Source organism: Saccharothrix sp., from assembly GCF_031180885.1.
In the GTDB taxonomy this organism is placed as follows: Bacteria; Actinomycetota; Actinomycetes; order Mycobacteriales; family Pseudonocardiaceae; genus Actinosynnema.
In genome coordinates this window covers 1-54,040 of the sequence record NZ_JAPSLK010000057.1, presented here as the reverse complement: position 1 = coordinate 54,040, position 54,040 = coordinate 1, and the positions used below count along the sequence as shown (strand labels likewise).

The 54,040-nt window shown below is 72.1% G+C and carries 37 protein-coding genes; 11 read left to right on the top strand and 26 right to left on the bottom strand.

Translation table 11 applies throughout. From position 1 onward, the window contains the following. From RIN75_RS36615 to RIN75_RS36595, 5 genes are all read right to left on the bottom strand, one after another. On the bottom strand, positions 1 to 1,629 hold a 1,629-nt coding region (locus RIN75_RS36615), incomplete at its 3' end, for a type I polyketide synthase (protein ID WP_309116680.1). 52 nt (positions 1,630 to 1,681) lie between these two features. After that, complete coding sequence (locus RIN75_RS36610) at positions 1,682 to 3,070, bottom strand: carboxyl transferase domain-containing protein (RefSeq protein WP_309116679.1); 1,389 nt, start codon at positions 3,068 to 3,070, stop codon at positions 1,682 to 1,684. Positions 3,071 to 3,073: 3 nt separating this feature from the next. Next, positions 3,074 to 4,618, bottom strand: a complete 1,545-nt coding sequence (locus RIN75_RS36605; protein ID WP_309116678.1) for a fatty acid--CoA ligase — start codon at positions 4,616 to 4,618, stop codon at positions 3,074 to 3,076. A gap of 417 nt (positions 4,619 to 5,035) precedes the next feature. Further along, positions 5,036 to 5,605, bottom strand: a complete 570-nt coding sequence (locus RIN75_RS36600; protein WP_309116677.1) for an FcoT family thioesterase — start codon at positions 5,603 to 5,605, stop codon at positions 5,036 to 5,038. Positions 5,606 to 5,659: 54 nt separating this feature from the next. Continuing rightward, the gene (locus tag RIN75_RS36595) at positions 5,660 to 6,685 is read right to left on the bottom strand and encodes an AfsR/SARP family transcriptional regulator (RefSeq protein ID WP_309116676.1); all 1,026 of its coding nucleotides are present in this window, start codon (positions 6,683 to 6,685) and stop codon (positions 5,660 to 5,662) included. 296 nt (positions 6,686 to 6,981) lie between these two features. Here RIN75_RS36595 and RIN75_RS36590 point away from each other — a divergent pair, with 296 nt between their 5' ends. The 3 genes from RIN75_RS36590 to RIN75_RS36580 all read left to right on the top strand — a co-directional run bounded on the left by RIN75_RS36590 (position 6,982) and on the right by RIN75_RS36580 (position 11,479). Then, entirely contained in the window at positions 6,982 to 9,252 is a 2,271-nt protein-coding gene (locus RIN75_RS36590) for a TOMM precursor leader peptide-binding protein (protein WP_309116675.1), read from the top strand. Between the two features lie 47 nt (positions 9,253 to 9,299). Then, complete coding sequence (locus RIN75_RS36585; protein WP_309116674.1) at positions 9,300 to 10,751, top strand: SagB family peptide dehydrogenase; 1,452 nt, start codon at positions 9,300 to 9,302, stop codon at positions 10,749 to 10,751. Between the two features lie 134 nt (positions 10,752 to 10,885). Beyond that, the gene (locus RIN75_RS36580) at positions 10,886 to 11,479 is read left to right on the top strand and encodes a response regulator transcription factor (protein ID WP_309116681.1); all 594 of its coding nucleotides are present in this window, start codon (positions 10,886 to 10,888) and stop codon (positions 11,477 to 11,479) included. Positions 11,480 to 12,088: 609 nt separating this feature from the next. On the opposite strand, the gene RIN75_RS36575 is transcribed toward RIN75_RS36580, so the two are convergent. Further along, positions 12,089 to 13,306: a histidine kinase gene (locus RIN75_RS36575; protein WP_309116673.1), complete on the bottom strand. Its 1,218-nt coding sequence runs from the start codon at positions 13,304 to 13,306 to the stop codon at positions 12,089 to 12,091. A 467-nt stretch (positions 13,307 to 13,773) separates the two neighbouring features. Next, positions 13,774 to 14,358 (bottom strand): sigma-70 family RNA polymerase sigma factor, encoded by a 585-nt coding sequence (locus RIN75_RS36570; protein WP_309116672.1) that lies wholly within the window; start codon positions 14,356 to 14,358, stop codon positions 13,774 to 13,776. 80 nt (positions 14,359 to 14,438) lie between these two features. Between RIN75_RS36570 and RIN75_RS36565 the strand changes: the two genes are divergently transcribed. Then, positions 14,439 to 15,041, top strand: coding sequence for a zf-HC2 domain-containing protein (locus RIN75_RS36565; protein ID WP_309116671.1), 603 nt, complete (start codon positions 14,439 to 14,441; stop codon positions 15,039 to 15,041). 188 nt (positions 15,042 to 15,229) lie between these two features. Here the strand turns inward: RIN75_RS36565 and RIN75_RS36560 are convergent, their stop codons facing one another. The 11 genes from RIN75_RS36560 to RIN75_RS36510 all read right to left on the bottom strand — a co-directional run bounded on the left by RIN75_RS36560 (position 15,230) and on the right by RIN75_RS36510 (position 30,172). Continuing rightward, entirely contained in the window at positions 15,230 to 15,997 is a 768-nt protein-coding gene (locus tag RIN75_RS36560) for an ABC transporter ATP-binding protein (RefSeq protein ID WP_309116670.1), read from the bottom strand. 8 nt (positions 15,998 to 16,005) lie between these two features. Beyond that, the gene (locus RIN75_RS36555; RefSeq protein ID WP_309116669.1) at positions 16,006 to 17,097 is read right to left on the bottom strand and encodes an iron ABC transporter permease; all 1,092 of its coding nucleotides are present in this window, start codon (positions 17,095 to 17,097) and stop codon (positions 16,006 to 16,008) included. 14 nt (positions 17,098 to 17,111) lie between these two features. Further along, on the bottom strand, positions 17,112 to 18,134 hold the full coding sequence (locus RIN75_RS36550) for an ABC transporter substrate-binding protein (protein ID WP_309116668.1): 1,023 nt from the start codon (positions 18,132 to 18,134) through the stop codon (positions 17,112 to 17,114). Further along, a complete protein-coding gene (locus RIN75_RS36545) occupies positions 18,131 to 19,705 on the bottom strand; it encodes an MFS transporter (RefSeq protein ID WP_309116667.1) in 1,575 nt (524 codons plus the stop codon). The genes RIN75_RS36550 and RIN75_RS36545 overlap by 4 nt, the downstream gene beginning before the upstream one ends. Continuing rightward, positions 19,702 to 23,451: an amino acid adenylation domain-containing protein gene (locus RIN75_RS36540; protein WP_309116666.1), complete on the bottom strand. Its 3,750-nt coding sequence runs from the start codon at positions 23,449 to 23,451 to the stop codon at positions 19,702 to 19,704. The genes RIN75_RS36545 and RIN75_RS36540 overlap by 4 nt, the downstream gene beginning before the upstream one ends. Continuing rightward, on the bottom strand, positions 23,444 to 23,680 hold the full coding sequence (locus RIN75_RS36535) for a phosphopantetheine-binding protein (RefSeq protein WP_309116665.1): 237 nt from the start codon (positions 23,678 to 23,680) through the stop codon (positions 23,444 to 23,446). Before RIN75_RS36535 ends, RIN75_RS36540 begins: the two co-directional genes overlap by 8 nt. Positions 23,681 to 23,851: 171 nt before the next feature. Continuing rightward, on the bottom strand, positions 23,852 to 24,727 hold the full coding sequence (locus RIN75_RS36530; RefSeq protein WP_309116664.1) for a TauD/TfdA family dioxygenase: 876 nt from the start codon (positions 24,725 to 24,727) through the stop codon (positions 23,852 to 23,854). A 133-nt stretch (positions 24,728 to 24,860) separates the two neighbouring features. Then, positions 24,861 to 25,676, bottom strand: coding sequence for an alpha/beta fold hydrolase (locus tag RIN75_RS36525; RefSeq protein WP_309116663.1), 816 nt, complete (start codon positions 25,674 to 25,676; stop codon positions 24,861 to 24,863). Between the two features lie 56 nt (positions 25,677 to 25,732). After that, on the bottom strand, positions 25,733 to 28,042 hold the full coding sequence (locus tag RIN75_RS36520; RefSeq protein ID WP_309116662.1) for a heavy metal translocating P-type ATPase: 2,310 nt from the start codon (positions 28,040 to 28,042) through the stop codon (positions 25,733 to 25,735). Further along, positions 28,026 to 29,030 (bottom strand): hypothetical protein, encoded by a 1,005-nt coding sequence (locus RIN75_RS36515; protein ID WP_309116661.1) that lies wholly within the window; start codon positions 29,028 to 29,030, stop codon positions 28,026 to 28,028. The genes RIN75_RS36520 and RIN75_RS36515 overlap by 17 nt, the downstream gene beginning before the upstream one ends. Before the next feature lie 155 nt (positions 29,031 to 29,185). Continuing rightward, the gene (locus tag RIN75_RS36510; protein ID WP_309116660.1) at positions 29,186 to 30,172 is read right to left on the bottom strand and encodes a ketoacyl-ACP synthase III; all 987 of its coding nucleotides are present in this window, start codon (positions 30,170 to 30,172) and stop codon (positions 29,186 to 29,188) included. Between the two features lie 239 nt (positions 30,173 to 30,411). Here RIN75_RS36510 and RIN75_RS36505 point away from each other — a divergent pair, with 239 nt between their 5' ends. Genes RIN75_RS36505 through RIN75_RS36490 form a run of 4 tightly spaced genes read left to right on the top strand, consistent with a single transcriptional unit; the run spans position 30,412 to position 33,918 of the window. Then, positions 30,412 to 31,323 carry an ABC transporter ATP-binding protein gene (locus RIN75_RS36505; RefSeq protein ID WP_309116659.1) on the top strand — a complete coding sequence of 304 codons (912 nt, stop codon included), beginning with the start codon at positions 30,412 to 30,414 and terminating at the stop codon, positions 31,321 to 31,323. Beyond that, entirely contained in the window at positions 31,320 to 32,126 is an 807-nt protein-coding gene (locus RIN75_RS36500; protein WP_309116658.1) for an ABC transporter permease, read from the top strand. The genes RIN75_RS36505 and RIN75_RS36500 overlap by 4 nt, the downstream gene beginning before the upstream one ends. Before the next feature lie 35 nt (positions 32,127 to 32,161). Beyond that, complete coding sequence (locus tag RIN75_RS36495) at positions 32,162 to 33,316, top strand: histidine kinase (protein ID WP_309116657.1); 1,155 nt, start codon at positions 32,162 to 32,164, stop codon at positions 33,314 to 33,316. Then, a complete protein-coding gene (locus RIN75_RS36490; protein ID WP_309116656.1) occupies positions 33,313 to 33,918 on the top strand; it encodes a response regulator transcription factor in 606 nt (201 codons plus the stop codon). Before RIN75_RS36495 ends, RIN75_RS36490 begins: the two co-directional genes overlap by 4 nt. A gap of 482 nt (positions 33,919 to 34,400) precedes the next feature. On the opposite strand, the gene idi is transcribed toward RIN75_RS36490, so the two are convergent. From idi to RIN75_RS36450, 8 genes are all read right to left on the bottom strand, one after another. Further along, a complete protein-coding gene (gene idi / locus RIN75_RS36485; protein WP_309116655.1) occupies positions 34,401 to 34,892 on the bottom strand; it encodes an isopentenyl-diphosphate Delta-isomerase in 492 nt (163 codons plus the stop codon). Positions 34,893 to 34,914: 22 nt separating this feature from the next. After that, a complete protein-coding gene (locus RIN75_RS36480; protein WP_309116654.1) occupies positions 34,915 to 35,880 on the bottom strand; it encodes a UbiA family prenyltransferase in 966 nt (321 codons plus the stop codon). A 26-nt stretch (positions 35,881 to 35,906) separates the two neighbouring features. Continuing rightward, positions 35,907 to 36,881, bottom strand: coding sequence for a UbiA family prenyltransferase (locus RIN75_RS36475; RefSeq protein ID WP_309116653.1), 975 nt, complete (start codon positions 36,879 to 36,881; stop codon positions 35,907 to 35,909). A gap of 9 nt (positions 36,882 to 36,890) precedes the next feature. Continuing rightward, positions 36,891 to 37,694, bottom strand: a complete 804-nt coding sequence (locus RIN75_RS36470; RefSeq protein ID WP_309116652.1) for a TauD/TfdA family dioxygenase — start codon at positions 37,692 to 37,694, stop codon at positions 36,891 to 36,893. Next, complete coding sequence (locus RIN75_RS36465; protein ID WP_309116651.1) at positions 37,691 to 38,677, bottom strand: isocyanide synthase family protein; 987 nt, start codon at positions 38,675 to 38,677, stop codon at positions 37,691 to 37,693. Before RIN75_RS36465 ends, RIN75_RS36470 begins: the two co-directional genes overlap by 4 nt. Before the next feature lie 73 nt (positions 38,678 to 38,750). Then, a complete protein-coding gene (locus RIN75_RS36460) occupies positions 38,751 to 41,366 on the bottom strand; it encodes an AAA family ATPase (RefSeq protein WP_309116650.1) in 2,616 nt (871 codons plus the stop codon). Positions 41,367 to 41,429: 63 nt separating this feature from the next. After that, positions 41,430 to 42,245 (bottom strand): alpha/beta fold hydrolase, encoded by an 816-nt coding sequence (locus RIN75_RS36455; RefSeq protein WP_309116649.1) that lies wholly within the window; start codon positions 42,243 to 42,245, stop codon positions 41,430 to 41,432. A gap of 239 nt (positions 42,246 to 42,484) precedes the next feature. Next, the gene (locus tag RIN75_RS36450; RefSeq protein ID WP_309116648.1) at positions 42,485 to 42,658 is read right to left on the bottom strand and encodes a hypothetical protein; all 174 of its coding nucleotides are present in this window, start codon (positions 42,656 to 42,658) and stop codon (positions 42,485 to 42,487) included. A 497-nt stretch (positions 42,659 to 43,155) separates the two neighbouring features. Here RIN75_RS36450 and RIN75_RS36445 point away from each other — a divergent pair, with 497 nt between their 5' ends. The 3 genes from RIN75_RS36445 to RIN75_RS36435 form a co-directional block, all read left to right on the top strand. Next, entirely contained in the window at positions 43,156 to 43,935 is a 780-nt protein-coding gene (locus RIN75_RS36445) for an AfsR/SARP family transcriptional regulator (RefSeq protein ID WP_309116647.1), read from the top strand. 103 nt (positions 43,936 to 44,038) lie between these two features. Further along, on the top strand, positions 44,039 to 45,253 hold the full coding sequence (locus tag RIN75_RS36440) for a cytochrome P450 (protein ID WP_309116646.1): 1,215 nt from the start codon (positions 44,039 to 44,041) through the stop codon (positions 45,251 to 45,253). A gap of 39 nt (positions 45,254 to 45,292) precedes the next feature. Beyond that, on the top strand, positions 45,293 to 54,040 hold an 8,748-nt coding region (locus RIN75_RS36435; RefSeq protein ID WP_309116645.1), incomplete at its 3' end, for an SDR family NAD(P)-dependent oxidoreductase.

Here is a 54,040-nt window from a genome sequence, read left to right as displayed (position 1 = left end):
CTGCGAGCCCTGACCCGTGAACAGGAATGCCGGCCGACCGGGCGTCACCACGTCGGTCACGCCACCATCGGCCAGCGCGGCCACCAACTCCTCGGTGCTCCGCCCCACCACCACGGCCCGGTGGTCGAACGCGGTCCGCGAGGTGGCCAAGGAGAAGCCAATGTCCACAGAGGACCCTCGGGCATCAGCCAGTCGCGAAGCCTGGTCGCGCAGAGCGGCGGGCGTCCGGCCGGAGAAGACCCAGGGCACCACCGGCAGGGAGACGGGCTCAGGAGCCCCAACCTCGGCGGGCTCCTCCAAGACCACGTGCGCGTTGGTGCCGGAGATGCCGAAGGACGACACGGCCGCCCGCCGAGGACGCTCCCCCGCGGGCCACTCCACCGGCGAGGTCAGCAGCTCCACGGCACCGGCCGACCAGTCCACCTTGGGCGACGGCTCGTCCACGTGCAGGGTCCGCGGCAGGACGCCGTGCCGCATCGCGAGCACCATCTTCATCACGCCCGCCACGCCGGCGGCGGCCTGGGTGTGCCCGATGTTCGACTTCACCGATCCCAGCCACAGCGGCCGTTCCGCGGACCGCCCCTGCCCGTAGGTGGCCAGCAGGGCTTGGGCCTCGATCGGGTCGCCCAACGTAGTCCCGGTGCCGTGCGCCTCGACCACGTCCACATCGGATGTCGACAAATCACCATCCGCCAGGGCCGCCCGGATCACCCGCTGCTGCGACGGCCCGTTCGGCGCGGTCAGGCCGTTGGACGCGCCGTCCTGGTTCACCGCCGAACCGCGCACCACCGCGAGGACGCGATGCCCGTTGCGCACCGCATCGGACAGCCGCTCCACCACGAGCATCCCGACGCCCTCGGCCCAGCCCACGCCGTCGGCCGCGCCCGCGAAGGACTTGCACCGACCGTCCGGCGACAACCCGCGCTGCCGCGAGAACTCCACGAACGTCTCGGGCGTGGCCATCACGGTCACCCCGCCCGCCAACGCCAGCGAGCACTCACCGGACCGCAGCGAACGGACCGCCAAGTGCAGTGCCACCAACGAAGACGAGCACGCCGTGTCCACGGTCAGCGTCGGCCCCTCCAGGCCGAGCGCGTAGGCGACCCGGCCGGACGCGATGGCGCCGGTCGAGTTGTTGCCCGCGTAGTCGTGGTACATCATCCCGGCGAACACGCCGGTGGCGCTGCCCTTCAACGACGCCGGCAGCAGGCCCGCGCTCTCCAGCGCCTCCCACGACACCTCCAGCAGCAGCCGCTGCTGCGGGTCCATGGACAGCGCCTCGCGCGGGGAGATCTCGAAGAACTCGGCGTCGAACTCCGCCGCGTCGTGCAGGAACCCGCCCTCGCGCGTGTAGGTCTTGCCCGGCGTGCCGGGGGTCGGGTCGTACAGCTCGCCGACGTCCCAGCCGCGGTCGCCGGGGAAGCCGGTCACCGCGTCCCGGCCGCCCGCCACGAGGTCCCACAGGTCCTCGGGGGTCCGGACGCCACCCGGGAAGCGGCACGCCATGCCCACGATCGCGATGGGCTCGCGCGCCGCCTCCTCCGCCTCGCGCAGTCTGCGGCGCGCGTCGCGCAGTTCCGAGGTCGTCCGCTTGAGGTAGTCGAGCAGCTTGTCCTCGTTGTTCGACATCGACGTCACTCCACGGGCGGGCCGGTATGCGGGTTGGTCAGAGCGGGTTGTTCTAGAGCGGGACGTTCCCGTGCGCGCCGCGGCCGGGTGCGGCGGCGGCGAACAGCGAGACGAGCCGGGAGCGGGTGTCCTCGGGCCGGACGACCTCGTCGACCACCCCGAGGTCCAAGGCGCGGCCGAGACCGCCCGCGACCTGCTCGTGCTCCTTCACCAGCCGCGCCACCAGGGCGGGCCGGGAGGATTCGTCGGCGGCGGCGATCGCCTTGCGGTGCAGGACGCCGACGGCGGCTTCGGCGCCCATGACGGCGACCTCCGCCTCCGGCCACGCCAGCACCGACGTGGCGCCCAGCGACCGCGAGTTCATCGCGATGTAGGCGCCGCCATAGGACTTGCGGGTGATGAGGGTGACGCGCGGGACGGTGGCCTCGGCGAACGCGTACAACAGCTTCGCGCCGCGCCGCACTACCCCGCCCCACTCCTGGCCGACGCCCGGCAGGTATCCCGGGACGTCGACCACGACCAGCAGCGGGATGCCGAACCCGTCGCACATGCGCACGAACCGGGACGCCTTCTCCGCCGACAGCGAGTCCAGGCACCCGCCCTTGCGCAGCGGGTTGTTGGCCACCACGCCGACCGTCCCGCCACCGAGCCGACCCAGGCCGACCACGACGTTGGGCGCCCACTTCGGCTGGATCTCCGCCAGGACGCCGTTGTCCAGGAGGGCGTGCAGCAGCGGGTGGACGTCGTAGGCGCGCTTGGGCGACTCGGGCAGCAGCGCACGCAGGTCCTGCGCGGCACCGGCCTGGGTCGGGTCGAAGGAGCCCGGCCGGGCCAGCAGCTCGACGAGCTGGCGGGTCCGGCGGTAGGCGTCCTCTTCGGACTCGGCGGGCACGTGGGCGACACCCGACTTGCGGCTGTGCGCTTCGAGCCCGCCCAGGCCGGCCATGTCGATCTCCTCGCCGGTGACGCTGCGGACGACGTCCGGTCCGGTGATGAAGATCCGGCCCTCCGGCGCCTGCACGACCAGGTCGGTCAGCGCCGGCCCGTACGCGGCGCCACCGGCGGCGGCGCCGAGCACCACGGAGAGCTGCGGGATCTTCCCGGACGCCCGCACCATCGAGGCGAAGATCGACCCGATGCCGTGCATCGACTCCACCCCGCCCGCCAGCTTCGCGCCGCCCGAGTGCCACAGCCCGATGACCGGCGAACCCTCCGCCAGGGCGAGGTCGATGGCGTCCCGGATGCGGTGGCACTCCTCGATGCCCAGCGAACCGCCCTTGACGGTGGCGTCGGTGCAGAAGGCGACCACCTTCTCCCCCGCGATCCGGCCGCGCGCCACCGTGGTGGCGATGTGGTCCGGGTCGTGGAGGAGGGTGAAGTCGTCCAGGAGGCGGGGCAGCCGCACCAGCGGGCTGCGCGGGTCGAGCGCGACGGAGGTCATGGTTCAGCTCACCCGGCGCTCGTGGCCCTGCCAGAACCGCTCGCGCAGCTCGCGGCGCAGGATCTTGCCGCTGGGGTTGCGGGGCACCTTCGCGATGAACTCGTAGCGCAGCGGCAGCTTGAACCCGGCCAGCTTGCCCCGCAGGTACAGGGCCAGCTCGCGCTCGGTCAGCTCCGCGCCCTCGACCGGCACGACGAACGCGTGCACCGCCTCGCCCCACCGCTCGTCCGGCACGCCCACCACGGCCGACTCGGCGACCAGCGGGTGCCGGCCGATGACGTGCTCGATCTCGGCCGGGTACACGTTCTCGCCCGCGACGATGATCATGTCCTTGATCCGGTCGCGGATGAACAGGTAGCCGTCCTCGTCCAGCACGCCCGCGTCACCGGTGACGACCCAGCCGTCCACCAGGGTCTTCGCCGTGGCGTCGGGCAGGTTCCAGTACTCGAGCATCGCGGCCGGGGTCTTGAGCCACACCTCGCCGACCTCGCCCGGCGGCAGCGGGTTGCCCTGCCCGTCGGCGACCTTCACCTCGAACCCGGGGTACGGGCGGCCGGCGGCCTGCATGCGACCGCTGTCCAGGGTGTGGTCGGCGGGCGGCAGGCACATCGCGGTGTTGCCGGTCTCGGTCAGGCCGTAGATCTGGGCGAACTCGCAGCCGAACCCCTCGACGCAGCGGGCCAGCAGCGCGGCGGAGATGGGCGCGCCGCCGTAGACGACCTTCCGCAGCGTGGCGAAGTCCTTTTTGGACACACCGGGTTCGGCGAGCAACAGGCGGAGCATGGCGGGCACCATGCACGCCGTGGTCACGCCGAGGGTGCGGATCAACTCGACCGCGCCGGCCGTGGTGAACTCGCGCATGACGACGTTGGTGATGCCGGCCGAGAAGCCCTGGGTCGCCCACCACAGGCCGCCGATGTGGAAGCCCGCCATGCCGACCAGGCTGATGTCGCCCGCGCGCCAGTCGATCCAGTCGAGGCCGGCGGAGGCGAGCGCGTCTCGCACCGCGAAGAAGCTGCGGTGGGCGAGCACCACGCCCTTGGGCAGGCCCGTCGTGCCGCTGGTGTACATCTGGACCAGCGGGGTGTCCGGCGTGACGCGGGCCAGCACGTTGGCGTCGGGCTGCGCCGAGAACCAGGCGGTGAACTCGGTGTCGAGCCCGATCACCTTGGTCAGCGTGGGCAGGTCCAGCTTGTCGGCCGTGGGCGCGGAGTCGGCGTCCACGAACAGCAGCACGGAGCCGGAGTCGCGCAGGATGTGCTCGACCTCGTCCGCCGCGAGCCGCCAGTTGATCGGCACCAGGACCACGCCGGTCTTCGCCGCGCCGAACAGGAGTTCGTAGTAGTGCTCCGACTCCTTGCCCAGGTAGGCGATGCGGTCGCCGGGACCGAGGCCTTCGGCCTGGAGGCCCCGGGCGACCTGGTTGCTCACGCGGTGCAGCGCGGCGTAGTCGACGCGCCGGCCTTCGCACACCATCGCGACGGCGTCCGGCTGCACGGCGGCGTGCTTGCGCACCACGTCCACGAGCGTGCGCACCTGAACGGTCACCGTTCCTCCTTCAGAACACGTGCGAGTGGCTGAAATTTTTAGTTGACTGAATTAAAATTTTCTGTCCGGTTCACGACCCGCAACAAGCACGGCCACGGCCACGCCGGCTACGGCTCCCGGCATCGCTCCCGGCTCCCGGCTCCAACACCGGCTCCCGGCCTCCAGCACCGGCTCCCGGCTCCCGGCTCCAACACCGACTCCCGGCACCGGCCACCAGCTGCGGCTCCGGCTCCCAGCTGCGGCACGCCGCGCCGCACCAGGCAAAGCTCGCGCCGCACCAGGCAAAGCTCGCGCCGCACCAGGCAGACCCGCTCCCGGACAGAACCGCTCCACCCGGGTCCGGCTCGCGTCACACCGGGAACAGCTCGCCCGGCTACGGCTCCCCCGCGGCAACGGCTCACCAGCACCGGCAGCGGGTCACGCCGCGTCGGCCTGGAAGCGCATGCCGGGCGGGTTGACCAGGGCCATGCGGACCTCGCCGTCCGCGATGCCGCCGTTCGCGTCCCAGAACCGCCAGGGCATGTCGATGATCTGCACCGGCTTGCTCCGGTTCCGCTCGCTGAACTCCGCGAACGACACCTCACCGCTGAACGACGACGAGTCGATCGGCCGGCGGAAGTTGGACTTGAAGTTGGCGATCAGCATGTCGGGCAGCTGCTTGGCCCAGTAGTCCTCCATGGTCCACGCCTGGAACGCCGGCAGCGCGTCCTCCTGGATGCACTTGGCGATCAGGTAGTACATGAGCTGGTTGAAGCAGATGTTCACCTCGACCGAGTTGAGGTGACCGGTGTCGTCGATGTAGCAGGAATAGGGGATCGCGAACTCGCCCTGCGCGCTGGCCAACCCGTTCGCCACGTCCACCGTCGCGGACTTCAGGTATTCGGTCTTGGGGCGCGCGTACGGGCGCAGCACGTCGGAAAGCAGGACCGGGTCGTTCGGGAATGTCCGGAACCCGAGCGAGGTGTTCTCCACCGGCGATGTCGTCATCGTTTCCTCCTCAGCGCACCGAGTGTGAATTCGACGGTAATCGCCGCCGGGGAATCAACCGGTAACAGCGGCGGAACTCGCCTTGCGGCCCGCCGGGCGGCGGCGCACCAGGGCGTCGAGCAGCATGTCGGAGGTCAGCGAGCGGTCCATCAGGACCGGGTCGGTGGACAGGAGCGCCACGTGCAGCGCCTGGATGCGCTCGGAGGGCTCGATGCCCAACTCGCCCATCATCCGCTGGCGGAACCGCATGTAGACCTCCAGTGCGGCGGACGACCGGCCCGACCGGTGCAGGGCGATCATCAGCATGGCGTGCGCGGACTCGTGCAGCGGGTGCTCCACGACCAGCGACGCCAGCTCGGAGATCGTCTCCCGGTGCCGCCCGAGGCACAGGTCGGCGTCGACCCGGGTGGTGTGCGCGTAGAACCGGCGCTCCTCCAGCCGCGCCGCCTGGGCGCGCAGCTGCGGGCCCCATTGTCCCTGGTGGAGGACGTTCCCCCGCCACAGCGCGAGGGAGCGGCGCAGGTCGTCGCCGGCCTTCTCGTAGTCGCCCGCGTGCATGGCGGCGGTGCCCGCGGTGACCAGTTCGTCGAACTCGACGATGTCGAGCCGGCGCGGGTCGACGCGCAGGGTGTAGCCGCCGGAGCAGGTCAGCAGGACGTCCCGGGTGACGTCTTCGACGGACATGCCGAGCACGTCCCGGAACAGCTTGCGCAGCTTGAACATGTACGTCTGGAGGGTGGCGTGCGCGGTGCGCGGCGCGCCGCCGCTCCACAGCTCGCGCACCAGCAGGGACGCGCCCACGGGCTGGTTGGCGTGGAACAGCAGGGTGGACAGGATGAGCCGCAGCTTGGGCGCGCTGGGCGCCACGTCCACCCCGCCGTGCCGGATCACCAGCGGGCCGAGCAGTTCGAACCGCAGGCCCGCGAGCGGGTTTTCCCGGGACGTCCGGGGGGACACCACCGGCGCTTCCGGCCGCAGCCCGAATTCCGGTTCCGGTTCGGACGCCTCCAGCAGCGCCGCGAGCAGCGACAGTTTCTCGGCTCGGGACATCACACCGAGCCCGGCCAGGTTTGCAGTCATTTCGGACCTCGCAATCTGCCGGCTCCACCGCGATTTCCGCCGCGGTCGGGCGTGAGCCGGCGCTCGGTTCCCGCCGAAACGTGCGACGAGTGGTGGTCGAGGGGAAGTCGGGACGGGCCCCAACGCTATTCCAACCGCCGGTCGAGCCGATAGTGACCGTTTCATGGGTCGGCATGAGCAACCAACGCCGGGTCACGTGACGCGCGCACTTGTCCGGGGCACGACCCGGCCGGGACGCTTGCCTCGAAGCACGCTGGAGCGCCGCTGGAGCGGCACTGGTCGAGCAGGGGGACACCATGCCGGGTGGAGCGGGGCTGCGCGTCGGGTTCAAGCGGCACCTGAGGGCGCACGTGGTGCGCGGCGACGCCGTGTACGTGCTGTCCGAACGCGGTGCGACGTCCGTGCGCGGCGCCCACGTCGAGGCGGTGGCGCCGCTGCTGGACGGCACCCGGGGCCTGGAGGACCTGGTCCGGGAGTGCCCGGAGGGCCTGTCGCCGGCCGAGGTCGGCGCGGTGGTCATGGGCCTGGTGGAGGCCGATCTGGTCACCGTGCGGCCGGCGGATCAAGGCGACGACCCGGCGCTCGCCTACTGGGAGGCGGCCGGTGTCGACCCGTCGGCCGCCACGTCCGCGACCGCCGCCGCGCGGGTCGGGCTGATCACCGTGGGCACCTGCCCGGAGGGTGCGGCACGGGCCGTGACCGACGCCGGCCTCACCGTCACCCGGATGCCCGGGAACTTTCCCCTGGCGGGTTCCGACCTGTCGATCGTGCTGTGCGACGACTACCTGGAGGAGGGCCTGGCCGACGTGGACGCCGCGCACCGCGCGTCCGGACGGCCGTGGCTCCTCGCGAAGCCGGGTGGCGCGCAGGTGTGGCTGGGCCCGGTGTTCGACCCGGCCGCAGGCACCGGTTGCTGGCACTGCCTCGCCCACCGCCTGCGCGGGCACCGCCAAGCCGAAACGCGCCTGCGCACGCTGGTGAACACCACGCCGCCGGACGTGTCCCTACCGCCCTTGCGCACAGCAGCCCTGAACCTGGTCGCCATGGAAGCCGTGAAGTGGCTGGCCGGCTTGCGCCACGACGGCCAGCGCGCGGTGTGGACCCTCGACAGCGTCGCGCTCGGCGGCAAACACCACGAGCTGCGCGCCCGTCCCCAGTGCCCCGCATGCGGCGACCCGGACCTGATGCGCACCAAGACGTTCCAGCCCGTCACACTCCAGAGCCGCCTGAAGACCTCCCGAACCGGCGGCGGCCACCGCTCCCGCTCCCCCGAGCAGGTGCTGCGCGACCACGGGCACCTGATCAGCCCGGTCACCGGTGTGGTCAAGGAGATCACCCGCGACGACCGCGGCCCGGCGTTCCTGAACTCCTTCCGCTCCGGCCCCAACCTCGCGCTCACCACCCGCCGCGACGCCGACCAGATGCGGTCCGCGCTGCGCGCCGAGAACGGCGGCAAGGGCGTGACCCCGCTGCACGCCGAGGTGAGCGCGCTGTGCGAGGCCGTCGAGCGGCACAGCGCGTACTTCCACGGCGACGAGGCCACCGTCACCGGCCGGTTCACCGACCTGGAGAACGCGATCCACCCCAACGAGTGCCTGCTGTTCGACGACCGCCAGTACGCCGACCGCGACCGCTGGAACGCGACCTGCTCGCCGTTCCAGTACGTCTGCGCCCCCTTCGACGAGACGGCCGAGACGACCTGGACCCCGGTGTGGTCGCTCACCGAGCAGCGGCACCGCCTCCTGCCCACGTCCATGCTGTACTTCGACGTGCCCGCGCGGCACGGCGGCACGGCGCTCAACGCCGACTCCAACGGCAACGCCGCCGGCGCCAGCCTGGAAGACGCCTTGCTGCAAGGACTCCTGGAACTGGTGGAACGCGACGCCGTGGCCCTGTGGTGGTACAACCGCACCCAGGCCCCCGCGGTGGACCTCGACAGCTTCGGCGACCGCTGGGTCGACGAGCTGCGCGAGGTGTACGCCGGCCTGCACCGCGAGGTGTGGGTGCTGGACGTGTCGTCGGACGTCGGCATCCCGACGATGGCGGCGCTGTCCCGGCGCACCGACAAGCGGTGCGAGGACGTCATGTTCGGCTTCGGGGCACACCCCGACCCGGCCGTGGCCCTGGTCCGCGCGCTCACCGAGATGAACCAGCTGCTGCCCGCCGTGGTCGACGCGCGCGACGACCGCGACGGGTACGGCTGGTCCGACCCGGACGCCGTCCGCTGGTGGCGCACCGCCACCTGGGAGAGCCACCCCTGGCTGCGCCCGGACCCCGAGGTGATCCCCCGGGCGAAAGCGCACTACCGCCACACCCCGACCGACGACCTGCACCAGGACGTGACGGCCCTGCAACACAAGCTGGAGACCCTGGGTCTGAACGTCATGGTGCTCGACCAGACCCGCCCGGACGTCGGGCTCCCCGTCGTGAAGGCGATCGTGCCGGGGATGCGCGGCTTCTGGGCGCGGTTCGCGCCCGGGCGTCTGTTCGACGTCCCCGTCAAGCTCGGCAGGCTGGCCCGCCCCACAGCCTACGAGCACCTCAACCCGATACCCCTGTTCGTGTGATGCGGACGCATGCGGCCCCCACCGCATGACCGCAAAGGAGCCACAAATTGCGATCCGACGCCGACGCGCCACCCCCGGGACCGAGCCTCTCGCTGTGGTCCTTCCGGGACGACGTGGCCATCGAGACGGCCGAGGACGGCAGCCTGACGATCCTCGCCCGCTGGGGCGACGTGACCCTCGATCCGCCGGGGCGGGCGATCGAGGAGGTCCTGCACCGCATGACCTTCGGGCCGGTCGCTCTCGGGAACGTCGACGGGCTGGACGAGGACGAGTTGCACGGCCTGTTCGGCCGGCTGCCCGGCCGCATCGTCCGGTCCCTGGGCTCGCGCGACTCCGCGATCCCGCTGCTGTCCGCCCAACCGGTGTCCCCGCACGGGGTGCTGGAACTGCCCGAGGTCCCGCCCGACCGCCCGGTCCGCCTGTCCCGCTTCGCCCTGGCCCGGCAACGGGACGGTGAACTGGTCCAGGAGTCACCGCTGTCCCACCACCGCGTGGTCCTGCACCGCCCCCAGGCGTCCACCGTGATCGCCGCACTGGCCCGGCCAACAACGGTCGCCGAGGTGGCGCGGCGGGTAGCGCTGCCGACAACGCTCGTCGGCGAGATCGTCGCCTACCTCATCGGCGCCGGCATGGTGGTCGTGGCGGAGAACGGCAAGTTCACCGAGGACCACGACCCGTCCCTCCAGCCCTGGTCCCCCTACGAGCTGATGTTCCACACCAGGGGCAGGCTGGGCCGCCACGACGAACCGTCCGGCGCCACCTTCCGCTTGGTGGACACCGTCCCCCCACCCCCCGCCACCAAGCCCACCCCCCAAACCAACCGCATCCCCCTCCCCACTCCCACCACCACCCCCACCATGTCCCTCACCGAGGCGATAGAGACCCGCCGCTCCACGCGCTCGTTCGCCACCACCCCACCGACCACCGCCCAACTGGGCGAACTCCTCTACCGCACCGCAGCCGTCCGCTCCCGAACCGAGGTGAAGGGCCCGGGCGACAGCCGGTACGAGGTCACCCGCCGCCCCTACCCCGGCGCGGGCTCGATCTACGAACTGGAGCTGTACCTCACCGTCGACCGCAGCCCCGACCTCCCCCGCGGCACCTACCACTACGCCGCCGACGACCACGTCCTCACCCTCGTCAACGACAACCCGTCCGACGTGGCCGAGGTCCTGAACGGCGCCCGAGTCGCCACCGGCGGCCGCCGCCCACCCCCCGCGCTGCTCACGATCACCGCGCGGATGGACCGGATGGGCTGGGTGTACGACGGGATCTCCTACGCCACCACGCTCAAGCACGTCGGCGTGCTCCAGCAGACCCTGTACCTGACCACGACCGCCCTCGGCCTGGCCGCCTGCGCCCTGGCCATGGGCGACGACGACACGTCGGCCGCCGCGCTGGGCCTGGACTGGCCGGCGGAGGTGAGCGTCGCCGAGTTCGCCGTGGGCTTCCCCGACTCCTACTACGACGAACCGTACTCGGCCGTGCACGGAATGTGAGGGCGTCTGCGACGCCGCTGACATCTTGCTTAAATCCCCTGCCGGAGCAGGAAACGGTTGTACATCATGCTTGCCGCGGCGTGGTACAACCGGTGACACGCGCGGCTGAGGGGGTTGCCGAGTTGATCAAGGTGATGCTGGCCGAGGACATGCACATGGTCCGGGGCGCGCTGGTCGCGTTGCTCAACCTCGAGCCCGACATCGAAGTGGTGGCAGAGGTTTCGTCGGGCACGGAGATCCTGCCGACAGCGCAGAAGTTCCGCCCGGACGTCGCGGTCATCGACATCGACCTGCCCGGCAAGGACGGCCTGACCGCCCTGAGCGAGATCCACGCGGCCTGCCCGGAGATCCGGACGCTGATCCTCACCGGGCTGGGGAGACCGGGCAACCTGCGCCGGGCGTTGTCCGCCAGGGCAACGGGTTTCCTGCTCAAGGACGCCCCGCCGACCGAGCTGGCCGACGCCATCCGCAGCGTCGCCGCCGGTCGGCGGGTGGTGGACAGCCAACTGGCGATGTCCGCATGGGACAGTGCCGAATCCCCCCTTACCGCACGGGAGACGGAAGTTCTCCGCCTTACTGCGGAAGGCCTCCAGGCAGTGGACATCGCGTCCCAGATGTTCCTGTCGGTCGGGACGGTCCGCAACTACGTGACGACGATCATCAACAAGCTCAACGCCCGGAACAGGGTGGACGCCATCCGCATCGCCCGCGAGGCCGGCTGGCTCTGACCCAGAGCAACACACAGGGCATATGCCCCGCCCCAACCATTTGAGACGCACTCTCCACTTAGGACAGCACCACCACGCAGGACCCGAACCGTTCAGGCCAACGCCGCCACCCGTTCACCTCCGCCGCCCCACCGCCGCCCCACCGCCGCTCTTCGCCACGCAGCAACTGCTCTTTCGCCACGCAGCGGCTGCTTTGGGTCGCGCTCCGCGCGGCGGGCCGGGCTCCCAGCCACAGGCGGGGCCTCGGTTCCCCCACCGTATGGCCTGCCCGAAGGGCTACCACGCTTTGGCCGGGTGCGGCCGAAAATTTTGTGAGGAACGAGCAAAATTTTCAGCGGCACCCGGCCAAAGCGTGGTTGGCTCCGCCAGGCCATGCGGTGGGGGAACCGACGCCCTTCCTCCCCCATTGGCGGCCTGCCCGCCGGCGAGGCGCTTGTGATCTTGCGAGCGCGCAGCGCGTTCAACCCAAGAGCGCGCAGCGCGTTCAACCCAAGAGCGCGCAGCGCGTTCAGCTCAAGAGCGCGCAGCGCGTCAGCTTGAGAGCGCGCCAGCGCCTCCACCAGCGCGAAGCGCGTCCGACGCAACAGCGAAGCGAGCCCTCAGGAAGACTCAGGAAGACTCAGAACGACGAGCAGCAGCGTGCCGGTCGTACCGCAAAGGCACCTCAGCCCGAAGCCGGAACTCGTTGAGCTCGTGCTGCACCGTCACCGACCCACCGATCTCCTTGGCCCGCACCGTCAAGTTCTGCAACCCACCCCGCCCACTCCCCGACGCCGACGACGCCGACGACGGCTTGCGCTGCCGCTCCACCAGGTCGTCGTTGACGATCTCGATCGACGCGGTGTCCTGCGTCTGACGAATGGTGATGTGACAGTGTTTCGCCTTGCTGTGCCGCAACAGGTTCGTCACGCCCTCGCGCAGCACCGTCGCCAGCACCGTGCTCACCTGCACCGGCAGGTCGATGTGGTCCGCGTCCAGCTCCACCTGGATGTCCGCCGCCTCCAACACCGACACGGCAGACCGGCACTCCTCCTCCAGCGACAGCTCCCGGTACCCGCTCGCCACGGTCCGGGCGTCGGACAGCGCCAGCCGCGAGATCTCCAGGATCTCCAGCAACTGGTCCGCGGCCTCCCGGGGCGACTTGTCGATCAGCCGGTGCGCCAGCTCGATCTTGAGCGCGATCGCGGACAGGCTGTACCCCAACAGGTCGTGCAGGTCCCGGGCGAACCGCAGCCGCTCCTGCAACACCGCCATGCGGGCTATCTCGGCCCGGCTCGCCTGCACCTCCGCGACCAGCGCGGTCAGCCGGGACAGCCCGTACACCACCAACCCCGTGGTGACCGTGGAGATCGCCGTGTACAGCATGTCGATCGGCTGCGCGGTGAACAGCCACTGAATAGCACCCATCGAGACGACGATCAAACTGAACGCCGTCCACGCCACCACCGCTCTCAAAACCAGGAGCACACTGCCCGCGAGGAACCCGGGCATCCCCACCCACGCCTGCCCGAACAGCAGGATCGGCAGGTAGACCAACGCCGCCTGGGCCGCCAGGACGGCGTACCCGAGCGGCGTGCGGAGACGGCCGTTGTCCCTGGCGTACCACAGCAGCTGCATCGCCATGAGCACCGCGATGCAGGAGAACGACAGCACGATCGCCCCCGCGCTCACGGGCAGGAGCAGGACGTGCAGGAAGCCGATGAGGCTGATGCTCGCGAAGACCGCGGTGACCACGCCCATCGCCAGCCGCGGCGCGGGCAGCGGCAGGAACCCGCGCGAGGGCGGTCGCCCACCAGGAGCAGAGGAGTTCACGGCGGAGGGGCTCACAGCTGACCCCCGTGCCGACTAGCTCGACCTGCGCGTGTCTGGGCGGCCGTCCACCCGTAAGGCGGACCGACCTGTGCCGGGATGACTGCGGTGCCTTGTTCCGGGCCATGTTCGACCAAACACGTTTAACTCCCCAGTAAGTTCCACTCTGCGTTCGGCGGCGTTCCTGCACGCAGTTGGCGACAACCCCCCGCGTGGCGGTGCCGGCGCCACGAACCCCCGACTCGAAGCATTTCCCGAGGAGCGTTCGGAAGAACAGGCTACCGGCGACCACCACCTGCAAACCGATTCTTACCGCAAATATCAGACCGTTGTCCACATCGCGGGGGCGGGTTAGCTGGGGACTTTTCCACAGCAAAAGGACAGTCGTCAAGAACCAACGGGACGGGACTGCGGTGACGAAGTTTTCCCACCCGAGCAGCCGAACGCACGCCGCCGAGCAGACCTCCCCGCCACCCCCACCCGGCCTAGCCGGCCGCCCGCGAACGCACCACGGCCGAAGCCGGCGCCGCGGTCAGCACGGACACCAGGTCGCGGCGGGCGCGCGCGACGCGTGACCGGATCGTCCCGACCGGGCAGCCGCACACCTCGGCGGCCTCGGCGTAGCCCAGGCCCGCGACCTGGGTCAGCACGAACGCGTCCCGGCGGTCCCCGGACAGGGTCCGCACGGCCAGCTTGATCGCGACGGTGTCGTCCAGGCCGGGCAGGTGCCGGTCGCCGGTCCGGTCCGCGGCGGCCTGCCAGTCCTGGTCGGACGCGATCGGCGGGCGGGTGGCGGCGGCGCGGAAGTGGTCGGCGGCGACCCGGCGGGCGATGGCCAGCAGCCAGGTCCGGGCGCCACCGCGGCCGGTGAAGCCGCGGGCGCTGCCCAGCGCGCGGACGAACGTCTCCTGGGTCAGGTCCTCGGCGTCGGCGTGCCCGGCGAGGTAGACCAGGAACCGCCAGACGTCACGCTGCGTGTTCCGGATGAAATGCTCCGCGGCGGCGCGGTCACCGCGTCCGACGGCGAGGAGCAGGGCGGTGGTCGGGTCGTCCCCCGGTGTTTCCGACATGATTCCGAGGCTAGCCCGGAAAATAGCCCCGGAAAACGCGCACTAGCGATATTCAAGACACCCTCGTACCGTTGACCAGAATGTTTTGGAACCGTCCGGGGAGGCGCACCGACTACTGGTCCGTGGATTGCGACGACATTCGGGAGACCCTCAGCGCGAGATTGGACGGGGAGGCCGGTCCGACACACGCGGAACGGCTCGCGGACGAACACCTGGAGCACTGCGGGGCGTGCGCGCGGTGGCTCGACGGTGCCGCCGCGGTGACCCGGCGGATCCGGGTGTCGGCCGCCACCGCGTGGCCGGACGTGACCGGCGCGGTGCTCGCGCGCGTGCCACCGGCGCCCCACACCGGACGGCCGCGGCCGCGTCCGGCGCTCGGCGTGATGGGGGCCGCGCAGTGCGCCGCCGGCCTGATACTGCTGGCCGCGCACTCGGCAACGACCTTCGAGACCGGCGCGTGGCGCGTCGCACTCGGCGTCGCCCTCACCACCGCAGCGATCCGCCGAACCCCGACGACACCCCTCATCCCCTTGCTGGGCACCGTCCTCGCCGTACTGGCCGTGCGCTACCTGACCGGGAGCGAACCCCTCGGCTGGCCGGCCATCGCACACGCCCTCGACGCGGCGGCCTTCGCGCTACTGCTCACACCCCACCGCCGCCGCACACGCTCCAACAGCCTCTAGCACGAAGATGAAATCGACAGTCCGCCGATTTCGTACCACCCGGTACACCCCTGTACCGGGTGGTACGCCAGGACCGTCGGAACCTCGCAATGCGGACATCGTCCCCAGCACCACAAAGTCGGGCCGCCGCATCGGCAACGGCCCGACTTTGCGCAATAGTCACCGCGTATGGATCTATAGCCGGATCGTCATCCCGCTTTTGCGAGCGGACGGGCGCCGTAGGTGACCCGGACGACCCCGTCGTCATGGCGCTCCGTCACCGCCGCGACACCGAAAACGGCGGACAGCACGCTGGGGGTGAGCGCTTCCAGCACCGGTCCGGACGCGACGATCCGGCCCCGGTCGAGCACCACCAGGCGGTGGCAGCTCCGCACCGCCAAGTCGAGGTCGTGCAGGACCGCCAGCGTGGTGACGCCCAGGGTGTGCACCAGGTCCAGCAGCTCGAACCGGGCCCGGATGTCCAGGTGGTTGGTCGGCTCGTCGAGCACCAGCAGCTGGGGCTGCTGGGCCAGCGCGCGGGCCAGCAGGACCCGCTGGCGCTCGCCGCCGGACAGCGACCCGTAGATCCGGTCCGCGTGCCCGAGCATCCCGGTGCGCTCCAGCGCGTCGACGACGATGTCGTGGTCCTCGGCGGTCTCCCGGTCGAACATGCCCTTGTGCGGCGTCCGGCCGAGCGCGGCGACCTCCCGGACGGTCAGGCCCGGGGGCGTCGGGCTGTTCTGGAGGACGGCCGCGGTCCGCCGGGCGGCGGCGCGGGCGGACAGCGACCAGACGTCCTCCCCGCCGAGCAGCACGGTGCCGCCGGACGGGCGCATCGAGCGGTAGACCGTACGCAGCAACGTCGACTTCCCGCTGCCGTTCGGGCCGAGCAGACCGACGAAATCGCCGGGTGCGACCTCGAGGTCCACGTCGCGGAGGATCGGCGTGCCGCCGATGGTGACGCTGACTTGTCTCAATTGGAGTTTCATGAGTGTGAAAGGCTCCGATCCCGCCGCATCAGCCAGATGAAGAACGGCGCGCCGAAGAGGGCGGTCAGGATGTTCAGCGGGAGTTCGTTCGGCGGGTCCACCGTGCGGCACAGCAGGTCCACCGCGACCAGGTAGACCGCGCCGACGAGGGCCGAGATCGGCAGGACCCTGCGGTGGTCCACGCCGAAGGCCAGGCGCACCAGGTGCGGCACCATCAGCCCGACGAACCCGATGCCGCCCGCGACCGCGATGAGCACGCCCGCCAGCAGGGAGGTCAGCACGATCACCACCACCCGCAGGCGCTTGACGTCCACGCCCAGGGCGGTCGCCGACTCGTCTCCGGTGACCAGCGCGTTGAGCTGCCTCCCGTAGAGCGTCAGCACCGAAGTCACACCGACCACCACGACCCCGGCCACCTGCAACTGGTCCCACCGCGCGCCGGCGACGCTGCCCAGGAGCCAGAACATGATCTGCCGCATGTTGTTCGGCGAGGTCTGCAACTGCAGCAGGCTCGTCACGGACGTGAACACGTAGCTGACCGCGACCCCGGCGAGCACCAGCCGCACCGGGTTGAGCCGCCCGCGCTGCTGGCCCAGCGCGAACACCAGCGCCACCGCGAGCATCGCGCCGGCGAACGCCGCGCCGGACACGCCGAGGCCGCCCAGCGCGCCCGCGCCGAGCGCCATCACGGTGACCGCGCCGACCGAGCCGCCCGCGGACACCCCGAGGATGAACGGGTCGGCCAGCGGGTTGGCGACCAGCGCTTGGAGCACCACGCCCGCCACCGCGAGCCCGGCGCCGCACAGCGCCGCGAGCAGCACGCGCGGGACGCGGAAGGTCCACACGATCTGCTCGTGCGCCGGGTTGACGCCGGGGTCGGTGCCGGTGAGATGGCCCCACACGATCTGCCAGGTGTCGCCGACCGAGACCGGCACCGAGCCGACCGCGGCGGCGACGAGCACCACCACGACCAGCAGCACGCCCAGCACCACCAGGCACAGCGAGAGCGGCACGCCGTGCAGCGGCGCCGGTCTGACCGCCGGGCGGCGCGGTGGTGGGGCCGGGCGGGACACCGCGGGACGGGACACCATGGTCATGGTGATCAGAGCGCCCCGGGGTGGGCGGCCTTCGCGATGGCCTCGACCGCCAGGTGGTTGCTCGGGCCCAGGTACACCGAGTCGGACAGCACGACGAACCGCTTGTTCTTCGCCGCGTCCCACTGCGGGAACCGGTCGAACAGCTTCTGCGCGTCGGCCTTCGGGTCCTCGGACATGTAGTTCACCACGACCAGCACGTCCACGTCGGCCTTGGCGACCTGCTCGGCGGACAGGTTGGCGAACAGGTCCTGCGTCGCGCCCTCGAACGCGTTGACCGCGCCGGCCTTGGCGAAGATGTCGTTCCAGATGCCGTTGCCGCCGACGGAGCTGAACTCGCCGCCCATCGCCATGCCGGGGATGATCAGCATCGCGTTCTGCTTGGGCAGCTTCGCGGTCTTGCCCTCGACCGCCTCGACCCGCTTCTTGGCGTCCGCGATGACCTTCTCGGCCTTGTCGGACACGCCGAAGATCTTGCCGAGGTCGCGCAACAACGCGTAACTGTCCTCGATGGACGGCTTGCCGCTCACCGTGCCCACGGCGCCGCACGACGACGCGGGCGCGTAGGTGTTCGCGCCGATCGCGGCCAGGTCGTCGCGGGTGGCGAAGCCGGCCTCGGCGCGGAACCCGCCGTCGTAGGTGGAGATCACGAAGTCGGGGTTGAGGCCGATCATCGCCTCGCGCGGGATGTCGTAGAGGTCGTTGAGCTTGATGTCACCGGTGGGCAGCTTCTTGATTGCGTCGACCCGACCGTCCACCTCGGACGCGCCGTAGGACTGGGCGTTGGCCACGATCTTGTCGCCCAGGCCGAGTTCGAGCAGCGCGGACACCTCGGCGACCGAGCCGCCGTTCATCACGACGACCCGGCTGGGCGCCTTCTGGTAGGTGTAGTCCTTGCCGCAGTTGGAGATGGTGACGGGGTAGCCGCTCTGCGCGCCACCCGCCTGGTTCGTGCTGCCCGCCGTGGCCGTGGAGCAGGCCGCCGCAGCGACCAGCCCGACCAGCACCAGCGGCAATCGCTTGAGGTTCATCCGGTCCTCCTAGGAGTGCTAGACGCGACGACCGATGCCGCCGCCTCGGGTTCCGCTACCGCCTCGCCCGACTTTGTCGGTGTCCCGTGGGACAATGGATCCGGGGGCCGGAGGCCGGCCGGCAGCCGGTGCAGCCGGTACCCGAGCAACCCCGTCATGCCCGCGGTGCAGGCCAGGAACACCGCCACGGCGGTGAAAGCCGAAGCGTGGTCCGCGAACGGCACACCCGCGTCGCCCGGCGTAGCTCCCAGCACCGCCCGGTAGAACGCGCCCACCACGGCCACGCCGAGAGCGAGCCCGAACTGCGTCACCGTGGTCGCCATGCCCGACGCCGCACCGGCCTCACCGGGCCGCACCCGGCTCAGGATCCCGGCCACCAGCGGCGCGACCACCAGCCCCTGCCCGAACCCGGCCAGCGCGATCATCACCACCAGCGCGGCCGGTTGCGCGGACGACGGCAGCCGGGTGGCCAGCGCCGCCCCGACCAACACCGCCGACAGCAGGCCGCAGCCGATCGCCGGCACCGGCCACGCCACCCGCCGCCCCAGCCGCTTGTTCAGCGCCGACCCCAGCGAGAAGCCGAACCCGAGCGGGACGAACACCAGGCCGGCGGTCAGCGGCGACAGGCCCAGCCCGGTCTGGAGGTAGTACGTGAACACCAGGAACAGCCCGGAGTTCGTGGCGAACAGCGACAGCACGGTCAGCAGCGACAGCCGCATCCCCGGCACGGTCACCACCCGCGGCGGGAACAGCGGCTCACCGCCGGCCCGGTGCAACGCCCGCTGCTGCACCACCAGCACCACGCCCAGCACCGCCGCGACCGGCAACCCCAGCCACAGCCACCACGGACCGTCGAACACCAACGGCACCAGCAACGCGGGCAACGCCACCGACGTCAGCGCCGCCCCCACCAGGTCGAGCTTGTGCGGCGCGCCCGCCGCCGCACCCGGCGCACCCGCCACCGCACCCGGCGCACCCGCCGCCCCGCCCGGCAGCACCCGGTGCGGCGCACCCGGCAGCAGCCGGCCCAGGGCGAGAATCCCGAGCCCGACGGGCACGTTGACCAGGAGCACGGGCCGCCAGCCCCAGCCGAACAGGTCGAGGTCCACCAGCACCCCGCCACCCGCGATCCCGCAGATCACGCCCAGCCCGATCACCACGCCGTACACGCTGATCGCGGTCGCCCGCCGCTCCTCGTCCGGCACGGTGGCCCGGATGATCGCCAGCACCTGCGGCGCCATGAACGCGGCCGTCGCGCCCTGCAGGAACCGGGCCGCGATCAGCAGGTCGGCGGACGGCGCCACCCCGCACAGCAGCGACGTCGCGGTGAACCCCGCGACACCCCACAGGAACACGCCCCGGTGCCCGACCCGGTCGCCCAACCGCGCCCCGGTCACCAGCAAAGCACCGAACGCGATCACGTAAGCCGCGCCGACGAACTGGACCTGGTCGAACCCCGCGCCCAGGTCCCGCTGGATCGACGGGCTGGCCACGTTGACCACGAACCCGTCCACCTGCGTCATGAACGTCGCCGCCAGCACGGCCCCCAGGCCCCACCACTCCCGGCTCACGACGCCCTCCGCAACTCGCCGGTCAGCGCCAGCACCGCACCCACGCAGGCAAGGGACCGCGCGGTCACCATGCCGTTGTGCGTGGTCACCAGCCGGTGCACGGTCATCCCGCCCACGTGCGGTTCCCACGTCGCAGGCCCCGGCCAGTCCGGCGTCTTGCCCTCGGTGGCCTCGAACAGCAGCACCTCACCGTCGAACCGCCGGGGCGTCCACGCCGCACCCAAAGCCGAATTGCGCGCGAACGCCTCGCGCACCACCGGGAACCGGTCGAGGTCGCCCACCATCGCCGCCACCTCGTCGTCACCGGCCGGCGGCAGGTCCCGCCACGCGGCCGGGATCGGGAAGGAGTCCAGCAGCGCCACCAGTTCCACGGTCTCGCCGAGTTCGCTCAACAGCACCGCCATCTCGTGCGCCACCAGCCCACCGAACGACGCTCCCAGCAGCCGGTACGGCCCGACGGGCTGGACCTCCCGCACCCGCCGCACGTAACACGCGGCCAGCTCACCGATCGAGCCGAACCCCTCGTCCGCCACCGGCTGGAGCCCGTACACCGGCTGGTCCGGCAGGTGCGCGAGCAGCGCGGCGAACGACCACGCCAGCCCGGTGGCCGGCGCGACGCAGAACAACGCCGGCCCGCTCCCGTGCACCCGCAACGGCAGGACCGGGTCCAACTCGCTCCCCGTGGCCACCCCCAGCTTCGGCACCAGCTTCGCCACGGTCGGCGCCTCGAACACCGTGCGGATGCCGATGGACACGCCGAACTCCGAGCGCACCCGGCCGATCAGCCGCGCCACCAGCAGGGAGTGCCCGCCCAGCGAGAAGAAGTCGTCGTCGACGCCCACCTCCGGCAGGCCCAGCAACTCCGCGAACAGCCCGCACAGCACGGCTTCCCGGTGGTCGCGCGGGGCCCGGCCGGCGACCGTGGCGGACCGGTCCGGCGCGGGCAGCGCGGCCCGGTCGAGCTTGCCGCTGGTGGTGCGCGGGATGCGGTCCAGCGGAACATAGGCGGGCGGCACCATGTAGTCGGGCAGCCGTTCGGCGGCGAACCGGCGCAACTCGGCGGGTTCGACGTCGCCGACCACGTAGGCCACCAGTCGCAGCAGGCCCGGCGTGTCCTCGCGCGGCACCACGGCGGCCTGCGCGACCGCCGGGTGGCTCACCAGGACCGCCTCGACCTCACCCGGCTCGATGCGGAACCCGCGGATCTTCACCTGGTCGTCCGCACGGCCCAGGAACTCCACCGTGCCGTCCGGGCGCCACCGGGCGAGGTCGCCGGTCCGGTACATTTGCGCGCCGGGCGGCCCGAACGGGTCATCCACGAAGCGCTCGGCGGTCAGCTCGGGCCGGTCGTGGTAGCCGCGGGCCACCGGCGCGCCGCCGAAGTACAGCTCCCCCACGACCCCGGGTGGCACCAGCCGACGGGCGGCGTCCAGCACGTACGCGCGGGTGTTGGTCAGCGGCCGGCCGACGATCGGGTCCGGGCTGTCGGCCAGCCGGCACCAAAGCGTGTCGACGGTGCATTCCGTTGGCCCGTAGAGGTTGTAGACGGACATCCCGGTGTCCCGCAGGGCGCTCCAGAGCGCCGGCCCGGTCGCCTCGCCGCCCAGCGCCAGCACGGCCGGCCGGTGCCGTCCCCCGTCGAGGAACCCGGCGGCCAGCAGCTCTTCGGCGTAGGTGGGCGTGATGTCCATGAAGTCGATGCCGTGCCGGTCGACGTAGTCCAGCATCGCGGCGGGCTCGCGGCGGCGGTCGTCGTCGACGAAGTGCAGTTCGTGGCCGTCCAGCAGCCACAGCAGGCCCTCCCAGGACGTGTCGAACGACAGCGACGCCGACAGCGCGGCCTTCCGCACGGTGCCGCCGGACTCGGGGCGGATCATCGTGTCCCGGTGGTGGTGGAACAGGTTCACCAGTCCGCGGTGCTCGACGACGACACCCTTCGGCGTGCCCGTGGACCCGGACGTGTAGATCAGGCAGGCCGCGTGACCCGGCTCCACCGGCACTTCCAAATCCACATCGGACAGAAGCCGCGGCTCGACGTCCATGAACACCAGCCGGGCCGGGATGTCCGCGCGCCACAGGGCTTTCGTGGTGAGCACGACGACCGGCCGGCTGTCCGCCAGGGTCGCCGCGATGCGCTGCTCCGGGTGGTCCGGGTCGATCGGCACGTAGGCCGCGCCCGCCTTGAGCACCGCCAACAGCGCGACGATGGACTGGGAGGTCCGCGGCAGCAGCATCGCCACGTACCGGTCCGGCCCCGCGCCGCAGGCCACCAGCAGGCGGGCCAGGCGGTTCGCGCGGGCGTTCAGCTCGGCGAAGGTGAGGGTGGCGTCGCCGGCGACCAGGGCGGTGCGGTCGGGGGTCGCGGCTGCCTGCGCCTCGAACAGCTCCGGCACGGTCACGTCCGGCAGCGGCACGGCGGTGTCGTTCCACTCCCCCAGCAGGCGCTCGCGCTCGCCCGGCAGCAGCAGGTCCGCGTCGGCGACGGGAGCGTCCGGCGCGGCGGTCGCGGTCCGGAGGAACGCGCGGAACCGGGTCAGGTGCCCGGTGAGTTCGTCGAGGTCGTAGCAGTTCGGGTTGGCGTCCAGCACGAGCCGCAGCCCGCTGCCGTCCGCCCGGTCGTAGACGTGGACGACCAGGTCCTCCACGAGCCCCGCGCTGACGTTGCGCACGGTCCCGCGGTGGCCCGCGAAGCGGAGGTCGTAGTCGAACGGCATGATGTTGACCGACGGCCCGAACAGCTTGCGCTCGCCCGCCACCAGCTTCAGGTCCCGGCGCAACTGCTCGTAGCGGTAGCGCAGGTGCGGTCGCGCGGCGCGCAGCTCGGCGGCGACCTGGGCGGTCAGGTCGGTCAGGGACGCGCCCGGCTCGACGGTCACCCAGAGCGGCACGACGTTGGTCACCATGCACGGCACGCGCAGCGACACCGACCCCAGCCGCGACATCACCGGCAGGGCCAGGGTCAACTCGTCCGCGCCGGTCATCCGGTGCAGGTAGGCGGCGAAGGTCGCGGTGACGGCCTCGCTCCACATCGCGCCCGCCGGCTGTGCGACCTCTTTGAGCGCGGCGATGTCGGCGGCGTCGAGGTCAGCGCTCACCCGGTGCACCGACCGGGCCAGCTTGCCCGACCGCCGAGCCAGGACGACCGGTGCGGCTCGTCCCTCGGCCTTTGAAGTCCAGTACTCACGAGCGGCTTCATGTTTTGGAGAGTTCACATAGGACTGGTCCTCGGCGACCACGGAGGCCAGCGAACCGAAGGTGTGCTCGGCCGGCTCTCGGCCCTCGACCAGCGCGGTGTACACCCCGGCCACCCGGCGGGCGACCAACGAGAGCCCGTACCCGTCGAGCGCGATGTGGTGGACCCGTTGGTACCACAGGAAGTGCTCTTCTGAAATCCGGAACACGGCTTGGCGGAACACGACGTCCGACTCCAGGTCCACGGGCGTGGCCAGGTCGGCGTGCATCCACGCCAGCGCCTCGGCCTCCCCGGCGACCTCGACCACGTCCACCGACCACGGCCGTTCCGCGAACCGCTGGAACGGCCGCCCGTCGTCGTCCTCGCCGAACACCACGTTCAGCGCGTCGGCCTCGGACACCGCCCGCCGGATCGCGGCGACCAGCAGCGGGACGTCCACCGCGCCGCGGATCTCCACGTACTCGGCGGTGTTGAAGGCGGGGCTGTCCCGGTCGAACTGCTGACCGGTCCAGATCCCCTCCTGCGCGGCGCCCAGCCGCAGCACCTCAGACATCCTGTCCCACCAGCAACTCCAGCCACTCGCCCAGCGTCGGCCGTTCCGCGAGCCGGACGAAGTCGACCTCGGCCCCGGCCTCCCGCCACCGCTCGACCAGCGTCATCAGCCGGACCGAGTCGAGGCCGGCGGCGAACAGGTCCTCCGCGTCGAAGTTCTCCGCCGGGTCGCGGTGGAGCAACTCGGCGACGTCCGCCCTGATGGTCGCCGCGGTCAATTGGCCTGCCACGTAACACCCCCAGTGTTGGATTGCGCGACTGGCGTCGCGCGGCTCGGCCGCCCGAGAGTCGGCTCGTCGCGCCGCGTTTCCCGCCGGTCGAGAAGCGTGATCGTCGGGAAAGGCGACGCGACAAGCCGACGGCGGCCTCGCGACAACAACGGCGAGCCCGTCGGAGCACGTTCAGGCGACGATGTTCTCGTCGTCGTAGACCGTGACGCGGAACGAGACGGCCGGCTCCGGCGTCGCCGTGTGCAGCGCGCGGTGGATCAGGCTCCGGTTGTCCCAGACGAGCATGTCGCCCTTCTCGAACGTCTGGAGGTGGATGTTCTCGTGCTCGTAGGTCCGGTCGAGCTGGCCGGTCGCCTCCAGCAGCTCGTGGAGCAGGTCCGCGCGGTCGTTGCCGTCGCCGTCCTGCACCGACAGGGTGAAGCCCTCGCTCAGGTACAGCACGGTCTCGCCGGTGTGCCGGTGGGTGACCGCGGTGGGGCTGACCACCGGCGGGGTCTTCGCGTTGACCTCGTCGATGATCTCGGAGATCGGCCGGTAGACGTCGGTCGGCCGGATCTTGAAGTAGCGCAGCACGCTGTGCGTCGCGGTGGTGCCCTTGACGGCGAGCTTCAGCTCCTCGGACAGCTTCTCGTACGCCGCCGCCATGTTGATGAAGTACGTGCCGCGGTTCTTGGCCGGCACCACCTGCGGGTAGATCATGGTGATGTCGAAGGGCTCCGGCATGAACTGGTAGTCCGAGTGCCAGAACTTCCCGGTCTTCGGCACGCCGATCTGCGAGCCGTCGGTCTCCTTGACGTTGGAGGAGACGAAGACCTCCGGCACCTCCGGGTGGTGGTAGACCGGCTCGTAGTACTCGGCGGTGCGGCCCAGCCGCTTGCCCAGCGCCAGGAACTGCTGCGGCGACAGGTCCTGGTGCTTCAGCACGGCGATCTTGTTGGTGTAGACGGCCTTCTTCAGCGCCGCGATGTCCTCGGCGGACGCGGTCTCGGCGTCGAAACCCTCCACGACCACGCCGAACGCCTTGTCAGCCTGCGGGGTGATTTCCATGTGCAGTCCTCTTAGCGGGTTTTGTGTTCCAGCGATTTCCGGCACCTGAGTAGTCGTCGTTCGACTGTGGGCGGTTCCCTCCCCAACGCCCACCTTGCGCAAGAATTCCCTTGTGGTTACCGGACATTGGCGCTCACGCCGACCCGGTGGTGCGCCACCGCTTGCCGCGCAGCAACCGGAGGTGGCAGGCGTGGATCACGGCGGCGGTCCCGTCCGGGTCGTCGCGCATCACCAGGTGCCCGCTGCCCGGGACCACGAGGTGCCGCGCACCGGGCAGGACCCGGCTGGCGCGCACCGCGTCGCCGGGCGGCACGACCTGGTCCTGGGCGGCCCACACCAGGTTCACCGGGGTGGTGTCGCCGACCTCCGGCGCGCGGAACCGGTAGCGGCCCGCGTACCGGGCCAGCGCGCGCAGGTCGCTGCCCACCATCGACGCCACGTCGGCCACCGCCGTGCTCAGCGCCGCCGGCCGGGCCGACAGGCTGCCCAGGACCAACCTGCGCACCCACGGCCGGTCCAGCAGCCTCGCCCGCGTCCTGGGTGCGAACGCGGACACCAGCCGCAGCATGGCGCGCGTCTTGGCCACGCACAGGGACGCGTGGCCCATCGCGCGGAAACCCACGCTGCACAACGCGGTCACCGCCGCGACCGGCACGCGACGGGCCAGTTCCAGCGCGACCGCGCCGCCGAGCGCGTGCCCGACGACGTGCGGCCGGTGGACGCCGAGGGCGGCCAGGTGCTCGGCGACGTACTCGGCGATGCGGGGCACGACCTCGTGGTCGTAGACGACGCCCGGCACGCCGTTGTGCCCCGGCAGGTCCAGGGCGACGGCCCGGACGAAGCCGGGGATGCGTTCGACGACGGCGTCCCAGCTCGCGCGGCCGAGGCCGGCTCCGTGGAGCAGCACGAGCTGGGGTTCGCCGTCGGCCCGCCGCGGGGCCTCGACCATGTGGGTGTTCCCGTCTCTCTTGTGCCGACGTGCTCGCCACGAACCCGCGAACGGCGTCAAGAGGCGGTCACCTTCGGCCGGGGCGCCGACGCCGGCACCGGAGCGGGGACCTCGTTGCCCGCCAACGCCTTGAACCGGCGCAGGCGCAGGCTGTTGGAGACGACGAACACCGAGCTGCCCGCCATGATCAGGCCGGCCAGCATCGGGTTGAGCAGGCCGCTCGCGGCCAGCGGCACGGCGGCCACGTTGTAGGCGAACGCCCAGAACAGGTTGCCCTTGATGGTGCCCAGGGTGCGGCGGGACAGCCGGATCGCGTCCGCCACCACCCGCAGGTCGCCGCGCACCAGCGTCAGGTCGCCCGCCTCGATCGCCACGTCGCTGCCGGTGCCCATCGCGATGCCGAGGTCGGCCTGGGCGAGCGCGGCGGCGTCGTTCACGCCGTCGCCGACCATCGCCACCACCTTCCCCTGCCCCTGCAACCGCTTGACCTCGTCGACCTTGCCCGCGGGCAGCACCTCGGCGACCACCTCCGTGATGCCGACCTCCGCCGCGACCGCCTGCGCCGCCGCCGCGTTGTCGCCGGTCAGCAGCACGGGCGTGAGCCCGAGCTTGCGCAACTGGGCCACGGCTGCCTTGCTGGTCGGCTTGACCTGGTCGGACACCACGAGCAGGCCGCGCACCGCGCCGTCCCACCCGACCGCGACCGACGTGCGCCCGGCGGCATCGGCCGACGCCCGCGCGGACGCCAGTTCGGACGGCAGGTCCGCCGAGATCAGCGAGGTTCGGCCCACGACGACCTTCCGGCCGTCCACCTCACCGCGCACGCCCAGGCCGGTCTCGCTGGTGAACTCGCCGACCGGCGGCAGTTCGCCGACCCGGTCCCGCGCGCCGACCACGATGGCCCGCGCGATCGGGTGCTCCGACGCGCTCTCCACCGCGCCCGCGAGCCGCAGCAGCTCGGCGTCGGTCACCCCGTCCGCCGGGACGACGTCGACCAGGGTCATCTCGCCGGTGGTGACGGTGCCGGTCTTGTCCAGCACCACGGTGTCCACGGCCTTGGTGGACTCCAGCACCTGCGGCCCCTTGATCAGGATGCCCAGCTGCGCGCCCCGGCCGGTGCCGACCAGCAGCGCCGTGGGCGTGGCCAGGCCAAGCGCGCACGGGCACGCGATGATCAGCACCGCGACGGCCGCCGTGAACGCCGCCGGCAGCGGCTGCGCCGAGCCGATCCAGTAGCCCAGGGTGGCCAGGGACAGCGCGATCACGCCGGGCACGAACACCGCCGACACCCGGTCCGCGAGCCGCTGCACCTCGGCCTTGCCGGTCTGCGCCTCCTCGACCAGCTTCGCCATCTGCGCCAACTGGGTGTCCGCGCCGACCCTTGTGGCCCGCACGACCAGCCGGCCGCCCGCGTTCACGGTCGCGCCGACGACGTCGTCACCCGGCCCGACCTCGACCGGCACCGACTCGCCCGTCAGCATCGACGCGTCGACCGCCGACGAACCCTCGACGACCACGCCGTCCGTGGCGACCTTCTCACCCGGCCGCACCAGGAACAGGTCGCCGACCGCCAGCGCCGACACCGGCACGGTCGCCTCGACGCCGTCCCGCAGCACGGTGACGTCCTTGGCGCCCAACGACAGCAGCGCCCGCAGGGCCGCGCCGGAACGCCGCTTGGCCCGCGCCTCGAAGTACCGGCCGCACAGGATGAACAGGGTGACCCCGGCCGCGACTTCGAGGTACATGTTGCCCTCGCCGGGCGTGCGCTCCAGCGTGATGCGGAACGGGTGCTTCATGCCGGGGATGCCCGCCGTGCCCAGGAAGAGCGTGTAGAGCGACCACGCGAACGCGGCGATCGTGCCCACGGACACCAGCGTGTCCATGGTGGCCGCGCCGTGCCGCAGGTTCGCGAACGCCGCCCGGTGGAACGGCCACGCGCCCCACACCACGACCGGCGCGGCCAGCGTGAGGCACGCCCACTGCCAGTACTCGAACTGGAGCTGGGAGAACATCGACAGCGCGATCACCGGCACGGACAGCACGGCCACGATCCACAGCCGGTTCCGCGCCGCCGCCAGTTCCGCGTCGTGCTCCGCCGCCTCCGCTTCCTCCGGGTCGACGGCGTCCACAGTGGACACAGGCGCGACCACGGGCTTGGCGGTGTAGCCGATCTCCTCGACGGCGCTGATGATGTCCGCCTGGGGGATGGTCAGCGACAGGACCACCTTGGCCTTCTCGGTGGCGTAGTTGACCGTCGCCTCGACGCCCTCGATCTCGTTGAGGTGGTTCTCGACCCGCGCCGCGCAGGAGGCGCAGGTCATGCCACCGATGAGCAGCTCCAGCTGCGTGTCAGCCGCCGTGGCCATGGGGCTTCCCCTCCGAAGACGTTCCCTCGGCAGGAGTGCCGTGACCGCCGTTGCGGACGGCCTCCTCGTTCTTGGCCTTGGCCGCGGCGAACGCCTCCTCGCTCAGGCCGTGCGGCGGCGGGTTCGGGCCCTCGACGCGGACCGTGAACGCGGCCGTGCGGACCACGCCCTGGTGCTGGAAGTCCAGGAACATCCGGTAGTCGCCGTAGGAGTCGGCGTTGGCGTAGAACACGATCTCCGGCCCGGACGGGGTCTGGCCGTCGCCGGGCGTGCCGTCCGGGTGGACGTGCAGGTAGGCCAGGTCGCCGTCGCGCAGCGCCACCAGGTGGCCGTACGCGCCCAGGTACGGCTCCAGGTCGGTGACCGGCTTGCCGTCCTTCTTCACGCTCAGCGTGAGCTTGCCGTCCTGGCCCGGCTTGAGGGCGCCGTCCAGCGTCACCTCGTAGCCGTCCACGACCGAGGTGGCCGACACCGCGGGCAGCGGCTGCGGCCGGTAGTCGCCGGAGACGGACACGTCCGCGCCGAGCGTCTCGCCGTGGATGCCCCACAGCGGCTTGTAGTCGGCGAACACCCGGTACTCGCCGGCCACCGGGATGGTCAGCGGCACCCGCCACACGCCGTCCGGGCCGAGGTTGGGGTGGATGTGCTGGAACTGCGTGAGGTCCCGGCTGGCCACGATGAGGTGCATCAGCTTCTCGTGCTGCGGCTGGTACTTCACCAGCGGCGTGCCGTCGTGCTGGAGGACCTGGAAGGCGAACGTCTGCGGCACGCCCGCCGGGAAGTTGTCGGTGAGCACCTTCAGGTACATGCTCTCGTGGGAGATCCGCAGCCCGCCGGGGCCGCCCTCCTCCGCGGGCGCCGCCGCCGCGGCCGGGGCGGGGGCCGCCGCGCTCGGGGGCGGACCGGCGATCCGGCCGACGACGTACGCGCTGCCGAACACCAGCACCAGGGCGAGCGCGAACGCCCCGAGCTTCGTCAACGTCTTCATGAATACCGTCCTGGGGGACGAAGGGGTGACCGAACGGGATGCGAATAAGAGCCCGTGTCGGGACATTACGCAGAAAACGACCGCCCGGTCCATCCACCATTGGTGAACACACCCCGGAAATACAGTGCGCAATTACCCCTCAATGGCGCGGGCAATTACCAGCGCAGCAGGCACGCGCCGAACGACATGCCGCCGCCGAAGCCCAGCAGCAGGACCAGGTCGCCTTCGTGCAGCAGGCCGGCCCGGTTGGCGTGGTCGAGGGTGAGCGGCACCGAGGCGCTGCCGACGTTCGCGTACTCCTCCACCGTGCGGTGAGTGGTCGCCGACGTCAGGCCGCACGCCCGCACCAGCTCGGTCAGCAGCACCCCGTTGGGCTGGTGCGGCACCACGTGCTGCACCTCGTCCGCCGACACACCAGCTCTGGCCAGCAGTTTGTCCACGAACGGCGGCACCTCGGCCAGCACGATCCCGCTCACTCCCCGCCCGATCATGCGGAAGAAGTGCTCCCCGCTCGCGACCGTCTCGGGCGAGGCGGGCACCCGGCTGCCGCCCGCCTCCACGCGGATCAACTCGCTCGCGTCGCCGCGACTGGCCAGTTCGTGCGCGACCACTCCACGCCCGGTCGGCACCGAACCCACCACGGCCGCGCCCGCGCCGTCGCCGAACAGCACCGCCGTGCGCCGGTCGCCGAAGTCCAGGATGCGCGAGTACACGTCCGCGCCCACCACCAGCGCGTGCGCGCCCGGCCGGTCCGCGACCAGCGCACGGGCCGTGACCAGGCCGTGCACGAACCCGGCGCACACCGCGTTGACGTCCCAGCACGCCGCTCCGTAGGCACCCAGCCGGTCCTGCACCAGGCACGCCGTGGGCGGCTGCGGGTGGTCCGGGGTGGAGGTCGAGACGATCAGGTAGTCGACGCGGTCCACCCCGAGGCCGGCGTCCGCCAGGGCGAGCGCGGCGGCCCGCGCGGCGAGGTCCGACGTGGCCTCGTCGGCGGCGGCGAACCGGCGCGAGCGGATGGCGGTCTTGCGCACGACCCAGTCCGGCGCGGCACCCGGCACGCGGCGCGCCAACTCCTCGTTCGACACCGCGAGCGCCGGCACGGCGGACCCGGTGCCGAGGATTCCGACGGAAGTGGACACAGCGGCCTCCAAGTCGGAGAGGCGTTTCGTGCCCGGGAAACTAGTCCGCTTTTTCGGCGACCCGCAACGGCCACCGCCGGAACTCGACCCCGGGCCACCACGGGCGATTACCGAGCAGTTCCCCGAACCGTTCCCGGACGATTCCCGAACGGGTTCACATATGACCCGTGCGATCTTCAGGGTCAACTCGTGACATCGCGCGTCTGGGTCTTGTCGGTGGTGCCCGCCATGCTTGCACCATGACCGACAACGTGATCGACATCGAGGGCCTCCGGTGCCGGTACGGCGCCTTCGAGGCCGTCCGGGGGATCTCCCTCCAGGTGCGGCGCGGCGAGCTGTTCGCCCTGCTCGGCACGAACGGCGCCGGCAAGACCACGACCATCGAGGTGCTGGAGGGCCTGAACAAGGCCACCTCCGGGACCGTCGAGGTGCTCGGCCTCGACCCGATCCGGGACCGCGCCGCGCTGCGCCCCCGCACCGGCGTGATGCTCCAGAAGGGCGGGTTCAGCGGATCGCTGACCGTGCTGGAGACGGTGAACCTGTGGCGCAACCTCACCGCCGGTCCCCGCCCGGCGGACGAGGCGCTGGAGATGGTCGGCCTGTCGGACAAGGCGGGCGTGGCCGTCGAGCAGCTCTCCGGCGGCGAGGGCCGGCGGCTGGAGCTGGCGCTGGCCGTGCTCGGCCGCCCGGAACTGCTGTTCCTCGACGAGCCGACCACCGGCATGGACCCGGCGTCGCGCCGCCGCACCTGGGACGTCGTGCGCGAGCTGCTGCGCGACGGCACCACCGTCCTGCTCACCACGCACTACCTGGAGGAGGCGGAGAACCTCGCCGACCGGGTGGCGATCATGAAGGCCGGCGAGATCGTCACCGTCGGCACGCCGGAGCAGGTCGTCCGCGCCCTGCCCGCCCGCATCACGTTCCACCTGCCCGCGGGCACCCCGCCCGAGCTGTCCCACTCGACCCTGCGCCAGGACGGCGACCGGGTCACCTACCACTCCACCGACCTCCAGTCCGACCTGACGGACCTGCTGGCGTGGGCCAACGGCAACGCGACCACGCTGACCGACCTGGCCGCCCGGCCCGCGTCCCTGGAGGACGTGTTCATGGACATCGCCACCACCGACGAGCCCGCGGAGGCCTCCCGATGAGCACCCAGACGATCCCGGCGGGCGTGCCGAGCCTGTACGCCCAGATGGCCACCATGGTGCGGATGGAGCTGCTGCTCCTGCGCCGCAACATGACCGCGACGATGCTGTCCGTGGTCACCCCGCTGGTCGTGGGTGTCCTGCTGGTCAGCGGGCGCGGGTACGACACGGAGAGCGGCGTCGCCCGGATGTCCGGCGTGATCGGCATGGTGGCGGTGTTCTGCGTGCACCACCACCTGACCACGGCGTACGCGTCGCGGCGGCAGGAGATGGTGCTCAAGCGGCTGCGGGCGGGCATCCCGTCGGACCGGACCATCCTGATCGGCGCGGCCAGCGCGACCATCCTGGTGTTCCTGGTGCAGGCCGCACTCCTGGTCGCCTACGGCGTGGTCGTGCTGGACATGCCGGTGCCCGCGAACCCGTTGACCATGCTGGTGGCGATGTTGTTGGGGTCCGCCGTGCTGGCCGCGTTCGGCGCGGCGCTGTCCGCGGTGACCCGCAGCTCCGAGGCCGCGATGCTGACCACCCTGCCGTCCATGCTGGTGTTCCTGATGGCGCCGGGCGTGCTGGTGCCGCTGGGCGCGCTGCCGGAGAGCGTGGAGCGGATCGCGTCGTTCCTGCCGATGGGCCCGTTCACCGAGATCATGCGGACGAGCTGGCTGGGCCACGAGATGGGCGGCGGCGAACTCCTGGGCTTCGGCGGCACCACGCTGCACGCGCTGCCGTGGCTGGGCGCGCTGGTGGTGTGGCTGGTCATCGGCGCGGCCGTGACCACGAAGTACTTCCGCTGGGAGCCTCGGCACTGATGGTCGTCGCACTCCGGTCCGCTAGCCTCATGCGGGTGATCGCCGCTCCGGCAGACGCCCTGTCGAACCCGCGCATGCGGCGGGCGCGGCTGTTCACCATCGTCGGCATCGCCGGTGGCGTCGCGGTGTGCCTGGTGCTGGCGGCCCTGGGCCTGCGGCAGGAACCGAGCGTCGTGCGCAACGCACTCGGCGCGGTCGGCCTGCTGCTCTTCACCGCCGCGCTCGCCGGGGCGCTCTACCGGTCGGTCACCCCGGGTCTGCCCGCGCGGACGGGCAACCGGCTTTTGATGGGTTTCGGTGCGGCGGCGGCGCTTTCGGTCCCGCTGGTGGGGCCGGTGGGCGTGCCGCAGTGGCAGCCGTGGACGTTCGTCGGGGCGGCCGTCGTCGGCGCGGCCCCCCTGCTGCTGCGGGCGTGGTGGGCGGTGGCCCTGATGGCCGGCACGGTCGCCGTCTCGGCGGCGACCGCCTGGTTCTTCGATGGGGACGTGCTGAGCCAGGTCGGCGTGACCGTCGCGTTGGGACTGTCGGTGGCCGCGTGGAACGCCCTGCACCTGTGGGGCTGGACGTTCCTGGTGCAGGCGCAGGAAGGCCGCGACGCGCTGACCCGGCTCGCCGCGACCGAGGAGCGGCTGCGCTTCGCCCGGGACGTGCACGACCTGTTGGGGCACAACCTGTCCGTCATCGCGTTGAAGGCCGAATTGGCGTCCCGGCTGGCCCTGGTCGACGGCGAGCGGGCCAGCCGCGAGGCGGACGAGGTGCGCGCCCTGGCCGCGGCGGCCCTGACCGAGATGCGCGAGGTCGTGCACGGCTACCGCCGGGTCGACCTGCGCGACCAGGTCCTGGCGGTGGCGCAGGTGCTGCGCTCGTCGGGCGTGCGGTGCACCGTCACCCAGCCGGAGGAAGACCTGCCCCCGGAACTGGCCGCGCCGCTGGTGTCCGTGCTGCGCGAGGCCGGCACCAACGTGATGCGGCACAGCAAGGCCGATTGGTGCACCATCGAGGTCGTCCGCGAGGATGCGGGCGCACGCCTGACCGTGGTCAACGACGGCGCCGCCGCCGCGACCCCGGACGAGCGCAGCAGCGGCCTGCGCGGCCTGGCCGACCGCCTCGGCGACGTCGGCGGCACGCTGCGCACGTGGAGGGAGGACGGCATGTTCACGCTGGAGGCGATCGTGCGGGCGGACACGTGATCCGGGTGATGCTGGCGGACGACGAGGACCTGATCCGCACGGCACTGGCCGCACTGCTGTCCCTGGAAGAGGACATCGAGGTGGTGGCCCAGGCCCAGGACGGCCGCGCGGCGGTCGAGGCCGCCGCCGCCCACCGTCCCGACGTGGCGGTCCTGGACCTGGAAATGCCGAAGATGGACGGGTTGGAGGTGACGGCCGAGTTGAAGCGCTCCCTGCCAACGTGCGCCGTGATCATCCTGACCGGCCACGCCCGACCGACTCACTTGCAGCCGGCCCTGAACACCGGCGCCAAGGCTTATCTCCCGAAGGGCTCTCCGGGCGGGACTTTGGCCGATGTGATCCGCCGGGTCCACGAGGGCGGTCGCTATGTGGACCCCGGCCTGGCAGCGGACGCCCTCACCGCGCCGGAGTGCCCGCTGACGCCGAGGGAGGTCGAGGTGTTGAGACTCGCCGAGTACGACACCCCGGTCTCCACGATCGCCGCCAAGACCCACCTGTCGGTCGGCACAGTCCGCAACTACCTGACCGCGGCCGTCAGCAAGCTCGGCGTTTCGTCCAGAACCGAAGCCTTCCGACTCGCCCACGAAAACGGCTGGCTCTGAGCTTGTCGGGGCGCGCAGCGCCTGCTTTCCGCGCGCAGCGCGCTTGCTTTTGGGCTTTTCCGTCATCCTTGGCGGCCTGCCCGCCGGCGAGGCGCTTTTAGTAAATCTTTTCAAGAAACGCGCTGCGCTCTCTCAAGATCAAAAGTGCCTCGCCTGCGGGCAGACGACCGATGGGGGAGGGAAGAGCGTCGGTTCCCCCCACCGCATGGCCCGGCAAAGCCAACCACGGATTCACCGGGTGCCGCTAAAAACTCTTGCTCGTTCCTCGCAAAACTTTTTGGCGGCACCCGGTGAATCCGTGGTAGCCCTTCGGGCAGGCCATGCGGTGGGAACCGAAGCCCCGCCGTGGCTGATAGCCGGCCCGCCGCGCGGAGCGCGGCCCAAAAGCAGCCGCTGCGCGGCGAAAAGCAAGCCGCTGCGCGGCGAAAAACGAGTGGTGCGTGGCCCCGGCGGGTTGTGTTGGGTTAGCGGATTGTGTGAGGTCAGCCGGCCAGGCCGAGGACGGTTTCGGTGTCGAGCGCGGGCCATTGGGTCGGGTCGTCGCCGAGCGCGGCCAGCTCAGCCACCTGGAGTCGGCACCACGGCGGGACCGACACCTCGTTCGTCGTCACCGCGTACACGAAGTCCGCCCAGTCCACCCACTCGAAGTCGCCCACCTCCAACGGGTCGGGCGTCGGCCGCGCATCCGTCACCACCCGGTAGACCGGGGTCACGGCGTCCTCCGCGACCCCGCCCTCCGTGACCGCCCGGTACCTCGACGCCGGGAGCACCAGCTCCGGGACCGGGGTGGTCAGGCCGAGTTCGGCCCGCAAAGTGCGGACCACCGCTTCCGGGACCGGTTCGCCGGGGGCGGGGTGGCCGTGGCAGGTGTTGGTCCAGACGCCCCGCCAGGTGCGCTTCGCGTGACCGCGCATGGTCAGCAGCAGTCGCCCGCCGGGGGTGAAGACGTAGCAGGAGAACGCCAAGCGCTCCATGGTTCCTCCATCAGGGAAGTGGTCAGCCCGCGAGCACGAAGGCTGCCGCGATCACCGTGCCCCACCCGGTGGAGGCCACCTGGAGGGGGACGAACTTGGCCCTGGGCCGCAGGAACGCCAGCGCGTCCTCCAGGGACTTGCCGCGCACGCCCCGCCAGGTGCCCGACACGTGGAACAGGGCGAACGCGATGGCCGCGACCATCGGCAGCGCACCCCAGGTGAAGCCGCCCAGCGACAGGATCGAGACGCACACCGTGGTGCCGCCGACCGCGATCAGACCGGTCGCCACCGCCATCGCGCGGGTCAGGCCCAGCGCCCGGACGCACGTGTTGATGTCGAACGCGGCGTCCTCCGGCCAGTCCTCGGCGGTGTTGACCATGACGATGCCGACCTGGTTGAGGCCGAAGCCGACGATCACGGCCAACAGGGTCCAGGACAGCTCACCGGGGATGGACCGCACGACGATCAGCATCGGCAGCCACAGCAGCACCGCGGCCAGGCCGGGGATCTGGAGGACACCCGAGTTCTTCAGGTGGATCGGCGGGATCGAGTACTGGGCGCCGATGTAGAGGGTGAAGGCGACCAGCGGCAGCAGGTCCCAGTTGCCGGTGCGGAAAGTGTGGTACGCCGCGAGGGCCATCACGGCCACGCCGGTGATGGCGATCTGCACCCGCACGTTGCGCAGGCCCAAGCCGTACACGGCCTCGGACAGGCGCGTCTTGTAGACCGCGTCCACGTCCCGGTCGGCGTACGCGTTGGTCATGTCGATGAAGTGCATGACCGACAGGGCCATCACGATGACCAGCGCGAAGTCCAGGGTGGCGAGCGTGCTCGCCGACTCCACCGACAGCAGGGTCGGGATCGAGTAGATCGCCAGCATGACGGCCAGGTACTCGACGCGGCGGATGCGGATCGAGTACAGCAGGCGGCGGCCGGCGGTGAGCGGGGTGGTGGGTGCGGCGGTCGCGCGCACCTCTTCGACGGACATTTCGGGTACCTCCGGGGGATGGGTGCTCACCGGCCGGCGAGCACGAAAGCGGCGGCGATGACGGTCGCCCAGCCGGTGGTGGCCACCTGGAGCGGGACGAGCTTCGCCCTGGGCCGCAACAGGGCCAGGCCGTCCACTTCGGACTTCCGACGCACCAGGCGGGCCGTGCCGAGGACGTGCGACGCGGCGAAGCCGACGGCCGCCACCAGCGGGAGCAGGCCGAACGTCGGGCCGCCCTCGGCCAGCAGACCGGCGATGGCGACGGTGCCGCCGACGCAGACCATGCCCGTCGCGAACACCATCGCGCGGGGCAGGCCCAGGGCGATGACCGACGTGCGGATGCCGTGGGCGCGGTCCTCGGGCAGGTCCTCGGCGGTGTTGACGACGATGATGCCGATCAGGGCCGCGCCGACGCCGGCGACCGTGGCCACCAACGGCCAGTCGAACTCGCCGCCCAGCGCGCGCACCACGATCGTCATCGGGATCCAGATGATGATGACGACCGCGATGAGCGGCTGGAACACGCCACGGGTCTTGAAGTGCAGCGGCGGCACCGAGTACTGGGCGACCAGGGCGGTCTCCACCGCGATCAGCGGCAGCAGGTCCCAGTGCCCGGTGTGCGCCGAGAGGGCGACGGCGAGCGCCGCCCCGACCACCGCGGTGACGCCGATCTGCCGGCGGACGTTGCGCACGCCCAGCCCGTACACCGCCTCGGACAGCCGCGACTTGTAGGTCGCGTCCACCTCGCGGTCGGCCAGGGTGTTCACCATGTCGGCGATGTGCACGACAGCCAGCACGGTGACCAGGGTCAGCGCGAAGGTGCCGGACAGCAGATCGGCGGCCGTGTCGACCGACAGCAGCGCCGGGACGAGCATCACCGACAGCCACACCGGGAAGAACTCGATGCGGCGGATGCGCAGCGACCAGTCCAGCTTGCGCAGGAAGCCCGGTCGACGCACCGGTTCGGGGACGGTCAAGCGCGGGCTCTCGGTCGTGGTCATGGCTTGCTCCTAGAGGATCTGGATGCGCTGGAGGTGCCGGGAGGAGTTGCCGCGGAACGCGTTGCGGCCGTGCAGGAGCGCCTGGTTGTCCACCGCGACGATGTCGCCGTCGCGCCACTCGTGGTGGTAGCAGACCTCCGGGTCGTGCATGCGGTCGCGCAGGTCCGCCATGAACGCCTCCGCGTCCGCGCCGGACTTGCCGTCGATCTCCACCCACACCGGGTTGCGGTACCGCTCGGGGTCGAGCGGTTCGCCGTAGCGCAGGACCGTCTCGCCGGTCTCCGAGTGCTCCGCCAGCAGCGGCGACACGGTCTCGCCGCCGTAGTAGCCGAGCTTCTCGGTGCGGTAGGTGACCCGAGTACCCGCCCACTCGCGCACCAGCTCGGCGGGCGTGCGGCGCAGCACTTCGACGCTGTCGGAGAACACGGTCTCGCCGCCACCGCCCGCCACCGGCGCCTCGACGCACTGGAACAGGAAGTAGCGCGGAGCCTGCTTGGCGAACGCCCCGTCCCAGTGGAACGGCACGTCGGTGCGGCTGAACAGGTAGTTCTTAGGGTCCTCCTGGACCACCAGGTCCAGCACGGCCCCGAAGTCCCAGTGCAGCACCTCGCCCCACTGCGTGCAGTACTCGACGAGGTCTTCCTTGTCCAGCAAGGGGAAACCTCGCAGAACGACCACTTTGGACTCGACCGTCCAGCGCTCCAGCACGGACGGGTGGATGTCGCGCAGGTCCGCGGCGCCGTCGGCGGTCACCAGCCGGCCGAACGGCGACAGCGGCGTCTCCTCGACGCGCAGTTGGTCTGCCTTGGTCATGACGCGATCCCTTCCGGCGGGAACTCGGGGTTGACGTAGTGGCTGGGCCGGCCGTTGCGCCAGATCAGGGAGGCGTTGTCGCGCTCCGCCTGGGCCCGCTTGACCAGGGTCATCGTGGTGCCGTCGTCCACGACCACGCCGTGCCACGGGGTGAGCCAGCTGTCCCTGGTGCGGATGAGGTGGAAGCCGATCTTCTCGGCGTGCCGGGGCTGCGGGTGGATCGACAGCCGCATCGAGTCGGGGAACTCCGCGGCCACCAGGTCGCCCCAGGCGCGGCTGCGCTGGATCATCCGGTACGCGAAGTCCTTGCAGTGCTCGCGCAGCTTGGTGCGGCTCATCTCCGGGTGCAGCGGCGTCTGGTCCTCGACCATGAACCGGTGCATCCCGTTGAACAGCGAACGCGCGCCGAGGTCCGTGCGCACCTCGGCGCGCAGGTCGTCCAGCGGCGTGGCGAAGCGCTCCAGCAGCAGGCGGCGCATCTCGTCGTAGTCGGTCAGGCCGAACGCGTCGTCCAGCGAGTACAGCGACACCGAACTCGCGCCGGTCTGGTCGATGATGCGCCGCAACTCGTCGCGGTAGGCGGTCACGTCGTCGTCCGGGATGCCCAGGATGTCGGAGAAGACGTGGCCGTCCGAGCAGATCAGGATGCGCGCGCCCGGCGGGTGGTAGTGGCTCACCTGCTCGCAGAACGACTGGAGGAACTCCACCGAGATCCGCTCGCCGAGGTCGGGCAGCGAGCCGACGACCTTCTCCGGGTTGCGCGACTTGGCGGGGAAGGCGGGCAGCACGAAGTGCACCGGCTCGCCGGCCAGCACGTAGCGCAGCACGCGGTTCTCGTGGGTGTCGTAGCACTGGTCGCACGGCTGTTCGCCGCACGGGTCGTCGGGGTGTTCGAGGCGGCGGAACCGGAAGGTCAGCGCGAGTATCCGCTGTGCGCGTCGACTCGCCTGCCTGAGGATTCCCTCGTGCTCGACTGCGGTCATGTCGTGTCCGATCGCATCGTGGTTTCACTGTCGGGCAACGGGTCGCCGCGCCCGAGCACGCGTTCGCGCCGCCTCACGCGAACACCTCCTCGGTCGGACCGATCGGCACCAGGTCCGTCCGCCTGCTGATCCCCAGCTTCCGGTAGGCCCTGGTCAGGTGCTGCTCGACGGTGCTGACCGTGATGAACAGCTTGTGCCCGATCTCGCGGTTGGTGTGACCGCGGGCAGCCAGGTTCACGACGCGCCGCTCGGCGTCGCTCAGGGCGGCGAGCCCGTCCTCCGCCCCTCCGCCGCGCTCGTCGAGCGCGTCGTGGAGCGGTAGCAACTTCTTCCGCAGCAGCCCGGCGTGGCAGCCCTCGGCGAGTTGGAGGGCGCGCCTGCCCATCATCTTGGCGCGCCCGAACTCGCCGAGCGCCTGGCCGGTCTGGCTGAGGTCGGCGAACGCGTGCGCGAGTTCGTGCCGGTCGCCGCCGGCGTGCAGGAGGTCCATCGCCTCGCACAACATCGCCTGGCGCTGCTTGGGCGCGCACGCGGACGCCAGCGCGCGCAGGCCCATGCCCTTGGCGCGCGGGCTGTCCGCGCCGGGCAGGGCCAGGTGCTCGGTGAGCAGTTCCCGCGCCCGTTCGGGCCGGCCCTGGCGGACGTGCACGCGGGCGAGGTCGACCCGCCACGGCAGGGTCGACGGGTCGTCGACGTCCCACCGCACGGCCAGTTCCCCGGCGGCGCGGAAGTCCGCGAGGGCGGCCTGCTGCCGGTCCGCCGCGTCGTAGTGGACGCCCCTCGCGCGCAGGTACCGGGGCCAGAACAGGGTTCGGCGCAGCGCGGCCGGTGTGGGCCTGCGGAGCGCTTCGTCGGCTTCCTCGGGCTGGCCGGTCATGGTGGCGGCGAGGACGAGGTGGGCGAGCGGCGAGCCGATGGCGACACCCCAGGAGGTCGCGGACATCGTGGTCAGCGCTTGGCTTGCGTACCGCTGGGCCACCGCGAGGTCACCGCGCCGCAACGCGATCTCGGCCCGGACGTCGGACAGCACGGCGCGCCAACTGGCGACTTCACGCCGGTCGGCTTCCTCGTGCAGCCGTTGGCACCAGTCTTCGGCGCGGTCGAGCTGGTCGGCGCCGATCAGCGCACGCAGGGCGGCCCACACGGCGACGAGGATCGAATCGCCGGGCCGGGCGCGCTGGAGCACTTCCTCCGCCCGGTCCAACGAAAGCCGGTCGGTGGGTTTCGTGCCGTCCGGGTGGCAGTGGTGGAGCCAGTCGACGGTGGCCAGGTGGTCGGCGGCGATCTCCGGGTCGGGGTGCTCGTTGAGGTGGTCAAGGCCGTCCAGCACTTCCGCCGCGTCATCCGGCCGGCCGTACCAGGCCAGGGAACGTACGAGCATCAGGGCGTCGCGCGCGTCGAGGAGGTCCGCGCGGGCCGCGTCCTGCAGGGACGTCAGGTGGCGCAGGACGCTCGACGGCTTGGACCGCCAGTGCAGCCGGACCAGCCCGGCCTCGACGGCCGCCCGTTCGCGCGGGTCGTCGGTGGAGGCGAGGGCCAGGTCCAGGCAGTCGACGGCGTGGGCCGTGGCGTCCTCCGCCGCGGCCTCGGCCGCCGCCGTGACGAGCACCGGCACGGCCCACGGCTCGACCGGCTCACCCACGGCCACCAGGTGCGCGGCGACCTCGGCGGCGGGTGCGGCGTCGTCGTGCAGGAGCCGGGCCGCCTTGTGCCGCAACGCTTCCAGCACATCAGGCGGGCAGTCTTCGAGCACCGCCGCGCGCACCGCCGGGTGGTGGAACTCGTGGCCGTCGACCAGACCGGCCTCACCGAGCGCGGTCACGGCCTGGCGGGTGGCGGCCGGGGTGACGTCGGCGAGCGCGGCCACCAGGTCCGTGGACGCGCGGGAACCGGCCGCGGCCACCGCGCGGGCGACGTCCAGCAGCCGGGGGTCACTGCGGTGCAGGCACGCCAGCGCCGCGTGCACGAACGCGTCACCGACGGCCGGAAAGTCCGATGCGCCAATGGAATCGTCGGCGAGGGCGTGCACGAGCATGGGGTTGCCGCCGCTGAGGGCGTGCGCGGGTTCGGCGAACCGCCGCGCCACCTCGGGCGTGAACCGCTCGGCGAGCAGCCGGCCGACCCCGTCGCGCGACAGCGGCAGCAGCCGCAGGTGCCGGCAGTGCGGCTGCCGGGTCAGCTCCGCGTGGAACGCCGCGCCGGCGGGCCGCGCCGACACGCAACCGCTCAGCACGAGCAGCACGCGGGCCGCGCGGATGCGCCGTTGCAGGTAGAGCAGGGCTTGCAGCGACAAGGGGTCCGCGAACTGGACGTCGTCGACGACGACCACCAGCGGGCGTTCGGCGGCGAGGTCCAGCAGCAGGCGGCACACGTTCTCCAGCAGCCGGGCGTCGTCGTCGCGCAACGTGGTTGCGTCCGGGTCGCCGACTTCCACGTCCAGCCGCAGGTCCGCGCCGTGGCAGAGCTGGTTCACCGCGCCCAGCGGGATGGCGCTCTCCGCCAGCGAGCAGGCCGCGGTGAGCACGAGCGCGCCGTCCGCGGCGGCCCGTTCGGCCAGCGCGTTGACCAGCTCGGTCTTGCCGCTGGCCACGCCGCCGTCGACGAGCGCGACCCGTCCGCTGCCGGTCGACGACGCCGTGTACAGCGCGGTCAACTCGGAGAGGAGATGTTCTCTCTCGATCAAAAACACCTTGTCACCTCGGTGTCTGATGGCGCGACTCCGTCGCGCGGCTCAGCCACCCCGGGGGTCGGCTCATCGCGACGCGTTTCCCGCCGATCGAAGGACGTGATCGGCGGGAAAGGCGCCGCGACAAGCCGACGCGGCTTCGCCGGCAGCCCGGGTGTGGTCGGTGATCCGGCGCAGGATCGCCGGCATCGAGTCATTGAGGTAGAAGTGGCCGCCCGGGTGGACGGCGAGGTCGAAGGACGCGTCGGTGTGCTCGCGCCAGCCCTCCGCCTCCTCCAGCGTCACGCGCGGGTCCGCGTCGCCGACCAGCGCGACGATCGGGCACGACAGCTTCGGGCCGGGCCGGAACTCGTAGGTCTCGGCGGCGGTGTAGTCGGAGCGGATCGCGGGCAGCACCATGCGGACCACGTCCTCGTCGTCCAGCAGCGCGGAGTCGGTGCCGGCGAGCGCGCGGACGTCGGCGATCAGACCGGCGTCGTCGCGCAGGTGGGTCCGCTCCAGCCGCTTGCGGTGCGGCGCGCGCCGACCGGACGCGAACAGCGCGGTGGGCGTGACCCCCAGGCCCTCCAGCCGCCGCGCGACCTCGAAGCCCAGCGTGGCGCCCATGCTGTGGCCGAACACCGCGATCGGCCGGTCGACCAGGGGGAGCACGGCCGCCACCAGGCGGTCGGCGAGTTCGTGGATCGAGGTGAGGCCGGGCTCGCGCTGCCGGTCCTGCCGACCCGGGTACTGCACGGCCAGCACGTCGATCTCCGGCGAAAGCTCTTGCGCCACGCGGAAGAAGTAGCCGGCGGACCCACCCGCGTGCGGCAGGCACAGCAGCCGCGTGGCAGCGTCGTCGGCCGGGTGGAACCGGCGGATCCACAATTCCGTTTCGGACATCTCGTCTACTCCGTGTTGAATGGCGCCGCCTCCGGCGTCGCGGGCGAGGCCGCATGGGAGTCGGCTCGTCGGGCTGCGTTTCCCGACGAGCGAAGGACGTGATCGTCGGGAAACGCAGCCCGACAAGCCGACGCGGCCTCGCGGGTTCCAGTCGTGGGTGGTGACCAGACCCACCGGTCGGCGGTGGGCGGGGGCGCTGCCCACCGGCGGTTCGCGGTGGGCGCGCCCGGGTTGTGCGGTCAGTAGCACGAGCCGCTCTGGCCCTCGCTCCAGCTGATCGTGGTCGGGCGGACGGCGGCGATGCCCGTGTTGGTCCAGCTGTCCAGCACGTCCACGGAGAGAGCGCCGGCGGCGGGCGCCTCGGCGCCCTCGAAGAAGAACGCCCGGACAATCTCATTCGCGATGATCGGCATTGGGAAGTCTCCTCGCGGGAAGTTCGCTCGATGTGGTGGGCGACGTTCGAGACAAAAGGTGCTCGATCGGCGGGTACCGCGACAAGGCCGCGCCTCACCCATCGCCCGCCGTTTCCTCACAGCGCACCCGTGAAATACTCATACCCGCCTTCGCCGATCACCTCCGGGACACCTTCCGGCAACCCGCCCCGGGCACCCGGTCACACGGTTGGACCCTTATCGCCCCCACCGTTCCCACCTGGGGCGTTAAGTGCTCCGAACCCCTCTTGGACCTCGCTCACCACTTGCCCGTGACCCGCTCACCGCGGGCATGTGACGCCGTCACACCCGACCATGGGCGCACAATGGCTGACCAGGTGGTGCGCATATTCGGCCGAATGCCCGTGCCATGCCCCTAGGAATTCCCCCGACCTACCTAGGGGTGTCTCGGCAGTTGCCAGAAGTGGGAAGCTCCGATGTGCTTCTCCACGGTTCCGGCAAATCTCGGGAGTGAGTCCATGAAGTTCTCCGTTCTCGGGAGCACCGAGGTCGTCGACGGCGGCGCCCAGCTCGAACTGGGCGGCGTGAAGCAGCGCGCGATCCTCGGCTACCTCCTGCTGCACGCGAACAAGGTCGTGCCGACCAGCCAGATCCTCCAGGCGATGTGGGAGGGCAACCCGCCCCCGACCGCCCGGAAGATGGTCCAGAACGCCGTGTCGGGCATCCGCCGGATGCTCGCCGCCAACACCGACCCGACCACCACCCCCCTCCTGCGCACGCACCGCCCCGGCTACCAGCTGCGGGTCGACGTGCAGTCGGTCGACCTGTTCGTGTTCCGCTCGCTGGTGCGCGACGGGCGCAGCGCGATCTCCGAGGGCGCGCACGCCCTGGGCGCCGAACGGCTGCGCGAGGCGCTGTCGCTGTGGCGCGGGCGGGCGCTGGCCGACCTCGTGGAGACCGGCATCTGCTGGTCCGAGCTGACCGCGCTGGAGGACGAGCGGCTGTCCGCGCTGGAGGACCGGCTCGACGCCGAACTGGCGTGCGGCCGGCACCGCGAGATCACCCCGGAGCTGGAGGTGCTCACCGCCACCGAACCCATGCGGGAACGGCTGTGCCTCCAGTTCATGCTGGCGCTGTACCGGTCCGGCCGGCAGGCGGACGCGCTGCGCGTCTACCGCCGCACCCGCGAGGCGCTCATCGACGGTCTCGGCCTCGAACCGGGTCGGGGGCTCCAGGAACTCCAGCAGCGCATCCTGGAGCACGACGCCGCCATCCAGGTCCCCGCGCTGGTGGGCTGACCACCCCGCTCACCCCGGCGATTACCCGACCGTGGAGCGACCGCGCGCAGCATGGGCTCCGCGCGCGGTCCGCGACCTGCCCAGACCCCCTAGCGAGGACGACATGACGGACAAGTGCCCCGTGCACGGGCATGAAATGCCGCTCGACGACGACTACTACGCCTCCCCCTACGCGCCCTACGCGCTGTACGCCGCGCTGCACCGGGAAGGTCCGATCCACCGGATCTGCCTGGACGACCAGGACCCGGCGTGGATCGTCACCGGCTACGCCGAGGTCCACGCGGGCCTGCGGGACAAGCGCCTGGCCCGGCCGCGCGAGTACGCCAACCCGAAGACCTTCACCACCAAGCGGTTCCCGGAGGGCGAGGCGACCGGCACGATCGTCACCACCGACCCGCCGCAGCACACCCGCCTCAAGCGGATGGTGAACTTCACCTTTTTGCCGCGCAACGTCGACACGTTCCGCCCGCGCGTGGACGAGATCGTGGACGCCCGGCTGGACGCGATCGAGGCGGCGGGCGGCGGCGACCTGGTCAACGACTACGCCGCGGTCCTGCCCATCACCATCATCTGCGACGTGCTGGGCATCCCGGAGAACTACCGGGCCGAGCTGAAGCACTGGTGCGACCTGGCGTTCGGCGGCGACGAGCAGATCAACGCCACCACCCGCGAGAAGCTGTCGATGTTCGTCAACGACGTCCGCAAGCAGAAGGCGGAGAACCCGACCGACGACCTGCTGTCGTACTGGGTGCACGCCAAGAACGCCGACGGCGAGCCGGAGCTGACCGTGTTCGAGGTGATGAGCCTCGCCCTGCTGACGCTGCTGGGCGGCTACGACACCACCGCGGGCATGATCAGCCGCGGCGCGCTGGCCCTGCTGGACAACCCCGAGGCGCTGGAACGCCTGCGCGCCAACCCCGACGAGTTCGAGGTGGCCGTGGAGGAGCTGCTGCGCATGCACGGCTCGGTGCACCACGGGTTCCGCCGGTTCGCCACCGAGGACCTGGAGATCGGCGGCACCAAGGTGTCCGCGGGCGACACGGTGTACCTGCACCTGACCGCGGCGGGCAACGACCCGAAGAAGTTCCCCGACCCGCAGAAGTTCGACCTCGACCGCCCGGACAAGTCGCACATGGCGTTCGGCGGCGGCGCGCACTTCTGCTCCGGCTCGGAGCTGGCGCGCATCGAGGTCGTCACCGCGCTGCGCAAGCTGTTCACCCGCTTCCCGAACATCAAGCTCGCCGCGGACCCGAAGACGTTGCGACTGCGCAACTCCCCGCTGCTGCCCGCGGTGATGCACCTGCCCGTCACCGTCTGACGCCCGCTCCGCCCTTCGTCGACAAGAGGTTGTTGAACGATGCCGCGCACCGACCTGCTCCGGCCCCTGCCCGAACTGCTCCGGTCCAACGCAGGCCGGTCCGGCTCCCGGACCGCCTACGCCGACGCCCGGCGCAGCGTGACCCACGCCGAGCTGGACGCCCGGACCGCACGGCTCGCCGGCCACCTCGCCGACCTCGGCGTGTGGCCGTCGGACCGGGTCGTGGTCCTGCTGGACGGCGTGTCCGCCGTGGAGGCCGTGCTCGCGGTGGTGCGGGCGGGCGGCATCGCGGTGCCGCTGGACCCGGCGCTGCCCGACGCCGAGCTGGCGCGCCTGGTCGAGGACGCGGGCGCGGACACGGTGATCACCGACGCGGCCGGCGCCGCGCGGGTGTCGCCGCTGAACCTGGTGGTGGACGGGGACTTCCCGGACGGGCACGCGTTCGAGGCCCTGGCCACCACCGAGCCGTCCGCGCCGGCCCGGGACGACCTCACGTTGGACGACCTGGCGTTCCTGACCTACACGGCGGGTGCGACCGGGCCGCGCAAGGGCGTGCTGTCCACGCAGCGCAACGCGTTGTGGCCGGCCGCGACGGCGTACTCCGTGCAATTGGGCCTGACGCCGGACGACCGGCTGTTCTGGCCGCTGCCGGTGCACGCCGGGTTCTCGTTCCTGGTGGCGGCGACGGCGATGGGTGCGTCGGTGCGGCTGGCGTCCGGTCTCGGGCCGGACGAACTGCGGCGCGTGCTCGCCGACGACCGCGGCACCGTCGTGGCGGGCACCCCGATGACGCACGCCGCCCTGCTGGACACGCCGCGCCCCGGTGCGGTGGGCGTGCGGCTGGGGCTCGTGGTCGGCGCGGTGGACGCGGCGGCGCGCGAGGTGTTCGAGGAGGCGTTCTCCGCGCCCCTCCTCACCGTCTACGCGACCACCGAGACGTCCGGCCCGATCGCGGTGAGCTGGCCGGACGGCGACCCGGGGCGGCGGTGCCTGCCGCTGCCCGGGTTGAGCGTGCGGGTGGTGGACCCGGTGACGGGCGCGGACCTGGGGCCCGGTCAGGAGGGCGAGGTCTGGGTCTCCGGGCCGAACGTGATGGCGGGCGGGTACCACAACCTGGCCGCCGAGACCGCCGACGCGCTGCGCGGCGGCTGGCTGCGCACGGGCGACCTGGCACGGCGCGACGAGTCCGGCTACCTCGCGGTGACCGGTCGACTGGCCGACGTCGTGACGGTCGGCGACCTCCGCGTTCGGCTGGACAAGCTGGACGCCGTCCTCCGCGCGGTGCCGGGCGTGACCGACGCGGCCTCCGCCGCCGGCCCGGTCGCCTACGTCGTCGGGTCCACTGTGGACAGTGCGGCGGTGGTCGACGCGTGCCGCGCGGCCGGGGTGGCGCTGCCCGCCGAGGTGTACCAGGTCGCCGCGATCCCGCGCACCACCGCCGGCACGCCGATCCGCCACCTGCTCCCCGACCTGCCCGCCCGGCTGCTGGGCGTGGCGACTGCCGACTACGGCACCCTGCACACCGACGACGGTCCCGTTCGCGCGGTGCCCGCCGGTGAAGCACTCACCGGGACGGTCCGGTTCATCGGGCGCGACGAAGCACTCGCCCGCCACCTCACCGAAGCCCACGACCTCCGCGAAGTCGAGCGCGACGCCGATGTCGTGGTGGCCGTGGACGCCGGCGACCCCGAGGCCCTGGCCGAGCACCCCGGCCGGCTCGTGCTGCTGTCCGCCGAGCACTCCCCCGAGGCCGATGCGGTGATCGCGCACCGGCGCGAGCGCGGCCTCCCGGGTCTGTCGGTGACCTGGTCCGCCCCCGGCTTCACCCCGCTGCCCCTCGAACGCCGCGCCGCCGCCCTCGACGCCGCCCTGGCCGCCGACGAGCCGTGCGTGATCGCGGCCATGGTCGCGGACACCGCGGCCGACACCTGCGCGGTCCGCGCCGAGCTGACCGCGCGCCTGCTGGCCACCCCCGAGGCCGAGCGCGCGGACGTGCTGCTGGACCTCGTGCGCGCGGAGACCGCCGAGGTGCTCGGCGACCAGGCGCCGCCGGTGCTGGACGCCGAGACCCCGTTCCGCCGCCTGGGTTTCGACTCGCTGACCGCCGTGCAGCTGCGCGGCCGGCTGAGCGCGGTCACCGGGCTCGACCTGCCCGCGACCCTCGTCTTCGACTACCCGACCCCGGACACCGTGGTCGAGCACCTGCTCCAGGAGCTGGGCGCGGCCTCCTCGCCCACGGCGGACGAGCCGGTCGCGGTCGCCGTGCGGGACGACGAGCCGATCGCCATCGTCGGCATGGGCTGCCGCTTCCCCGGCGGTGTGACCTCGCCGGACGACCTGTGGCGGCTGGTCGTCGACAGCGTGGACGCGATCAGCGACTTCCCCACCAACCGCGGCTGGGACCTCACCGCGCTGTTCGCCGGCGACGGTCCGGGCACCTCCGCGGCCGGCGCGGGCGGCTTCCTGCACGACGCGGCCGAGTTCGACGCGGAGTTCTTCGGCATCAGCCCGCGCGAAGCGCTCGCCATGGACCCGCAGCAGCGCGTGCTGATGGAGACCGCGTGGGAGGCGTTGGAGCGCGCGGGGATCGACCCGCACTCGTTGCGGGGCAGTGACACCGCGGTGTTCGCGGGCGTGCCCGTGCAGGACTACGGGCGCGGCGGGCACAGCGAGGACGACGGCGTCGACGGGTTCCTGATCACCGGCATCGCGAGCAGCGTCGCGTCCGGCCGCATCGCCTACGCGCTGGGCCTCGAAGGTCCCGCCATGACCGTGGACACGGCGTGCTCGTCGTCGCTGGTCGCGCTGCACCTGGCGGTGCGGGCGCTGCGGTCCGGCGAGTGCGGCATGGCGCTGGCGGGCGGCGTGACCGTGATGTCCGGGCCCGAGACGTTCACCGAGTTCTCCCGCCAGGGCGGCCTGTCCGCCGACGGCCGGTGCAAGGCGTTCTCCGAGGACGCCGACGGCACCGGCTGGTCCGAGGGCGCGGGCATGCTGGTGCTGGAACGGCTGTCCGACGCGCGCCGCCACGGCCACCCGGTCGTCGCCGTGCTGCGCGGGTCAGCGGTGAACCAGGACGGCGCGTCCAACGGCCTGACCGCGCCCAACGGCCCGTCCCAGCAGCGGGTCATCCGCCAGGCACTGGCCAACGCCGGCCTGCGACCGTCCGATGTGGACGCTCTGGAGGCGCACGGCACGGGCACCACCCTGGGCGACCCGATCGAGGCCCAGGCGATCCTCGCCACCTACGGCCAGGACCGCGAGACCCCGCTGTGGCTGGGGTCGCTGAAGTCCAACATCGGCCACACCCAGGCGGCGGCCGGCGTCGGCGGTGTCATCAAGATGGTGATGGCCCTGCGCCACGGCCTGCTGCCGCGCACCCTGCACGTCGCCGCACCGACCCGCAAGGTCGACTGGTCGGCGGGCGCGGTGGAACTGCTGACCAACGCCGTCGAGTGGCCGGCGGGTGACCGCCCGCGCCGGGCCGCCGTGTCGTCGTTCGGCATGAGCGGCACCAACGCCCACGTGATCCTCGAAGAACCCCCCACCGCGACCCCCATCGCCGGTGAAGGCCCGGAAGTGGTGCCGTGGGTGTTGTCCGGGCGCAGTGAGGCTGCCGTCCGTGACCAGGCCCGGCGGCTGATCGACCACGTCGAGGCGCATCCGGACCAGGACATCGCCGCCATCGGTCGCTCCCTCGCCACGACCCGCGTCGCCTTCGACCACCGCACCGCCGTCGTCGGCGCGGACCGCGACGAACTCATCGCCGCCCTCATCGCGGTCGCCTCCGGCAGCGAGCCGTCGACCGCGATCACCGCCGGCAAGACCGCCTTCCTGTTCACCGGTCAAGGCTCCCAGCGCCTCGGCATGGGCACCGAACTGTCCTTCTTCCCGGTGTTCGCCGAAGCCTTCGCCGAAGCGTGCGCCGCCCTCGACCCGCACCTGCCCAAGCCGCTCGCCGAAGTCCTGAACGCCGAAGAACTCCACGACACCGGCTACACCCAGCCCGCCCTCTTCGCCTTCGAGACCGCCCTCTACCGCCTGGTCACCTCGTGGGGCGTCCGGCCGGACCACCTCGTCGGCCACTCCATCGGCGAGCTGGCCGCCGCGCACGTCGCCGGCGTGTTCACCCTCGAAGACGCCGCCAAGCTGGTCGCCGCACGCGGCCGACTCATGCAGGCGCTGCCCGAAGGCGGCGCGATGGTCGCCGTCCAGGCCACCGAGGACCAGGTCGCCGAGTTCCTGTCCGACCAGGTCGCCATCGCCGCCGTCAACAGCCGCACCTCCGTGGTCCTGTCCGGCGACGAAACCGCCGTCCTCGCCGCCGCCGACAAGCTCGCCGCACGGGGCCACAAGACCAAGCGCCTCACCGTCTCGCACGCCTTCCACTCCCCGCTCATGGAACCGATGCTCGACGAGCTGCGCGCGGTCGCCGAGGGCATCACCCACCACGAGCCCACGATCCCGCTGATCTCCACCGTCACCGGCCGCCCCTTCACGCCGACCCCGGACTACTGGCCGCGCCAGGTCCGCGAGGCCGTCCGGTTCGCCGACGCCGTGGACGCGCTCGCCGGGACCACCACGTTCGTCGAGATCGGGCCGGACGCCGTGCTGTCCGCCCTGGTGCCCGACACCGCGATCCCGCTGACCCGGGCGAAGCGCGACGAGCGGCGCACGGCGGCGGAGGCGTTCGGCCGATTGTTCGCCGCCGGGTCCACTGTGGACGGTGCGGCGTTCTTCCCGCACGCCGGAACCGTCGAGCTGCCCACGTACGCGTTCCAGCGCCGCTCGTACTGGCTGCGCCCGGCGGGCGGCGGGGACGTCGGCGCGGCCGGCCTCACCTCCGCGAGCCACCCGCTGCTCGGCGCGGTCCTCGGCGTGACGGACACCGACCGGCTGGTGCTCACCGGGCGCCTGTCGCCGCAGGCCCAGCCGTGGCTGGCGGACCACGCCGTCGCTGACTCCGTGCTGCTGCCCGGCACCGCGTTCCTCGAACTGGCCGCGCAGGCCGCGCGGCACACCGGGTGCGCGGCGGTCGAGGAGATGACCCTCCAGGCGCCACTGGTGCTCGGGCAGCGGCCGGTGAACCTCCAGGTCTGGATCGGCCGCCCCGACGAGCACGGCCGGCGCGAGTTCGGCGTGTACTCCCAGCCCGCCGACCACGCCCCGGGCGAGGAGTGGACCTCCCACGCCTCCGGCGTGCTGACCCCGGACGAGATCCCGGTACCCGCCCCGGTCGCGGACTGGCCGCCGGCCGGCGCGGAACCGGTCGAGGTGGACGACTTCTACGGCTGGCTGCTGGCCCGCGGCTTCGGCTACGGCCCGGCGTTCCAGGGCGTGCAGGAGGTGTGGCGGCGCGGCGGCGAGCTGTTCGCCCGGGTCGCGCTGCGGCCGGAGGAGGAGGTCGGCGCGGTGCGCTTCGGCGTCCACCCGGCCCTGCTCGACGCGGCCCTGCACCCGATGGTCCTCGACCTCGACGGCGGGCCGGGCCAGGCCTGGCTGCCGTTCTCGTGGCGCGGGGTGCGGCTGCACCGGGCCGGGACGTCGTCCCTGCGCGTCCAGCTCACGCCGGCGGGCGAGCACGCGTTCCGGGTGGCCGCGTTCGACGACGAGGGCAGCCCCGTGCTGTCCGCGAACGCCGTCGCCGTCCGCCCGGTCACGACGACCGCCGCCGGCCCCGCGCCCGCGCTCTACACGACGGAGTGGGTGCCGGTCGCGACCTCGTCCGCCGACACCGACATCGAGATCTTCCGCGCCCTGCCCGGCGACACCGCCGAGACCGTCCGCGCGTCCCTGGCCGCCACCCTCGCCAAGCTCCAGCAGGCCGGGGGCCGGCTCGCCGTCGTCACCACCGACGACCTGGCCGGGGCGGCCACGTGGGGCCTGGTGCGGTCCGCGCAGACCGAGCAGCCGGACCGGTTCGTGCTGGTCGAGACCGACGGCACCGAGCAGTCCGAACGCGTGCTCGCCGCCGCGATCGGCACCGGCGAGCCGCAGTTGGCCGTCCGCGCCGGCGTGGTGACCACACCCCGGCTGGCCGCCCACGAGCCCGCCGCCTCGGAGGCCCGCCTGTTCGACCCGGCCGGCGCGGTGCTGATCACCGGCGGCACCGGCGGCCTGGCCGCCGAACTCGCCCGCCACCTGGTGTCCGCGCACGGCGCCCGGCGCCTGGTCCTGACCTCCCGCCGGGGCCCGGACGCGCCCGGCGCACTAGACCTCGCCGACGAACTGCGTGCTGAAGGCGCGGTCGTGGACGTCGTGGCCTGCGACGCCGCCGACCGCGACGCCCTGTCCGCCCTCCTCTCCACCCTCCCCGACCTGGTCGGCGTGGTCCACGCGGCGGGCGTGCTGGACGACGGCGTCCTCGACGCCCTCACCCCCGAGCGCCTGGACACCGTCCTGCGCCCCAAGGTCGACGCGGCCCTCAACCTGCATGAACTGGCCGGTGACGTCGAGCTGTTCGTCCTGTTCTCGTCGGTCGCGGGCATCGTCGGCACGGCCGGCCAGGCCAACTACGCGGCGGCCAACGCGTTCCTCGACGGCCTCGCCGCCCACCGGCACGCCCGGGGCCAGGCCGCGACCGCGCTGTCGTGGGGCCTGTGGGACCAGGACGGCGCGATGTCGCACAGCCTCGGCGAAGCGGACCTCGCCCGCCTCGCCCGCGGCGGCCTCCTGGCGCACAGCGTCGCCGACGGCCTGGCCCTGTTCGACGCCGCGTGCCGCTCCGGCCGGCCGCACCTGGTGCCCGTCACCATCGACGTGGCCGCCGTGCGCGCCGCCACCAACCCCGCACCGCCCCTGCACGGCCTCGCCCGCGTCCCCCGCCGCCGTCGTGCCGCGACCGGCCCGAGCGGATCGGCGCTGACCCGGGAACTGGCCGCGAAGACCGAGGAGGAGCAGCGGCGGACCCTGCTGGACCTGGTGCGCGCCCAGGTCGCGACCGTCCTCGCGCACCCCGACCCGGCCTCGATCAGCGGCGGGAACCCGTTCAAGCAGCTCGGTTTCGACTCGCTGATGGCCGTCGAACTACGCAACCGGCTCAACACCGCGACCGGCCTGCGCCTGCCCGCGACCCTGACCTTCGACTACCCGACCCCGGAAGCGATCGTCGACCACCTGCTGGGCGAGTTCGGTCCCCGGGTGGAGCCGGCGCAGCAGCGCCCCGTGGCGGTCCGCCCGGTGGACGAGCCGATCGCGATCGTCGGCATGGCGTGCCGCTACCCCGGCGGCGTGTCCTCGCCCGAGGACCTGTGGCAGATGCTCGCCACCGGCCGCGACGGCATCACCGGGTTCCCGACCGACCGGGGCTGGTCGCTGGACACCCTGTTCGACCCGGACCCGGACACCCCCGGCACCAGCTACGTCAGCGAAGGCGGCTTCCTGCTCGACGCGGCCCGGTTCGACGCCGACTTCTTCGGCATCAGCCCCCGCGAAGCGCTCGCCATGGACCCGCAGCAACGCGTGTTCCTGGAAACCTGCTGGGAGGCATTGGAAAGCGCCGGCCTCCAGCCGGACGGCCTGCGCGGCTCGGCGACGGGCGTGTTCACCGGCCTCATGACGCACGACTACGCGGCCCGCTCCAGCGCGGTGCCCGAGGGCGTGGAGGGCTTCTGGGGCACCGGCACGGCGGGCAGCGTGGCTTCGGGTCGCGTGGCCTACACGCTCGGGCTGGAGGGGCCCGCGGTCACCGTGGACACCGCGTGCTCGTCGTCGCTGGTCGCCCTGCACCTCGCGGCGCAGGCGCTGCGGTCCGGCGAGTGCTCGCTGGCCCTGGCCGGCGGTGTGACCGTGATGGCGACGCCCGGGTTGTACGTGGAGTTCTCCAAGCAGCGCGGACTCGCGCCGGACGGCCGGTGCAAGGCGTTCTCGTCCACCGCGAACGGCACCGCGTGGGCCGAGGGCGTCGGCGTCCTGGTCGTGGAACGCCTCTCGGACGCCCGCCGCAACGGCCACCGCGTGCTCGCGGTCGTCCGGGGCTCGGCGGTGAACCAGGACGGCGCGTCCAACGGCCTCACCGCGCCCAACGGCCCGTCCCAGCAGCGAGTCATCCGCCAGGCACTGGCCAACGCCGGCCTGCAACCGTCCGATGTGGACGCGGTGGAGGCGCACGGCACCGGCACCGTCCTCGGTGACCCCATCGAGGCGCAGGCGATCCTGGCCACCTACGGCCAGGACCGGTCCGTGCCGTTGAAGCTGGGATCGCTGAAGTCCAACATCGGCCACACCCAGGCCGCGGCGGGCGTCGGCGGGGTGATCAAGATGGTGCTCGCCATGCGGCACAACGTGCTGCCGAAGACGCTGCACGTCGAGGAGCCGTCGCCGAAGGTGGACTGGGCGGCCGGTTCGGTGGAGCTGCTCACCGAGGCCGCCGAGTGGCCGGCCAACGGTCACCCGCGACGTGCCGGCGTGTCGTCCTTCGGGGTCAGCGGCACCAACGCCCACGTGATCATCGAGGAGCCGCCCGCGGCCCCCGTACTGGGCGGCGAACCCGTCCCCACCGTCCCCTGGGTGCTGTCCGGCCGCACCGAACCAGCCCTCCGCGACCAAGCCCGCCGCCTGCTCGACCACGTGACGACACACGCGGACCAGCCCCTCGCCGACGTCGGCCACTCCCTGGCCACGTCCCGCGTCGCCTTCGACCACCGCGCCGTCGTGTCCGGCGGTTCCCGCGACGACCTGCTGCGCGGTCTAGCCGCACTGGCCGTCGGCGACGACGCGCCCGGCGTCGTGGTGGACTCGGTGCGCGGCGGAAGTGTCGCGTTCCTGTTCACCGGCCAGGGCTCGCAA

Bases quoted from the DNA above. Each gene is read 5' to 3' on its own strand.
- RIN75_RS36610 (WP_309116679.1), bottom strand. From the start codon at position 3,070: ATGACCTCCGTCGCGCTCGACCCGCGCAGCCCGCTGGTGCGGCTGCCC.
- RIN75_RS36600 (WP_309116677.1), bottom strand. From the start codon at position 5,605: ATGACGACATCGCCGGTGGAGAACACCTCGCTCGGGTTCCGGACATTC.
- RIN75_RS36595 (WP_309116676.1), bottom strand. From the start codon at position 6,685: ATGACTGCAAACCTGGCCGGGCTCGGTGTGATGTCCCGAGCCGAGAAA.
- RIN75_RS36590 (WP_309116675.1), top strand. From the start codon at position 6,982: ATGCCGGGTGGAGCGGGGCTGCGCGTCGGGTTCAAGCGGCACCTGAGG.
- RIN75_RS36580 (WP_309116681.1), top strand. From the start codon at position 10,886: ATGCTGGCCGAGGACATGCACATGGTCCGGGGCGCGCTGGTCGCGTTG.
- RIN75_RS36570 (WP_309116672.1), bottom strand. From the start codon at position 14,358: ATGTCGGAAACACCGGGGGACGACCCGACCACCGCCCTGCTCCTCGCC.
- RIN75_RS36565 (WP_309116671.1), top strand. From the start codon at position 14,439: ATGTTTTGGAACCGTCCGGGGAGGCGCACCGACTACTGGTCCGTGGAT.
- RIN75_RS36550 (WP_309116668.1), bottom strand. From the start codon at position 18,134: ATGAACCTCAAGCGATTGCCGCTGGTGCTGGTCGGGCTGGTCGCTGCG.
- RIN75_RS36540 (WP_309116666.1), bottom strand. From the start codon at position 23,451: ATGTCTGAGGTGCTGCGGCTGGGCGCCGCGCAGGAGGGGATCTGGACC.
- RIN75_RS36530 (WP_309116664.1), bottom strand. From the start codon at position 24,727: ATGGAAATCACCCCGCAGGCTGACAAGGCGTTCGGCGTGGTCGTGGAG.
- RIN75_RS36525 (WP_309116663.1), bottom strand. From the start codon at position 25,676: ATGGTCGAGGCCCCGCGGCGGGCCGACGGCGAACCCCAGCTCGTGCTG.
- RIN75_RS36520 (WP_309116662.1), bottom strand. From the start codon at position 28,042: ATGGCCACGGCGGCTGACACGCAGCTGGAGCTGCTCATCGGTGGCATG.
- RIN75_RS36515 (WP_309116661.1), bottom strand. From the start codon at position 29,030: ATGAAGACGTTGACGAAGCTCGGGGCGTTCGCGCTCGCCCTGGTGCTG.
- RIN75_RS36505 (WP_309116659.1), top strand. From the start codon at position 30,412: ATGACCGACAACGTGATCGACATCGAGGGCCTCCGGTGCCGGTACGGC.
- RIN75_RS36500 (WP_309116658.1), top strand. From the start codon at position 31,320: ATGAGCACCCAGACGATCCCGGCGGGCGTGCCGAGCCTGTACGCCCAG.
- idi (WP_309116655.1), bottom strand. From the start codon at position 34,892: ATGGAGCGCTTGGCGTTCTCCTGCTACGTCTTCACCCCCGGCGGGCGA.
- RIN75_RS36480 (WP_309116654.1), bottom strand. From the start codon at position 35,880: ATGTCCGTCGAAGAGGTGCGCGCGACCGCCGCACCCACCACCCCGCTC.
- RIN75_RS36475 (WP_309116653.1), bottom strand. From the start codon at position 36,881: ATGACCACGACCGAGAGCCCGCGCTTGACCGTCCCCGAACCGGTGCGT.
- RIN75_RS36470 (WP_309116652.1), bottom strand. From the start codon at position 37,694: ATGACCAAGGCAGACCAACTGCGCGTCGAGGAGACGCCGCTGTCGCCG.
- RIN75_RS36465 (WP_309116651.1), bottom strand. From the start codon at position 38,677: ATGACCGCAGTCGAGCACGAGGGAATCCTCAGGCAGGCGAGTCGACGC.
- RIN75_RS36455 (WP_309116649.1), bottom strand. From the start codon at position 42,245: ATGTCCGAAACGGAATTGTGGATCCGCCGGTTCCACCCGGCCGACGAC.
- RIN75_RS36450 (WP_309116648.1), bottom strand. From the start codon at position 42,658: ATGCCGATCATCGCGAATGAGATTGTCCGGGCGTTCTTCTTCGAGGGC.
- RIN75_RS36445 (WP_309116647.1), top strand. From the start codon at position 43,156: ATGAAGTTCTCCGTTCTCGGGAGCACCGAGGTCGTCGACGGCGGCGCC.
- RIN75_RS36440 (WP_309116646.1), top strand. From the start codon at position 44,039: ATGACGGACAAGTGCCCCGTGCACGGGCATGAAATGCCGCTCGACGAC.